Annotated in this window: 43 protein-coding genes, 1 tRNA gene and 1 pseudogene (2 of these 45 cut by a window edge); 27 read left to right on the plus strand and 18 right to left on the minus strand. The window is 61.3% G+C overall.

Translation table 11 applies throughout. The features are described 5' to 3' along the window. On the minus strand, positions 1 to 911 hold the 5' portion of the coding sequence (locus A0257_17265) for an acyl-CoA dehydrogenase (GenBank protein ID AMR28676.1). Its footprint begins 379 nt before the window's first position; only the first 911 of its 1290 coding nucleotides appear in the window; it begins with the start codon at positions 909 to 911; its stop codon lies off the left edge, out of view. Between the two features lie 775 nt (positions 912 to 1686). Between A0257_17265 and A0257_17270 the strand changes: the two genes are divergently transcribed. The 8 genes from A0257_17270 to A0257_17305 all read left to right on the plus strand — a co-directional run bounded on the left by A0257_17270 (position 1687) and on the right by A0257_17305 (position 11284). Next, positions 1687 to 3018 (plus strand): hypothetical protein, encoded by a 1332-nt coding sequence (locus A0257_17270; protein ID AMR28677.1) that lies wholly within the window; start codon positions 1687 to 1689, stop codon positions 3016 to 3018. A 2-nt stretch (positions 3019 to 3020) separates the two neighbouring features. Next, complete coding sequence (locus A0257_17275; GenBank protein AMR28678.1) at positions 3021 to 4013, plus strand: hypothetical protein; 993 nt, start codon at positions 3021 to 3023, stop codon at positions 4011 to 4013. Between the two features lie 114 nt (positions 4014 to 4127). Next, positions 4128 to 4841 carry a hypothetical protein gene (locus tag A0257_17280; GenBank protein ID AMR28679.1) on the plus strand — a complete coding sequence of 238 codons (714 nt, stop codon included), beginning with the start codon at positions 4128 to 4130 and terminating at the stop codon, positions 4839 to 4841. Between the two features lie 149 nt (positions 4842 to 4990). Beyond that, positions 4991 to 6565, plus strand: a complete 1575-nt coding sequence (locus tag A0257_17285; protein AMR28680.1) for a bifunctional phosphoribosylaminoimidazolecarboxamide formyltransferase/inosine monophosphate cyclohydrolase — start codon at positions 4991 to 4993, stop codon at positions 6563 to 6565. Positions 6566 to 6751: 186 nt separating this feature from the next. Beyond that, positions 6752 to 8347 carry a hypothetical protein gene (locus A0257_17290; GenBank protein ID AMR28681.1) on the plus strand — a complete coding sequence of 532 codons (1596 nt, stop codon included), beginning with the start codon at positions 6752 to 6754 and terminating at the stop codon, positions 8345 to 8347. A 285-nt stretch (positions 8348 to 8632) separates the two neighbouring features. Next, positions 8633 to 9658 carry a rod shape-determining protein gene (locus A0257_17295; GenBank protein ID AMR28682.1) on the plus strand — a complete coding sequence of 342 codons (1026 nt, stop codon included), beginning with the start codon at positions 8633 to 8635 and terminating at the stop codon, positions 9656 to 9658. Positions 9659 to 9752: 94 nt separating this feature from the next. Further along, positions 9753 to 10760, plus strand: a complete 1008-nt coding sequence (locus tag A0257_17300) for a hypothetical protein (GenBank protein ID AMR28683.1) — start codon at positions 9753 to 9755, stop codon at positions 10758 to 10760. Then, complete coding sequence (locus A0257_17305) at positions 10757 to 11284, plus strand: hypothetical protein (GenBank protein AMR28684.1); 528 nt, start codon at positions 10757 to 10759, stop codon at positions 11282 to 11284. The genes A0257_17300 and A0257_17305 overlap by 4 nt, the downstream gene beginning before the upstream one ends. A gap of 44 nt (positions 11285 to 11328) precedes the next feature. On the opposite strand, the gene A0257_17310 is transcribed toward A0257_17305, so the two are convergent. Continuing rightward, positions 11329 to 11853, minus strand: coding sequence for a hypothetical protein (locus A0257_17310; GenBank protein AMR28685.1), 525 nt, complete (start codon positions 11851 to 11853; stop codon positions 11329 to 11331). Between the two features lie 471 nt (positions 11854 to 12324). On the opposite strand from A0257_17310, the gene A0257_17315 reads away from it, so the two are divergent. From A0257_17315 to A0257_17330, 4 genes are all read left to right on the plus strand, one after another. Then, a complete protein-coding gene (locus A0257_17315) occupies positions 12325 to 14751 on the plus strand; it encodes a hypothetical protein (GenBank protein ID AMR28686.1) in 2427 nt (808 codons plus the stop codon). Between the two features lie 8 nt (positions 14752 to 14759). After that, positions 14760 to 18710 carry a hypothetical protein gene (locus A0257_17320; GenBank protein AMR28687.1) on the plus strand — a complete coding sequence of 1317 codons (3951 nt, stop codon included), beginning with the start codon at positions 14760 to 14762 and terminating at the stop codon, positions 18708 to 18710. 214 nt (positions 18711 to 18924) lie between these two features. Further along, entirely contained in the window at positions 18925 to 19572 is a 648-nt protein-coding gene (locus A0257_17325; protein ID AMR28688.1) for a hypothetical protein, read from the plus strand. A 245-nt stretch (positions 19573 to 19817) separates the two neighbouring features. Next, positions 19818 to 21419 (plus strand): aldehyde dehydrogenase, encoded by a 1602-nt coding sequence (locus A0257_17330; GenBank protein AMR28689.1) that lies wholly within the window; start codon positions 19818 to 19820, stop codon positions 21417 to 21419. A gap of 244 nt (positions 21420 to 21663) precedes the next feature. Here the strand turns inward: A0257_17330 and A0257_17335 are convergent. Continuing rightward, positions 21664 to 21737: transfer RNA gene (locus tag A0257_17335), tRNA-Arg, on the minus strand. Between the two features lie 121 nt (positions 21738 to 21858). Further along, positions 21859 to 22581: a hypothetical protein gene (locus tag A0257_17340; GenBank protein ID AMR28690.1), complete on the minus strand. Its 723-nt coding sequence runs from the start codon at positions 22579 to 22581 to the stop codon at positions 21859 to 21861. A 155-nt stretch (positions 22582 to 22736) separates the two neighbouring features. On the opposite strand from A0257_17340, the gene A0257_17345 reads away from it, so the two are divergent. The 4 genes from A0257_17345 to A0257_17360 all read left to right on the plus strand — a co-directional run bounded on the left by A0257_17345 (position 22737) and on the right by A0257_17360 (position 28525). Continuing rightward, positions 22737 to 23876, plus strand: a complete 1140-nt coding sequence (locus A0257_17345; protein AMR28691.1) for a cystathionine gamma-synthase — start codon at positions 22737 to 22739, stop codon at positions 23874 to 23876. Positions 23877 to 23882: 6 nt separating this feature from the next. Next, the gene (locus A0257_17350) at positions 23883 to 24503 is read left to right on the plus strand and encodes a lysophospholipase (GenBank protein ID AMR28692.1); all 621 of its coding nucleotides are present in this window, start codon (positions 23883 to 23885) and stop codon (positions 24501 to 24503) included. A 43-nt stretch (positions 24504 to 24546) separates the two neighbouring features. Next, positions 24547 to 25539, plus strand: a complete 993-nt coding sequence (locus A0257_17355) for a hypothetical protein (protein AMR28693.1) — start codon at positions 24547 to 24549, stop codon at positions 25537 to 25539. Positions 25540 to 25726: 187 nt separating this feature from the next. Then, on the plus strand, positions 25727 to 28525 hold the full coding sequence (locus A0257_17360; GenBank protein ID AMR28694.1) for a hypothetical protein: 2799 nt from the start codon (positions 25727 to 25729) through the stop codon (positions 28523 to 28525). A gap of 70 nt (positions 28526 to 28595) precedes the next feature. Here A0257_17360 and A0257_17365 read toward each other — a convergent pair whose 3' ends face one another. From A0257_17365 to A0257_17380, 4 genes are all read right to left on the minus strand, one after another. Continuing rightward, complete coding sequence (locus A0257_17365) at positions 28596 to 30005, minus strand: hypothetical protein (GenBank protein AMR28695.1); 1410 nt, start codon at positions 30003 to 30005, stop codon at positions 28596 to 28598. Between the two features lie 103 nt (positions 30006 to 30108). Beyond that, positions 30109 to 30540, minus strand: a complete 432-nt coding sequence (locus A0257_17370; protein ID AMR28696.1) for a hypothetical protein — start codon at positions 30538 to 30540, stop codon at positions 30109 to 30111. A 170-nt stretch (positions 30541 to 30710) separates the two neighbouring features. Then, positions 30711 to 31010 carry a hypothetical protein gene (locus tag A0257_17375; GenBank protein AMR28697.1) on the minus strand — a complete coding sequence of 100 codons (300 nt, stop codon included), beginning with the start codon at positions 31008 to 31010 and terminating at the stop codon, positions 30711 to 30713. Between the two features lie 198 nt (positions 31011 to 31208). Then, a complete protein-coding gene (locus A0257_17380) occupies positions 31209 to 32216 on the minus strand; it encodes a hypothetical protein (GenBank protein ID AMR28698.1) in 1008 nt (335 codons plus the stop codon). A 266-nt stretch (positions 32217 to 32482) separates the two neighbouring features. Between A0257_17380 and A0257_17385 the strand changes: the two genes are divergently transcribed. The 6 genes from A0257_17385 to A0257_17410 all read left to right on the plus strand — a co-directional run bounded on the left by A0257_17385 (position 32483) and on the right by A0257_17410 (position 37602). Next, positions 32483 to 33343: an acetyl-CoA carboxylase subunit beta gene (locus A0257_17385; GenBank protein AMR28699.1), complete on the plus strand. Its 861-nt coding sequence runs from the start codon at positions 32483 to 32485 to the stop codon at positions 33341 to 33343. A gap of 187 nt (positions 33344 to 33530) precedes the next feature. After that, positions 33531 to 34223 (plus strand): hypothetical protein, encoded by a 693-nt coding sequence (locus A0257_17390; GenBank protein ID AMR29824.1) that lies wholly within the window; start codon positions 33531 to 33533, stop codon positions 34221 to 34223. A 119-nt stretch (positions 34224 to 34342) separates the two neighbouring features. Further along, positions 34343 to 34648 (plus strand): hypothetical protein, encoded by a 306-nt coding sequence (locus A0257_17395; protein AMR28700.1) that lies wholly within the window; start codon positions 34343 to 34345, stop codon positions 34646 to 34648. A gap of 205 nt (positions 34649 to 34853) precedes the next feature. After that, positions 34854 to 35570, plus strand: a complete 717-nt coding sequence (locus tag A0257_17400) for a hypothetical protein (GenBank protein ID AMR28701.1) — start codon at positions 34854 to 34856, stop codon at positions 35568 to 35570. A 179-nt stretch (positions 35571 to 35749) separates the two neighbouring features. Continuing rightward, positions 35750 to 36517 carry an endonuclease III gene (locus A0257_17405; GenBank protein ID AMR28702.1) on the plus strand — a complete coding sequence of 256 codons (768 nt, stop codon included), beginning with the start codon at positions 35750 to 35752 and terminating at the stop codon, positions 36515 to 36517. Positions 36518 to 36618: 101 nt separating this feature from the next. Then, complete coding sequence (locus A0257_17410) at positions 36619 to 37602, plus strand: radical SAM protein (protein AMR28703.1); 984 nt, start codon at positions 36619 to 36621, stop codon at positions 37600 to 37602. On the opposite strand, the gene A0257_17415 is transcribed toward A0257_17410, so the two are convergent. Then, positions 37599 to 37964: a hypothetical protein gene (locus tag A0257_17415; protein ID AMR28704.1), complete on the minus strand. Its 366-nt coding sequence runs from the start codon at positions 37962 to 37964 to the stop codon at positions 37599 to 37601. The genes A0257_17410 and A0257_17415 overlap by 4 nt on opposite strands. Positions 37965 to 38170: 206 nt before the next feature. On the opposite strand from A0257_17415, the gene A0257_17420 reads away from it, so the two are divergent. After that, positions 38171 to 38689 carry a gamma carbonic anhydrase family protein gene (locus tag A0257_17420; protein AMR28705.1) on the plus strand — a complete coding sequence of 173 codons (519 nt, stop codon included), beginning with the start codon at positions 38171 to 38173 and terminating at the stop codon, positions 38687 to 38689. A 1093-nt stretch (positions 38690 to 39782) separates the two neighbouring features. Here the strand turns inward: A0257_17420 and A0257_17425 are convergent. The 4 genes from A0257_17425 to A0257_17440 form a co-directional block, all read right to left on the minus strand. After that, on the minus strand, positions 39783 to 41108 hold the full coding sequence (locus A0257_17425) for a hemolysin (GenBank protein ID AMR28706.1): 1326 nt from the start codon (positions 41106 to 41108) through the stop codon (positions 39783 to 39785). Positions 41109 to 41681: 573 nt separating this feature from the next. Next, positions 41682 to 42002, minus strand: coding sequence for a hypothetical protein (locus A0257_17430; protein AMR28707.1), 321 nt, complete (start codon positions 42000 to 42002; stop codon positions 41682 to 41684). Positions 42003 to 42556: 554 nt separating this feature from the next. Continuing rightward, positions 42557 to 42886 (minus strand): thiol reductase thioredoxin, encoded by a 330-nt coding sequence (locus tag A0257_17435; GenBank protein ID AMR28708.1) that lies wholly within the window; start codon positions 42884 to 42886, stop codon positions 42557 to 42559. A gap of 118 nt (positions 42887 to 43004) precedes the next feature. Then, positions 43005 to 46691, minus strand: a complete 3687-nt coding sequence (locus A0257_17440) for a DNA polymerase III subunit alpha (GenBank protein ID AMR28709.1) — start codon at positions 46689 to 46691, stop codon at positions 43005 to 43007. Between the two features lie 366 nt (positions 46692 to 47057). Between A0257_17440 and A0257_17445 the strand changes: the two genes are divergently transcribed. Then, the gene (locus A0257_17445; GenBank protein AMR28710.1) at positions 47058 to 48125 is read left to right on the plus strand and encodes a fatty acid desaturase; all 1068 of its coding nucleotides are present in this window, start codon (positions 47058 to 47060) and stop codon (positions 48123 to 48125) included. A 36-nt stretch (positions 48126 to 48161) separates the two neighbouring features. Here the strand turns inward: A0257_17445 and A0257_17450 are convergent, their stop codons facing one another. Next, positions 48162 to 48860 carry a hypothetical protein gene (locus A0257_17450; GenBank protein ID AMR28711.1) on the minus strand — a complete coding sequence of 233 codons (699 nt, stop codon included), beginning with the start codon at positions 48858 to 48860 and terminating at the stop codon, positions 48162 to 48164. A gap of 139 nt (positions 48861 to 48999) precedes the next feature. Here A0257_17450 and A0257_17455 point away from each other — a divergent pair, with 139 nt between their 5' ends. Further along, positions 49000 to 50286 carry an X-Pro aminopeptidase gene (locus A0257_17455; protein ID AMR28712.1) on the plus strand — a complete coding sequence of 429 codons (1287 nt, stop codon included), beginning with the start codon at positions 49000 to 49002 and terminating at the stop codon, positions 50284 to 50286. A gap of 101 nt (positions 50287 to 50387) precedes the next feature. On the opposite strand, the pseudogene A0257_17460 reads toward A0257_17455, so the two are convergent. Next, positions 50388 to 51041, minus strand: a pseudogene (locus A0257_17460) (methyltransferase type 11). Between the two features lie 340 nt (positions 51042 to 51381). Here A0257_17460 and A0257_17465 point away from each other — a divergent pair. Both A0257_17465 and A0257_17470 read left to right on the plus strand, forming a co-directional pair. Next, a complete protein-coding gene (locus A0257_17465; protein AMR28713.1) occupies positions 51382 to 51564 on the plus strand; it encodes a hypothetical protein in 183 nt (60 codons plus the stop codon). 41 nt (positions 51565 to 51605) lie between these two features. Then, positions 51606 to 51995, plus strand: a complete 390-nt coding sequence (locus A0257_17470) for a hypothetical protein (protein ID AMR28714.1) — start codon at positions 51606 to 51608, stop codon at positions 51993 to 51995. An 87-nt stretch (positions 51996 to 52082) separates the two neighbouring features. On the opposite strand, the gene A0257_17475 is transcribed toward A0257_17470, so the two are convergent. The 3 genes from A0257_17475 to A0257_17485 form a co-directional block, all read right to left on the minus strand. Further along, complete coding sequence (locus A0257_17475; protein AMR28715.1) at positions 52083 to 54629, minus strand: primosomal protein N'; 2547 nt, start codon at positions 54627 to 54629, stop codon at positions 52083 to 52085. Positions 54630 to 54742: 113 nt separating this feature from the next. Beyond that, positions 54743 to 56788 carry a thioredoxin gene (locus tag A0257_17480; protein AMR28716.1) on the minus strand — a complete coding sequence of 682 codons (2046 nt, stop codon included), beginning with the start codon at positions 56786 to 56788 and terminating at the stop codon, positions 54743 to 54745. A gap of 59 nt (positions 56789 to 56847) precedes the next feature. Next, on the minus strand, positions 56848 to 57671 hold the final stretch of the coding sequence (locus A0257_17485; protein ID AMR28717.1) for a hypothetical protein. The gene runs 1315 nt beyond the window's last position; 824 of the gene's 2139 nt are visible here — the last part of the coding sequence; its start codon lies beyond the right edge, outside the window — the gene reads right to left on this strand; it ends in the stop codon at positions 56848 to 56850.

The raw sequence follows: 57671 nt of genomic DNA on the forward strand, positions 1-57671 counted from the left end.
TCGGTGCGGCCCAGGCGGCGCAAAAAGCGGCGGGTTTCGTCGAGCACGGCCGCGGCTCCGCCCAGCTGCACGGCCGCGAAGCGCGCCGCGCCGCCCCCAAACCACGGGGCGCGGTAATAGTCGTTGGGCTGGCCCACCAGGTCATCCGCCCCGATTTCGAGGCCCGTAAAATCGGCCCGGAAGCTGGCCGTGGCCCGCATGCCCAGGGGCCGCCAGAAGCTGCGGTCCAGCACCGGCGGGTGCTCGTCGGCGCGCAGCAGCACCAGCTGCCAGCCGGCGGGCAGGGGGGGGGTAGGGGCCAGCGCGGGTGCCGGGCCGGGCCCCTGGTCGCGGCGCACGGCGGGCGCGGCCAGCATGCCGGTCAGCACCGGCCGGGTGATGTGCCCCGCGCCCGAGGCAAACGTTTTGGCCCCGCGCAGGCGATAGCGGCCCGGCGCGGCCGGCAGCGGCTCCAAATGCACGCCCTCGGCCGGGTTTTCGGTGTTCCAGACGCCGAAGACGTGGCCAGCACGGGCGTCGGCGGCGGCGCGGGCCAGCTGCGCTGGCGTGCCAAAACAACGAATTAGCAGCAACGCATTCACGTGGCCTTCCCAAAGGCGGCCCACCGCCAGGTTGCCGCGCCCGATGTGGTAGAGCGCTTGCAGCAGCGCCAGCGCGGCGGTTGGCTCACCCAGGCCCGCGCCGCCCAAATGGGGGGGTAGGGCGGCCGTGAGCAGGCCCGCCTCGCGCAGCCAATTCATTTCCTGGGCCGGAAAGCCGCCGATGGTATCGGTGGCCGCTGCCTGGGCCAGCAGGCGCGGGGCCAGCTGCGCGGCAGCGGCTACGACGCTGGCAGGAGTGAGGACGGTGGGCTCGGGCGCTTCGGGCGACTTAAAAGAGGCAAGCAGGTCGGCGGGAGTGAATTCGGTCATCAAGCGGGAGTACTATGAGCAGGCGGTTAAGACTGCATAACTCCAAATCGGGCGCGGGAGTTACCAACCAATTTAGCCTGGGTTTTTTAAGCTGGGCGGTCCCGCGCCCCGGCCGGCCGGGCTGCCATTGCCGGACTCTGTCTTTTGGAAGCTCCCGCTGCTGTCAGCCCCCCGTTCGTTTTCACTAGCGAAACGACCGCGTACACACCCCGAACGACCGCGCACGCACCCCGGACGACCGCGCCGACACCCCGAACGACCGCGCACACACCCCGGACGACCGCGCACGCACCCCGAACGACCGCGCACGCACCCCGAACGACCGCGCACGCACCCCGGACGACCGCGTACACACCCCGAACGACCGCGCACGCACCCCGGACGACTGCGCCGACACCCCGGACGACCGCGCACGCACCTCGAACGATTGAAGCGAGCGATAGGAAATGCAAGGCTTACAAACTGCTGTTACGCCCTATCTTATTCGAGATGGCAACGGGGAGTAGCGCGAACTTGGTAGTTCGCGTCCCCGCGCCGTTAAAGCCAGTAGAACGGCGCGGGGACGCGAACTACCAAGTTCGCGCTACTCCCCGTTGCGTAACATTAGTTACAAATAAGACTTGCGAAACCTGGCGCGAAATGCTGGCTGCGTAAGCCCTGGTAAAATTACTTTTTAGTTTGCCGCTGCGGTGGCTGGCCGACTGCCAACCCCGGCCATCGGCGCGCGTAAGCGCTACTAGCCTATTCGGTTTCAGGGCCGGGCTGCTTATTCAGTATGGCGAAGCAAATCGTAGCAATTCAGTGCCCCAAATGCGGCAGCACGCAGAAAACCGAGATTCGGCCCGATACTTTTCGCTGCGACAACTGCGGCACGGAGTATTACCTCGATAACGACGACATTAATATCAACATCCGGCAGGTGCCGGACCCGATGCCCCGGCCGGCTCCGGTGCCGACCGACCGGATGCGCCTAATCCGGCTGCTGGTTGCGTTGGGAACGGGGAGCATCGTGCTGCTGTTCCTTGTCGTGCATTTTATGGATGGCAACCGGCCTGCTAGCACTGTTCCCCTCGTGCCCAGCTACCAGGAGCCCGCCGAGCAGCCCAGCTGGGACAACGCGAACACCGCGCTGCTGCCCGGTGCCGATGGGCAGCCGATGTTGGTAGTAGCCGGGGAGCGGCAGGTTTCCAGAAAGGAGCTTCCCAAGCTCACCGTGGGCTTTTACGATGCCCGCACCGGGGCGGCGCGGCAGCTCATCGCCCTACCCGACAAAACCCCGACTACCACCGTCGAGGTGAAACTCAAGCAGCTTTCGGACGGGACGCTGTACGGGTTTTGCGAAAACGCCGTGTACCAGCTAAGCGCGGCCCCGCCCGGCGTGCGCAATATCACGGCCACTTTGCAGGCCGGGCAGCCCGCCCTGGCCAGCGGTGTGGCCACCATCGAGCCCGGCCCCGACGACGACGATGCTCTGCGCGTGTTCACCAACGACGGTCACAACCTCAACCTTTACCCCCTCATCCAGCGCACCTATACTAACAAGGAGCAGTGGAGTGCCGCCCACACCTTCGGCACCCTGCGGCCGGGTAGCCCCGCGCGCACGGGCTTTGCCTTCAGCCATGCTTCGGTGGATTATCCCGAGGAGCCCATTCGACTGATTACCTACCAGTACCGCGACAATGGCGGCGGCCCCAAAGATGCGCCGCGGTTTCAGTGGCAGGACGATTACGGCGGCTTCGGGAGCTTCACCGAGGCCGACCCGCACACGAAGGGCTTCCTGACTGCCAGCGATAGGACTCAGGACCGGGTGCTGTCGCTCCGCGACTTCACGCCTGGCCGCCACTACTTCAACCCGGCGGTGCTTTATACGGGGGCGGATTACGTGCTGCTTACCTTTCAGCCCACGGCGGCCCCCAACAGCCCGCGCCTCGTGCAGGCGCTGGATGCCCGCACGGCCGCCATCCGCTTCAGCACCCCGCTGCCCGCCGACGCCAGCGCCCCCGATATGGCCCTGCGCTATCCTGGTGACTTTATTATCGGCTCCGGCCGCACTACCTACACCCTGAGCCCGACCGGCCAGCTCGGCCCGGCCGTTACTGTCAAGTAATTATGGCATTCAACTTCTTTCGGGGCCAGTTGGCCGAAGTTATTCAGTGGGCCGAACCGCAGGCGGGGCTGCTGCTGTGGAAATTTTCGTCGGCTCACGACGAAATCAAGAACGCCAGCAAGTTGCTCGTCGGCCCCGGCCAGGGCGTGCTGCTGGTGTATGAAGGCGAGCTGGCCGACGTGCTCGACGCCGAAGGGCTCTACAACCTGGAGACTGATAACCACCCCTTTCTCACCACGCTGAGCAAGCTGCGCACCCGCTTCGAGAGCGAGCACAAGCTGAAGATTTATTTCTATCGCCGGGCCGAAAACGTGAACCAGCCCTGGGGCACGGCCGCGCCCGTGAAGTACCTCGACCCGGTGTACCAGCTGCCGGTGGAGCTGGGCGCGCACGGCAACTTTTCGTTTCGCCTGGCCGATGCGCGCCGGTTTTTTACGGAAGTTGCCGGCCTGGGTGATACCTACGGGGTAGCGCAGGCCAAGCTGCTGCTGCAAGGCCGCATCGGGCAGGATTTGGCGACGCAGCTAGCGGCGGCTGGCTTCTCCTACCAGCAGCTCGACGCCCAGCTAACCGTCCTCTCCGAGCGCCTGCGCGAACTGCTAACTCCTGAGTTTGCCGTGCTGGGCATTGAGCTAACGGACTTTCGCCTCACCGGCACCGTGTTCGACGCGGCCACGCAGCGGCGCATCGGGCGGGTAGCCGACGTATCGGCCGACACCCAGGCCGCCACCGCCGCCGGCCTCAGCTACGCCGACCTGGAAAAACTGAAGGTCCTGCGCGAAGCCGCCCGCAACACCGGCGGCCTGGCCGGCGCGGGCTTGCAGCTAGGGGCCGGGGCCGAGCTGGGCCGCCTGCTGGCTACCCCGGTCGGCCCGGCCCCTACTCCCCCCGACCCCGCCGAGCAGCTGCAAAAGCTCAAGCAGCTGCTCGACGCGGGCGTGATTACTGCTGCGGAATTTGAGGCCAAGAAAAAAGCCTGGCTGGATAAGTGGTAATTGGGCAAGACTTACCCAGGTAGTTTGGCAGTCCTTCCCGGCGAATCTCAGTAAAAAATGCCGTTGGCTGCTGAGCGCGTGAGTCTTCCTAAACAGCTTTAAATCAAACGCCCTATGTCCGACCAACGGCCCGCAAGCCCGGCTTCCGCCCCGGTCCTGAGCAGCCCGGTTACGAACGAGCCGCTCGGCCGCCTGGTGGTATGCTCACTGCTGGTTGGTTTCACGCTGCTGGCCTTGCCCCTGGGGATAGCGCTGTGGAGCTATTGGAAACTGGCAAGTGGGCTGCTGCTGGTGCTGGCCGTGGGTGCCCTACCCCTGGCCTGGCGCACGGCCACGCGCGATACTGCCTGGCGGCTGCTCACGCTGAGTCCGCAGGCCCTGCGCCTGGCACCCCTGAGCGGCGCACCGGCCACGGCCGCCGAAACCATTCCGCTGACCAGCCTCGTGGCGTATCAGCTCTGGCTGGACCGGGACCGGGTTTTTACGCGCTACTACCTGCGCCTGGAACTGGCCGGCGGCCGGGTGCTGCGCCTAGCCGACCCGCCGGGTGCGCTGCCCAACGACCCGCCGGGCAGCGTGCCCCTGAACGAGCTGGCAGCCCAGCTGGCCCGCTGGGTAGGGCCGGATACGATAGTCCGGCTACCTTTTTGGCAAACCCCGCTGGCGCGCTGGCTGCGGCTCCTCAGCTGGCTGGCAGTGGGCACCGTGCCGTTCCTGTTCTGGGGCGGCTACGTGCCGACGGGCGTCATCGTGCTGGCTTTTGCGGTGGGGTATCTGTTCAGCTACTACCTGGTGCGGCGGCTTGCTGGCCGGGATGCCCGCCCGTAGCCTAGTCGGCAGCAGGGGAAGCGGGTCAAGAGGCGGCCCACCCAAGCACGCTACCTTTGCCCGACCAGGCCCCGCCCGCGGTTGGCGGGGTAGGGGCGAGGCAATCGCTGTCCCTCGCTCGGTTTCTTACCCCTCATTTTCCTTGGTTTATGTCCGACGCCTCCGACGCCCGCCCCATTCGCGCCGCCTTGCTTTCCGTGTATCACAAAGACCGGCTGGCCCCGCTTGTAGCTACCCTGCGCCGCCTCGGCGTGACGCTCTACTCCACGGGCGGCACCCAGAAATTTCTCGAAGAGCAAGGCGCAGAGGTAATTGCCGTGGAGGACCTCACCGGCTTCCCCGAAGTATTTGGGGGCCGCGTGAAAACGCTTCATCCCAAGGTATTCGGTGGCATTCTGCACCGCCGCCACGAGGCCGGCGACCTCGCCCAGGCCGCCGAGCACGGCATTCCACCCATTGATTTGGTGGTGGTCGATTTGTATCCGTTTGAGGAAACCGTGGCCAGCGGCGCGCCCGAAGCGGAAGTGATTGAGAAAATTGACATCGGCGGCATCGCGCTGCTGCGCGCCGCCGCCAAAAACTACCGCGACGTGCTGGTAGTCAGCTCGCGCGACCAGTACGAAGCCGTGACGCAGTTGCTGGAAGAAACCAACGGCAGCCCCAGCTACGAGGAGCGCCGCCGCTACGCTGCCGCCGCTTTCTTCACGACCAGCCACTACGATACGGAGATTCAGAAATACGTGCGCCAAGGCACCGAATCGGGTTCCTGGACGACGACTTCGGTTACGGTCAATGTGGAAAGCAGTACTGGTAAGTCTGCCCGCACCCCTTTGCGCTACGGCGAAAATCCGCACCAAACCGGCTCGTTTATTGGCGACCTGGGCGCGCTGTTCGACCAATTGCACGGCAAGCAATTGAGCTACAATAATCTGGTCGATGTGGATGCCGCCGTGCAGCTCATGCGCGAGTTTGCGGGCGGGCCGCCGGCCGTGGCCATCCTCAAGCACACCAATGCCTGCGGCGTGGCCCAGGCCGCCGACCTGCACGCGGCCTACGTCAATGCGCTGGCCTGCGACCCGGTTTCGGCTTTTGGGGGCGTCATTGTCGCGAACCAGGAAGTGGACTTGGCCACGGCGCAGGAGCTAAATAAGTTGTTCTTTGAAGTCCTCATCGCGCCCAGCTTCGCGGCTGATGCGCTCCCCATTTTGCAGAGCAAAAAGAACCGTATTCTTTTGAAGCAGAAGCCAGTGCATTTTCCGGCTAAGCTCTTCAAAACCTTGCTCAACGGTGTGATTGAGCAAGATGCCGACTTGCAAAGCGAGACGGCGCGGGACTTCCGCACCGTCACCAAATCGGCCCCTACCCCCCTCGAAGTGGCGGCCCTGGAGTTTGCCGGCAAAATCTGCAAGCACACCAAAAGCAACACCATCGTGCTGGCCCGGCCCGGCCAGCTGCTGGCCTCGGGCGTGGGCCAGACCTCGCGGGTCGATGCCCTGCGCCAGGCCATCGAGAAGGCCGCGAGCTTCGGCTTCGATTTGCACGGCGCGGTGATGGCATCGGATGCGTTTTTCCCGTTTCCCGACTGCGTGGAAATCGCGGCGGCGGCGGGCGTGCGCGCCGTGGTGCAGCCCGGCGGCTCCATTAAGGACCAGGACAGCATCGACGCCTGCGACCGCCTGGGCCTGGCGATGGTGCTGACGGGCGTGCGGCATTTCAAGCACTAGCGCTGTATAAGCAAAATATGAGTTAAATGAACGTCATGCTGAGCCTGTCGAAGCATCTCTACCGCGTAAGTAATCCTAACGTCAGGAGTTACTTACGCGGTAGAGATGCTTCGACAGGCTCAGCATGACGTTCGTCTTTTATTCCGGACGCGCGTAACGCCCTTCTGCAACCCTACCCCCCGTTCTATGTACGAAATCGAGCTACTCGTTATTCTCCTGGCCGTGACCACGGCGCTGGCCGAGGTGGCCAACCGGCTGCGCATTCCGTACCCCGTGCTGCTGGTGCTGGCGGGCCTGGCGCTGAGCCTGTTGCCGGGCCTGCCGCCGGTGACGCTGGCCCCGGAGCTGGTGTTTTTCGTGTTTCTGCCGCCGCTGCTCTACTCGTCGGCCTGGCAGCTGTCGTGGTCGGCTTTCCGCAGTGAGATTCGGCCGATTGGGCTGCTGGCGATAGGCTGCGTGCTGTTTTCGCTGGTGCTGGTGGCGGCCGTGGCGCACTACGTGCTGCCCGGCTTTGGCTGGGGGCCGGCGTTTGTGCTGGCCGCCATTATTGCGCCCACCGATGCCGTGTCGGCTTCGGTGGCCACCAAGGGCCTGCCCATTTCGCGGCGCATCATTGCCATTCTGGAGGGCGAAAGCCTGGTGAACGACGCTACGGGCCTCATTGCTTACCGCTATGCGGTGGCGGCGATAGTTACGGGGCAGTTTGCGCTGGGCGTGGCCGCTGGGCAGCTGGTGCTGGTGGCGGGCATTGGCGTGGGGGTAGGGCTGGCGGTGGGGGCCGCGTTTTACCTGGTGCACCGACTCTCGCGCACCAGCGTCACCGTCGATACCAGCCTGGGCCTGCTCACGCCCTACGCCGCCTACCTGCTGGCCGAAACCGCGCACGGCTCGGGCGTGCTGGCCGTGGTGACGGCCGCCTTATTTATGAGCCAGTATTCGGCGCGCATCTTCACCCACGAAGGCCGCCTGCAGTCGGCCGCCGTGTGGGATACGCTGTCCTTTTTGCTCAATGGCCTGGTATTCATTTTAATAGGTTTGCAGCTGCCGACCATTGTGGCGGGCGTGGCCCCCGAGCTGCGCTGGGCGCTGCTGGGCTACGGCGCGCTCATCAGCCTGGCGGTAATCGGCGCGCGGATGCTGTGGGTGTACCCCTCGGCCACGCTGTTGCGCCGGCTGGCGGCTATTGGCCACTCCAAGCAGCAGCAGCTATCGGCGGGCGAGGTCACGCTCATTGGCTGGGGCGGCATGCGCGGGGTGCTGTCGCTGGCCGCCGCGCTGGCCCTACCCCTGGCGATGCCCACGGGCGCGGGCTTTCCGCAGCGCAATCCCATTTTGCTGCTCACGTTCGTCGTCATTCTGATTTCGATACTGGTGCAGGGCCTCACGCTGCGGCCGCTCATCGGCTGGCTGGGAGTTGAGGTCGATGACGGGGCCGACCACGAGGTGCTGGAGCTGCGCCTGCGCCTGGCCAGCCAAACCATCGACTACCTGGCCAGCCCCGCTGCCGCCGGCCAGGCCCCGCCCGAAATCCTGACCCGCATGCAGCACCGCTACCAGCAGCGCCTGGAGCGCCTGCGCCGCCGCGAAAACTCGCCCGGCGAGGCCCTGCCCGAGATAGCCCTTACCCCCTTCCAAAAGCTGCAAGAGGTAGTCATTCACTACGAGCGCGGCTTGCTCGCCGAGCTGCGCCGCGAACAAAACACCAGCGAGGAAGCCCTGCGCAAGCTCGAAAACGAGCTCGATTTGGAGGAAGGCCGCCTGGCCCTGGACAAGGCGCAATGATGGTAGTGACTAATGAAGAACTTTGTTAGTCTAGGACTTACGCAAATCGTCTGTCCTTGCGAGCATGTTGCGCATTAAGCAAGGTCGCGGCAATCGCCCCAGAACGACCGGCGCGGGTGTCGTTCTGGGGCGATTGCTTCGCTTTGCTCGCAATGACAGACGATTTGCGTAAGTCCTATAGTCACTCGTCATTAGTCATTACCTGCTGCGGCTCCTTTTCTCCACTGCGTTCTATCGTACCTTTGTTTCTTGCTAACGCTACTTATTCCGCGCGGGGCTATCTAAATGGGGTTCTTCAATTTTTTGACCAGCGACATTGCCATTGACCTGGGCACTGCCAATACGTTAATCATTCATAATGACAAGATTGTGGTGGACGAGCCGAGCATTATCGCCAAGGACCGCACCACCAACAAAGTCATCGCGGTGGGCACCAAGGCCCAGCAGATGCACGAAAAAACGCACGATAATATCAAGACCATCCGGCCGCTAAAGGACGGCGTAATCGCCGATTTCCACGCGGCGGAGGAGATGATAAAGGGCCTCATCCGGCTCATCGACACGCGCAAGCGGCTGTTTCAGCCCTCGCACCGCATGGTTATCTGCATTCCGAGCGGCATTACGGAGGTCGAGAAGCGCGCCGTGCGCGACTCGGCCGAGCACGCTGGGGCCAAGGAAGTCTGGATGATTCAGGAGCCAATGGCGGCGGCCATCGGCATTGGAATCGACGTGGAGCAACCCATCGGCTCGATGATAATCGACATCGGGGGCGGCACCACCGAGATTGCCGTCATTGCCCTGTCGGGCATCGTGTGCGACCAATCGATTAAGACGGCCGGCGACGTTTTCAACCAGGATATTCTGGATTATATGCGCCGGCAGCACAATTTGCTGATTGGCGAGCGCTCGGCCGAGCGCATTAAAATTGAGGTGGGCGCGGCCCTGACCGAGCTCGATGTGACGCCGCCCGACTACGAGGTGCGCGGCCGCGATTTGATGACGGGTATTCCGAAAGTGATAAAAGTCACGTCGTCGGAAATCGCTATCGCGCTCGATAAATCGGTGGCCAAAATTGAGGAAGCCGTGCTCAAGGCGCTGGAAATCAGTCCGCCCGAGCTGTCGGCCGACATCTACGAAAACGGCATTCACCTCACCGGCGGCGGTGCGCTGTTGCGCGGCCTCGACAAGCGTCTGGCCGCCAAAACCAAGCTGCCCATCCACATTGCCGAAGACCCGCTGCGCGCCGTGGTACGCGGCACCGGCAAGGCCATCAAGGACATTCAAGCCTACCGGGGCGTACTACTGACGTAGAGTTAAGAGTTGAGAGTTAAGCGTTAAGAGTTGACCTTGTGCATTCACCGTCGCCCCTAATTCTTAACTCTCAACTCTTAACTCTTACCTATTTATGCGTAATCTCATCGCGTTTCTGCTGCGCTACCAAGGGGTGATGCTCTTCGTGCTGCTGGAGGTGGTGAGCCTGTTCTTGTTTGTTACGAATAGCTCGTATCAGCGGGCGGCGTTTTTCAACTCGGCCAATGCCTACGCGGGCGTGGTGCTGGCGCGGCGCACCCAGGTGGCCGATTATTTCAAGCTTGATGAGCTGAACCGGCAACTGCTGGCCGACAACGCCCGGCTGCGCCAGCAGCTCTACCCCCCCGATTTTACCCGGCGCGAGGCCGACTCGCTGCCCGTGGGCCGCGATACGCTGGGGCACGTCATTTACCGCCACCTGCGGCCCGACCCGGCCACGCTGGCGGCAAACCCAAAACCAGGAACCAGAAACCAGCAACCAGCAACTCCCGACACCCTGTTGCTGGCGGGCGCGCGGCTGGCCACCCGCGATGCCGCCTACCCCCTGGTGCCGGCCCGAGTGCTCAACAACTCGCTGCGGGCCGTGGATAACTACCTGACCCTGAACGTGGGCGCGGCCGACGGGGTGCAGCCCGGCCTGGGCGTGATGAGCGCCGACGGCGTGGTGGGCCAGGTGAAAGCGGTGAGCGCGCACTACGCCACGGTGTTTTCGCTGCTGCACTCGAAGATGGCGGTGGCCGCCAAAATAAAGCGCGACGGTACCTTTGGCAGCGTGAAATGGCCCGGCGACGACTACAGCCACGCGCTGCTCGACTACATTCCGCGCCAGAACCGCCTGGCGGTGGGCGACTCGGTGGTGACGTCGGGCTACAACGCCGTGTTCCCGGAGGGCGTGCTGGTGGGCACCGTGGAGTCGTTCGTGAAGGAGCCGGATAAGAATTTCTGGACGGTGAAGCTGCGGCTGGCCGTCGATTTTAGCCGCCTCACTTACGTGTACGTAGTGCACAACCGCCCCCGCACCGGGCGCGACTCGCTCGAAACCGCGCTCACGGCCCCCGAGCCTACCCCGGCCAAACCGAGAGCCACCCGCCCCACCCGATGAGTACCTTGGGGGAAATCCTGCGCCAGCTGCTGCGCTTCGGGCTGTATGCGGGCGTGCAGGTGCTCCTGGTGGGGCAATTGTCGCTGTTTGGGCTGGGCTGGTGCTTTTTATATTTGGGCTTCGTGCTGTTTTTGCCGCTACGCACGCCCATCGCGGTGCAGCTGCTGCTGGGCTTCGCGATGGGGCTGGCGATGGATATCAGCTACGACACGGGCGGGCTGCACGCGGCGGCGGCCGTGCTGCTGGCCTACCTGCGCCCCTGGGTGCTGCGCCTGCTCACGCCCCGCGACGGCTACGACGCCCAGGACACCGTGAACGTGCATCAGATGGGCTGGCAGTGGTTTCTGGTGTACCTGCTGCTGCTTGTGAGCCTGCACCACGCGCTGTATTTCTTCCTGGAATTGGGCTCGTTTCAGCACCCGTTGCGCACGCTGAGTAGGATAGGGGTGAGTATTTTGTTCACGAGCGTGGCGCTGCTGATTGTGCAGTTGCTGTTTTTTCCGGTGCGCCGCAACCGCAGCTAGCGCCGGCCCCGTGCGGAAGCTTGGCCCGCGCGTGCGGGGCCAGGCTAGCAGCAGTTCGATTCTAGGGTGCGGGAGGTGGGACTGGCATAGCCGGCTGCATTCAGCGCGGCTTCGGCCAAAATTGGTAGTGCTGGCTGCGCGGCGACGCAGCACTGACTGACTTCGGAGCGGGCCGCGTCGTACTCGGCTTGGTAGCGCGGGTCGTTGAACTCGGCATCGGCGTGGAAATAGTACACTTCCCATTCTACGCCGTCGGGGTCATTCACCCAAAACTTGTCTTGCTTAGCATAGCAGCAGCTGGTGCCGATTTCTTCGCGGCTGATAAGGCCGGCGGCTTCGGCGGTGGCCCGGCGCTCGGCCAGCTCGGCCACGGTTTCAACCTGAAAGCCCAGGTGGCCAAAATGGGACTGCACCCGGTCGGGATTTTCAACGAACGAGATAATAAGCGAGGGGTGCGCCAACGTGTATTTGGCGTAGCCAGGGCGCACTTTGCTCGGCTCCTGACCAAAGAAAGTCGTGTAGAAGCTGACCGTGGCGGCCAAGTCGGCCACGTAGAGCGAAACGTGCATTCGGGGAAAGGTGGGGGTTGTCATGCTGGTGGTGAAAAAAGTGATGTCGCCCGAAATACAAGTCTGTTTGCCAGCCAGCTAGTTGGCTAATGGCCATTCGTGCCGGGTGGGCGAAGGCTTTGGCAATCCGTGCCAGCGGCTGCTACTCAGCAATAAAGGCGGCGGGTTGGGCTTGGAGCAAGGGGGTAGGAAATTTTATGTGGTAAATGTACGGCGTGGTATATTGTGCAAATACAGCGCACCAGGCCGTGCGGCGAAACCCTACCCCCTGGCCTTTCGCTGAAGAAGACGCGAATTGAAAAAATCCGGGAGCCAGCGGCTTTTTTAGAGGGGGTATAAGGGGTGAGAATTCGTGCTGCCCACCAGGAAGCGCAGTGTGCATTTCGCCGGCTTCCGGCATCTTTGGGCTGTTAACCCCAGCCGTTCGGCCCGTTTTTCATGCGTTACTTCCTCCTCGTCTGCTGCTTGCTGATGACCACTTTCCTCGCCGATTCGGCCGCACCGGGGCCGCCTGCTCCCTTCGCGGCGCGGTGGAAGAAAATTGACGCGTTGCTGGCCAAGGAGCAAACCGCCACCGCCGCGCCGCTGGTGGAGCAGCTTTATCAGCAGGCCCGGCGCGAGAACAACGCCCCGAACTACGTGCGGGCGCTGCTCTACAAAATCCGTTTGCTGGAGAATAAGGAGAATGACGCCGACGAAAAGGCCATTGCCCTGCTCGAAAAAGACCTGAAAGCGGCTGGCTTTCCGGCCCGGCCCATTCTGCACTCGCTGCTGGGCGGGCTATATGCTGATTATTACAGCCAGCATCGCTACCAGCTCTACGACCGCACCAACGGGGCCGCGCCCAGCCCCGGCCCTACCCCCTTGGCCGGGGCCGACGCGGGCACCGGCCTCGCCACCTGGGATGCCGGCCGGCTGGCCGCCGCCATCGTGCGCCACTACGAATTGTCGGTAGCAGATGAGCCCCAGCGCCAGCTCACGACCACCCTGGCCCAGCTCGGCGACCTGGCCACCGGCGGCGATGCCGAAGGCCGCGCCCGGCGGCCCACGCTCTACGACCTGCTGGCCCAGCGCGCCATCGCGGCCCTGCAAAACCAGGAATTATACCTCACCAAGCCCGAGCAGCAGTGGCAGCCCACCGACCCCAAACTGCTGGGCAGCGCCCCGGAATTTGCCGCCCTCAAGCTTATCGCCCCGGCCGATGACTCGCTCAACGGCCCGCTGCTGGAGCTGCGGCTGTTGCAGCGCCTCACGGCCGCCCGCCTGGCCGCCGGCAACCTTACGGCCCTGGCCGACGTGGACTTGCAGCGCCTCGACTACCTGCGCGGCCTCGTGCAGAATACCGACCTCGCCGCGCTGGTGGAGCCGGCCCTGACCCGAATGGCCGCCACTTACCAGGCCCTACCCCTCAGCACCGAGTTCATCGCCCGGCGGGCGCAGGCCCGGCGCGAGGCCGGCGACAACGTGGCGGCCGTGGCCCTCACCCGCGCGGCCGAAGCCCGGTTTCCGAAGTCGCGCGGCGCGGCGCGGGCGCGGCTGCTGCGGGCCGAAATCGAGCGGCCCGAGCTGGCCTTTACCGCCGCCGACGTGGTGGTGCCCGGCCAGCCCTGGCGCCTCGACCTGACGACCCGCAACGTAACCGGATTGCACGCCTGGGCCTACCGCATCACGCTGCGCGAGTGGGAAAAAACTACAGTTAGCGAATATGATGAGCACTATGAAGAGCCAGCCCAACGGTATGCTCGTGTTTTCAAAAAGGCACCAAGTGCAAGTTGGACGATTGCCGTACCGAGCCAGCTGGTTAATTACAAAGAGCAAAAGTTTAGTGTGGCTGGCGCTGCATTGCCACTTGGTCACTACATAGTCATAATCAGTAATCAGTCTCAAAAACCAACTGCGCCGCGGGCTGGTCTGGTAACATCCTTTGCAGTGATAGGAGCAAGTGAGCTAAGTACTGTGAATCAACGTGCCCTTAATACAGGGACGTTACGACTGCTTGTTTTACACCGCCAAAGTGGTGAGCCTTTATTGGGTGTAAAAGCTCAAGCTAGGCTCAGTGTGCATGATAGCAGAGGGAAGAGAAATACGAAGCGACTAGGTAAAGTAGTGCTTACTGATGAGCAAGGACAAGTATTATTGCCACTATTAGCTGGGTCTGAGAAAGAGGACTTTGATGCGATTAATCTGTGGCGAGGTGCTGATACATTATTTGTTGAAGGTGTAGGTAATTATAATTACCCAACAAATAATCAGCCTGAGCAACCCCGGCGGCGCACGTTTCTGTTCACTGACCGCGCCATTTACCGACCGGGGCAGACGGTGTATTTCAAGGGGATTCTGACCCAGAGTCTGGGCGAAAAGGCCAGCTTGCTCACCGGCCAGTCGGTGAGCGTGCGCCTGCGCGATGTGAACGGCCAGACCGTGCAGACGCTGCCCTTCACGACCTCCGATTTTGGCTCGTTTAACGGTTCGCTGGTGCTGCCCACTGGCCTGCTCAACGGCGAAATGCAGCTGCAAACCGACAACGGCAGCCTCAGCTTCGCGGTGGAGGATTATAAGCGGCCCACCTTTTTGGTGACGCTCGACTCGGTGCCCGGCCGGCCGCAATTGGGCCAGCCGCTGACCCTCACCGGCCGCGCCCGCGCCTACGCCGGCCAGGCCACCGATGGCGCGGGCGTGCGCTACCACATCACGCGCCGCGAGCTGTGGCCGCTGTTCGACTACGAGGGGGGGGTAGGGGCCGCTTCCGGCCCGGCCCGCGCGGCGGCAACCAGGAAATCGCCCACGGCACCACCACCACCGATGCCGAAGGGCGCTTTGCCGTCACCTTCACGCCGCCGCTGGCTCCGGCCGGGGCGGGGGGGGGTGGCTGGCAGCCCGGCTTCCTATTCGAAATAACCGCCGACGTGACCGACGCGGCCGGCGAAACCCGCACCGGCACCCGCAGCCTGCCCATCGGCCGCAACCCGCTCAGCCTGCAGCTTATTGGCCCCGACCAGGCCGACAAGCAGGCCCTACCCCCCTTCGTGCTGCTGAGCACCAACGCCACCGGCGAGCCGCTGCCCGCCGCCGGCACGCTGCGCCTGCTGGCGCGCCGCTACCGCCCCAACCCGCCCGGCGTGCCCGGCCCTACCCCCGAAACCGACGACAACGAGGCCCCCGGCGAACTGGTCAAAACGCTCGCCTTCGACACGAAAAACAGCCCCGACCTGGACCTGCGCGTCGCGCTGGCCGCGCTGCCCACCGGCCGCTACCGCCTCGAAGCCCTGGCCGCTGGGGCCGACTCGGCGCGGGCGCGGCTCGATTTCACGCTCTACGACTCGCAGGCCGCGACGGTGCCCTACGCCACGCCCGATTGGTTCGTGGTGCCGGCCGACACCGTGGCCCCCGGCCAGCTGGCCCCCGTGCTGCTGGGCAGCAGCGAGGCCGAGGCCCGCATATTGCTCGAAGTGGAGCGCGGCGGCCAGCTGCTGCGCCGCGAGTGGCTGACGCTGCGCGCCGGCGAGCAGCGCCGCCTGCTCGTGGCCAGCGGCCCGGCCGGGGCGCGCGGCCCGCTCTACGTGCACACCACGCAGGTGCGCGCCAACCGCCTCTACCGCCACGACGCCACCATCCGGGTGGCCGAGCGGCCCCAGGCATTGCGCCTTTCCCTGGCCACTTTCCGCGACCGGCTCCAGCCCGGCCAGCGCGAAACCTGGCGCCTCACCATCCAGCAGGCCAACGGCCAGCCCGCCGATGCCGAGCTGCTGGCCACCCTCTACGACCAGAGTCTGGACGCGTTCCGGCCGCATAGTTTTGAGAAATTGGCTTTTAATAGCGGCTACTACCCGGCGCGGTTTGGCTGGCAGGGGGAGTTTGGGGCGGTTAGCTCTGACTCTTACGGGACGACAGATGAGGGGCCGGAACCAGCTGCCGTTGAGTATCCTGAATTGAATGACTGGCAGCAGCACCTGGACGAGGTGCCGGACCAGCTGGAGTTAAAGGAGAAGAATGGAAATATGCGCCGACGTATGGTGGCTACCGTTACGGTGAAGGGTAATACGGATGCGCCGGATATGTCCAATCTTTCTGGTACGCCGGGCTCTGCGCCGCACGCGCCGATGCGCGCAATGTCTGTGGCAATTCCATCACCCGCGATGATGAAAGCAGGCATGGCAAGAATAGGCGAGGACACAGCAGCCTTAAACGAGATGGTCACCATCGGCTACGGTACCCCTAAACAAAAGCCTGCCCCCGACCTCAGCGCTGTTCCTACCCGCTCCGATTTCCGCGAAACGGCTTTCTGGCAGCCGGCCCTGCGCACCGATAAAAACGGCGACATCGTGCTCGAATTTCAGATGCCCGAGGCCGTGACGCGCTGGCAGCTGCTGGCCCTGGCCCACGACCGCCAGCTGCACAGCGGCCAGCTCGCCCGCCAGCTCGTCACGCAAAAGGAAATCCAGCTTACGCCCAACGCCCCGCGCTTCCTGCGGCCGGGCGATGCGTTCACCTTCCCCGCCAAATTTTCCAATCTCACCGACCACGCCACGAGCGGCACCGCGCAGCTCTTTTTGCTCGACGCGGCCACCGGCCAGGATATCACGGGCCAGCTCGTGAAGGGCGCGGCGCGGCAGCCCGTGCGCGCCGTCGCCCACCAAAGCCAGGCGCTGGGCTGGGAAATCAACCTGCCGGCCGACTTCGCGCCTGCCGCCGTCACCTACCGCGTGGTAGCGCAAACGGTCAATGAGTCGATTTCGGACCAAAAAGGGTCTAAATTGAAGCACAGAGGGTCTAATAAGTCCCTCGGAGGTACTAATTCGGACCTCGGAGGTACTAATTCGGGCCTCGGAGGGTCTAATTCGAGCCTCGGAGGGTCCAATAGGTCCTTCGAAGGCTCCAATAAGTCCTTCGGAGGTACTAATTCGAGCCTCGGAGGGTCTAATAAGTACCTCCGAGGTACTAAATCGGGGGTCGGACCCCCGATATCTTACTCCGACGGCGAAGATAATACGCTGCCCGTCATTCCCAATAAAATCCTGATTACTGAGAGCCTACCCCTACCCCTGGCCGGGGCCGGCACGCACGAGTTTGAGTTGACGAAGCTGACCAGCACCAGCTCGCCCACCCGGCGCAACTACTCGCTCACGCTGGAAATGACCGCCAACCCCGCCTGGTACGCCGTGCAGAGCCTGCCCTACCTGATGGAATATCCCTACGAGTGCGCCGAGCAAACCTTCAGCCGCCTCTACGCCAACCTGCTGGCCGCCCAGATTCTACGGTCGAACCCGCGCTTCAAAACCGTGCTGGCCGAGTGGACGCGCCAAGCCCAGAGCGGCACTGCCGCCCAGCAAAACGCCCTCGCCAGCAAGCTGGCCCAGAACCAGGAGCTGAAGAATATCCTGCTGCAAGAAACGCCCTGGGTGCGCGACGCCCAGGGCGAAACCGAGCGCCTGGCCCGCCTCAGCACGCTGTTTGACGAGGCCCGGCTGGCGACTGAAACCGCCGCCGCGCTGGCCAAATTGCAGCGGATGCAGCTGCCCAACGGGGCCTTCCCGTGGTTCGAAAAGATGCCTGCCGACCGCTACATCACGCAGCTTATCGTGGCCGGCTTCGGCAAGCTCAAAAAGCTTGGGGCCTTCGACGCGGGCCAGGACGACGCGGCTCGCGACCTGCTGCAACAGGCCCTGCGCTACCTCGATGCCGCCCAGGCCCGCGACTATGCCGACCTGCGCCGCCAGAAGGACGTGAAGCTGGCCGCCGACCACCTCGATGACCTCCAGGTGCAGGCGCTGTACGCCCGCAGCTTCTGGCCGCAGCAGCCGGCCGCCGCCGCCGCCCGGCCGGCCGCCGCCTACTACCGCGGCCAGGCCGCGCGCTACTGGCCCGGCCGCACGCGCTATTTGCAAGCGCAGATTGCCCTCAGCTTATTCAGGGAAGACGCGCGAGCGCCCGCCGCCCAAACGGTGATGCGGGCGCTGGCCGAAAACGCCCTGCACTCGCCCGATTTGGGCATGTATTGGCAAGACGTGCGCCCCGGCTACTACTGGCGCGAGGCCCCCACCGAAACCCAGGCCACGCTCATCGAGGCGTTCGGCGAAATCAAAAACGACCAAAAATCGGTGGACGAACTAAAGCTCTGGCTCCTCACCCAGAAGCAAACCCACAGCTGGGAAAGTACCCGCGCCACCGCCGACGCCTGCTACGCGCTGCTGTTGCGCGGCACCAATTGGCTACGCCCTACCCCCCCGCTGCAAGTGGAAGTCGGTGGGCAAAAGATTGAGTCCGAAGCCACCCAGGCCGGCACCGGCTACTACAAGCAGACGTGGCCCGCCGCCGAAATCCAGCCCGCCCAGGGCCGCGTGCGCGTGACCAAAACCAGCGCCGGCCCGGCCTGGGGCGCGCTCTACTGGCAGTATTTTGAAGACCTCGACCAGGTGACGCCCGCCGCCACGCCCCTAAGCCTGGAGCGCCAGCTCTACCGCGAAACCCGCACCGCCGCCGGCCCGCAGCTCGAAAAAATCAGCGCCGCTACCCCCCTCAACGTGGGCGACGCGCTGGTAGTGCGCCTGGTGCTGCGCACCGACCGCGCCCTCGAATACGTGCATCTCAAGGACCAGCGCGCCGCCGGCCTGGAGCCGATAAACCAGGTCAGCGGCTACCAGTATCAGGCTGGGCTGGGCTACTACGAGAGCCCGCGCGACGCGGCTACCCACTTCTTTTTGAGCGAAGTGCCGCGCGGCACCCACGTGTTTGAGTATCGGCTGCGGGCGAGCCAGGCCGGTAATTTTTCGGGCGGCCTGAGCCAGGTGCAGTGTTTATATGCGCCCGAGTTTGGGGCCAATTCGGCGGGGCAGCGGCTGGTTATCGCGCCGCGCTGAGGGGGGTAGGGCGGGTGGTTGAGCTGGCTTTAGGCGGAAAAAAGCGGCAACGTTTGGGGGCGGCTGGCCTGCTCTTCAGGAGGGGGTAGGCGCCGCGACAAGCCCGGTTGGGCGTCCGGTGGAGCTTGTGCGGACGGCCCCCATAACCTATTTTTGTTTTTCTAAACTATAAGGTAAATTATTGATGAGGAAGCTAGTTGTTCTATTCGCGCTCTTGCTGAGCACCACGGCCGCCTGGGCTCAGGCCGAAAAAGTACCGGCCGTTACCAAGCTGCCCGGCGAAGAAAAACTCAGCACCCGCGAGCGCGCCGAACGCGATTTCCTGATGCCGGTGCGCCGAAAAAAGGCCGCCGAGCTGTCGAAGCCCACTGCCTCATCCGAGCAACTATCCACCGCCGCGCCCGAAACCGACGGCCTCTCGCACTACAGCGAAGCCGCCGCCGACCCGCGCCCCGAGGAAGTAGCCGTTGCCACGGCCGAGGCCAGCGCCGCTAGCCGCCGCGCCGCCCGCCACGCCCGCCTGCGGGCCATCGAGCGGGCCGAGGAGCGTGCCGCTGACGCCCGCGCCGAGCGCCGCGCCGAAGCCCGCCGCGCCGCCCGCCACACCAGCAAGTTGAGCCACAGCAAGAAATCGACTAAAGCCAGCCGCGCCGCCGAAGCCCGCGAAGCCCGGCACAGCAGCAAGAGCAAGCACCACACCAGCGAGAAAGCCAGCAGCCACCACAGCAAAAAAACCACCTCACACCGCAGCAAAAGCCACCAGGCGACCACCCACAAAGCCAAGCACCACACGGCCGAGAAAAAGGTGAAAACCAAAACCAAGAGCAAAGCGGCCACCACCAAGCACAAGCACCGCCGCTAGGTGGAGCAAAACGAAGGAGGCCCGGCCGCAATGCCGGGCCTCAGCTAAAACTCAAAAGCGCTGGTCGGTAGGCCGGCGCTTTTTTGTGGGGGTAGGTGCCCGGCAGCTACAAGGCAAGCCATCTACTTTCAACAAGCAGGCGCAGGGTAGTGCGGCCGCGTTAGCGGGTGTGCCAGCCTGCGGGGCCGGGCCGGGATAGTTGGGGCTGCTACCTTTGGGCCCTCATCCCACCCCAAGCCCACCCCATGAAGCAGGCCCTCGAAGAAGCCACTACCCCCGACGTAACCGTGCCGCACCCCCACGCCGACCCCCACGGCATCCGGGATGTGCTGCGGCAGCTCGGTATTAAAGATGAAAACCCCGCCACCTGCACCGGGCGCACCTGGGGGGGGGTAGGCAGCGCAAAGAAGTCTATCGTGTCGCCGGCCGACGGGCAGCCAATCGCCACCGTAGCCGTGGCCACGGTGGCTGATTACGAGGCCGTGGTGACGACTGCGCAACAGGCTTTTCTGAAGTGGCGGCTGGTGCCGGCCCCGCAGCGCGGCGACATCGTGCGCCAGATTGGCCAGGCGCTGCGCCACCACAAAGAAGCGCTGGGCAAGCTGGTGAGCTACGAGATGGGCAAAATATTGCAGGAAGGTCTGGGCGAGGTGCAGGAAATGATTGATATCTGCGACTTTGCGGTGGGCCTGAGCCGGCAACTGCACGGCTTCACGATGCACTCGGAGCGGCCCGCGCACCGCATGTATGACCAGTACCACCCGCTGGGCATCGTGGGCATTATCTCGGCCTTCAACTTCCCGGTGGCGGTGTGGGCCTGGAACGCCATGCTGGCCGCCGTGTGCGGCGACGTCTGCATCTGGAAGCCCTCGGAGAAAACGCCGCTGGCGGCGGTGGCCGTGCATCACCTCATTCAGCAAGTGTTAGCCGATAACGACGTGCCCGAAGGCGTGTTCAACCTCGTGCTGGGCGGGGCCGATGTGGGCCAAGCCATGAGCGCCGACGAGCGCCTACCCCTCGTGTCGGCCACGGGCAGCACCCGCATGGGCCGGGCCGTGGGCGCGGCCGTGGGCCAGCGCCTGGGCCGCGCCCTGCTGGAGCTGGGTGGCAACAACGCCATCATCCTCACGCCGCAGGCCGACCTCGACATGGCCATGCGGGCTATCGTGTTTGGGGCGGTGGGCACGGCCGGGCAGCGCTGCACCACCACGCGCCGGCTCATCATCCACGACAGCATTTATGAGGAGGTGACGCAGCGCCTGCTGGCCGCCTATGCCAAGCTGCCGGTGGGCCACCCGCTGCAAGCCGGCACGCTGGTCGGCCCGCTCATCGACGCCGATGCCGTAACGCTCTTCACCAACGCCCTGGAGGCCGTGCAGCGCGAAGGCGCAACCCTGCTCACCGGCGGCCAGGTGCTGAGCAGCGCCGAGCTGCACGGCGGCCACTACGTGCTGCCCGCCCTGGTGGCGGCCGAAAACCACTACCCTACCGTGCAGGCCGAAACCTTCGCGCCCATCCTTTATTTGTTGAAGTACGGTGGGGGGGTAGGGGAGGCCATTGCTCAGCAAAACGGCGTGAAGCAGGGCCTGTCGTCGGCCATTTTCACCCTCAACCTGCGCGAGGCGGAAGCCTTTTTGGCCGCGCCCGGCTCCGACTGTGGCATTGCCAACGTGAACATCGGCACGAGCGGCGCCGAAATCGGCGGGGCTTTCGGCGGCGAAAAGGAAACCGGGGGGGGTAGGGAATCCGGCTCCGACGCCTGGAAAGTCTATATGCGCCGCCAGACCAATACTGTGAACTACGGCACGGAACTGCCGCTGGCGCAGGGCATTAAGTTCGATATATAAGCTGACGTCTCGGCTTACTACTTGTTAATAAGCATAAGGCAAGGGCCCCGTCTGGATTTCCCGGCGGGGCTTTTTGCTTGCTGGCGGACTTGGGCAGGAGGTAAATAATGCAGCGCCAGGTGAGGCCCCTCTTCATAGCAGAGGTATGTGGCCTGGTTGACCAGCAGCTAGGCCTGAGCCAAGTGCCAGGGCGGAATATCAGCAATAAAAAAAGCCTCTAGCAATGCGCTAGAGGCTTTTTCTGTGGTCGTATAAGGAGTCGAACCTTAAACCTTCTGATTCGTAGTCAGATGCTCTATCCAATTGAGCTATACAACCAGTTCTCCGTGTTGGGAGTGCAAAGGTAGAAAAATATTCTGAAAACCCACAAGATGCCGCCGCTTTTTTTTGCTGTTGCGGGAGAGTTATGGTTGCAAGTTGGTAGTAATCAGGCCAAAATTTAGTTGGTCGCGCCGCGCCGCAACACTCGTTGCAAAGCCCGGTTGAACACCATATAGAGCCCAAACAGCGACGCGACGACCAGGCCCACCAGCACCAGCTTGCTGAGCATGCCCTCGTCGGGGTCGCGCAACAGGGCCAGCACATCCTGCGCCTTGGTGCCGAGCCAGTAAAAAAACAGGCTGCGCGGCAGCATTCCCAGCACCGACGCGGCCAGGAAGCGGCGGCGCGCTACCCCCACTATCGCCAGCACGAAGGTCATGAGGGCAAACGGCAGCACCGGCGAGAGGCGCGTGAGAATGATGAGCGGCCAGCTCTGGGTTTGCAGCTCGGCCAGCACGGCATCGGCCTTGGGGAAGTGGTGCAGCACCGCGCGCAGCTTGCCGTGGTCGAGGCGGCGGGCCAGCTCGTAGCCCAGCGCGGCGGCCAGCGCGTAGGCCGCTACCATGCCCGGCAGCCCCACCCAGCCAAAATAATAGCCAGAAATAATGGCCACGAACGTGGTGGGCGTGAGGGCCAGCGCCATCGTGAGGCCCGCCACCGCGAAGTACAGCAGGCTCAGGCTCAGGCTCAGACTTTGGAGCAGGGTAGGGCGCTCGTAGAGCAGGCCCAGCACAGCCGCCGAGCCCAGCAGCGGCACCGCCAGCAGCAGGCCCATCGTGAGGAAGGTGGAGAAATTCTTTTGAAAAAGCTCGCGTAGAAAGTTCATAGGCTGAGTAAACATACGGCACCGGGCAGGCACGGATGACTCGGTGGCTCGGGCTCCACCAATCGCCCACGGTCCAGGCCGTATTTTTACGTCGCTTTCCTACCCCTCCCCACTAGCCAGTCCGCCCGGTGGGCGCATCCGCGAAATCCGTTAAATCCGTTAAATCTGCGATGAAATTTGCCACCAAAGCCATCCACGCCGGCGTGCACCCCGACCCTACCACCGGGGCCATCATGACGCCCATCTACCAGACCTCGACCTACGCCCAGCGCTCGCCGGGCGACAACAAGGGCTACGAGTATTCGCGCACCCACAACCCCACCCGCACGCAACTGCAAGACGCCCTGGCGGCGCTCGACAACGGCCGGCACGGCCTGGCCTTTGCCTCGGGCATGGCGGCCATCGACTGCGTGCTGCGCCTGCTGAAACCCGGCGACGAGGTGATTTCGACCGACGACCTCTACGGCGGCTCCTACCGCATCATGACCAAGGTGTATGAGCCGCTGGGCATCAAGTGCCACTTCGTGCCAATGGGCGACCTGGCGGCGGTGCGCGCCAAAATCTCGCCCAACACCAAGCTCATCTGGGTCGAAACGCCGACTAACCCGCTGCTCAATATTATTGATATTGCGGGTGTGGCGGCCATCGCGAAGGAGGCCGGCGCGCTGCTGGCCGTCGATAACACGTTCTCTACCCCCTACTTGCAGGAGCCGCTGGCGCTGGGTGCCGACATCGTGGTGTACTCGCTCACCAAGTACATGGCCGGCCATTCCGACGTGGTGATGGGCGCGCTGGTTTTCAATGATGATGCGCTGCTGGAACGGCTCAGCTTTTACCAGAATGCCTGCGGCGGCACGCCTGGCCCGCAAGACTGCTTCCTGGTGCTGCGCGGCCTCAAAACGCTACACCTGCGGATGCAGCGCCACTGCGAAAACGGCCGCGCCATAGCCGAGTATCTGCGCCAGCACCCCAAAGTGGAAAAAGTGTACTGGCCGGGCTTCGAAAACCACCCCAACCACGCCGTGGCCGCCCGCCAGATGCGCGACTTCGGGGGCATGATTTCGTTCGTGCTAAAAGGTGATAAGAAGGAAGAGGCCATCGCGGTGCTCGAAAAATTCCAGCTCTTCACCCTGGCCGAAAGCCTGGGCGGCGTTGAAAGCCTGAGCGGCCATCCCGCCACCATGACCCACGCCAGCATCCCGCCCGAGCAGCGTCGCAAGGCCGGCCTCAGCGACTCGCTCATCCGCCTCAGCGTGGGCGTGGAGGATGCCGAGGATTTGATGGAGGATTTGGCCCAGGCGATAGGGTAGGGGGTAATGACGAGTTACTTGTCCTTAACTCCCTACCTCGCCCTCGGCGACTCCTATACCATCGGCGAGGGTGCCGAACCCGCCGACCGCTGGCCGGTGCAGTTGGCCGCACTCGACCGCGCGCAGGGGGGTAGGCTGGCCGACCCCGATATTATTGCCCGCACCGGCTGGACCACCGCCGAGCTGCAAGAGGCCATCGCGGCCAGCGGCAACCACCGCCCCGACTATGGCCTGGTGTCGCTGCTCATTGGCGTCAATAACCAGTACCGCGGCCAGAGTCTGGAAGCCTACCGCGCCGAATTCCGCGAGTTGTTGGCCACGGCCACTGCCTTTGCGGGCGGGGCCAGCGGCCGGGTGGTAGTGCTCAGCATTCCCGACTGGGGCCAGACGCCCTTCGCCCGCGACCGCGACCGGGCGCAGATTGGCCGCGAGATTGACGACTACAACGCCGTGGCCCAGGCCGAGTGCCAGCGCGCGGGCGTGGCCTTCGTGCCCATCACCGACCTGACCCGCGCCGCCGTTGGCGAAGCTGGCCAGTTCACCAGCGACGGCCTGCACTACACTGGCCCCCAGCTGGCGCGCTGGGCCGCGCGGGCGCTGCCCGTGGTGCGGGGCCTGCTGCAATAAAAAGCGGCCGGCCGCGTCTGCGGGGCCACAAACCCTTTTCATCATGCAGCTACAGCCCCGCCACCTCGGCCATAAATACCTCAACGTGCTGCCCACCAGCGTGAGCCCGCCCTCGGGCTACGGCCACCTGCTGCGGCGCTTTTTATTCGAAAAAAACGAGCGCGAGCCGCGCCAGCCGCTCGGGCCATTTCGGGCCGATGCGGCGGCGCTGGCCGCGCCCGTGCCCGCCGATGCGCTGCGCGTAACCTGGCTGGGCCACAGCACGACGCTTATCGAAATTGATGGCCGCCGCTTCCTCACCGACCCGGTGTGGGCCGAGCGCGCCTCGCCCTCGCAGCTGGTGGGCCCCAAGCGGTTTTTCGCGCCGCCGCTGCCGCTGGCCCAGCTGCCGCCGCTCGATGGCATCATCCTCTCGCACGACCACTACGACCACCTCGACGAGGCCGCCATTCGGGCGCTGGCCCCGCGCGGCGAGCACTTCTATTGCCCCTTGGGAGTGGGGGCGCACCTGCGCCGCTGGGGCGTGGCGGCCGACCGCATCACGGAGGCCACCTGGTGGGATGTTATCGCCCTACCCCCTGGCTTTGAGCTGATTGCCACGCCGGCCCGCCACTTCTCGGGGCGCGGGCTGCTGAACCGCGACAGCACGCTTTGGGCCTCGTGGGTGCTGAAGGGGCCGCGGCACCGCGTGTTTTTTGGCGGCGACTCGGGGCCGTTTGATGAGGCATTCCGGCAGATTGGGGCAGCCTACGGGCCGTTCGATTTGGTGATGCTGGAAATTGGGGCTTCCGACCCCGAGTGGGCCGACATTCACCTCGGCCCTGACGAGGCGCTGGCCGCCCACCGGCTGCTGGGCGGCGGGCCGCTGCTGCCGCTGCACTGGGGCACGTTCAACCTGGCGCTTCATGCCTGGCGGCAGCCGGTGCAGCGCCTCATCGCGGCGGCCGATGTAGCTGTGCCGCTGCTGCTGCCTACCCCCGGCCAGCGCGTTGACGTGGCGGCCGGGCCAGTCAGCTCATTTTGGTGGCTGGCTTAGCGGGTTGATTGCCGAAGAGGGGGGTAGGCCCGGTTTTATGGCTGCCGAAGAGTGAAGAGGCAGTTATAACTGCGGGCAGAATATTTTGGATAAAATGTTGCCCCGGTGAAAATCGTGTGTAATTTGCCCACCTTAAACCTTAGACAAATTAATTCTTTCCCATCTTTTTTGTATGAGAAAAAGCTTATTGACTCCCCTGCTTGCCGTGGTCGCGCTGGCCGCTCACGCCCAAAAAATAACCGTAACGGGCCGCGTACTGAGTGCCGCCGGTGAGGCGCAGCCGGGCGCTACCGTGCTGGAGCGCGGCACTGCCAACGGCACGGCGGCCAACGCCAGCGGCGAGTTTTCGCTGTCGGTGGCTCCCACGGCTACCCTCACTATTTCGGCCATTGGCTTTGCCACCCAGCAGGTAGCCGTGAATGGCCGCACCAACCTGGACGTGCGCCTGGCGGCTTCGGCCACCGACATCGGCGACGTGGTGGTGACCGGCTCGCGGGCCGCCGTGGGCCGCTCCAACGTGCTGACCACCGCGCCGGTGGACGTGATTACGGCCCGCGAAATCCGGGCCTTTGCCCAAACCGACGTGAGCCAGGTGCTGACCTACGCCGCGCCGTCGTTTCAGTCGTCGCGCCAGTCGATTTCGGATGGTACCGACTTTCTGGACCCGGCCAGCCTGCGCGGCCTCGGCCCCGACCAGGTGCTGGTGCTCGTGAACGGTAAGCGCCGCTACAGCCAATCGCTGGTCAACATCAACGGCACCATCGGGCGCGGCTCTGTGGGCACCGACCTCAACACGATTCCCACGGCCAGCATCAAGCGCATTGAGGTGTTGCGCGACGGCGCGGCGGCCCTTTACGGCTCCGATGCCATCGCGGGCGTTATCAACATTCAGCTCAAAGACGACACCACTCGCACCAGCGCCAGCAGCCTCTACGGCCAAACTACGCAGGGCGACGGCAAAACCGAGCAAGTCGATTTCAGCACCGGCATCAACCTCAACAAGCGCGGCTTTCTGGATTTGAGCGGGCAGTTTCTGAACCGCGGCTACACCAACCGCTCGTTTGCTGATACTGCGCCGCTCATGTACCTGGGCGGCAATGGCGGTAATTACCCCGCTTCGGCCACCACCGAGCAGAGCCGCCGCGACCTCAAGGCGCAGGACGATGCGCTGGTGGCTCAAAACGGCTTCGACCGGCGCGATATCCGGGTGGGCCAGTCCTCCTCGCGCAACTTCGGGGGGATGTTCAACGGGGCTTATCGCGTGGGCATGGGTGTTGAACTGTATTTTTTCGGCGGGGCTTCGTACCGCACGGGCCGCGGGCCGGGCTTCAACCGCTTGCCCAACCAGCCCACCCAAAGCGACCTGAGCTTGTTTCCGAACGGCTTTCTGCCGTTTATCAACACCGTTATCACTGACCAGTCGGGCACCCTGGGCGCGCGTAAAAACGTGGGCGGCTTTGCCGTGGACCTGAGCAACACCTTTGGCCGCAACAACCTGGAATTCAACATTGATGGCACTGTCAATGCGGCGCTACCGCAGCTGCCCGGCCTGGTGAACCCCACCAGTTTTTACGCCGGCCGCCTGGCCTTTATGCAGAATACGACCAACCTGGGCGTGTCGCGCCACTACACGGAGGTAGGGCCGCTGGCTACGCTCAACGTGGCGGCCGGCGGCGAGTTTCGGGTGGATAACTACCTGATTAGCAAGGGAGAATATGCTTCGTACTTCGGGGCGATAGGCGGCCGCACGGCCAGCAACGGCTCGCCGGCCGCCGCCGGCTCGCAGGTGTTTCCGGGCTACCAGCCCAGCAACGAGCTGAACAAGACGCGCACCAACGCGGCAGGCTACCTCGACCTCGAAAGCGACATTACCGAAAAGCTGCTCGTGCATTTGGCGGGCCGCGCTGAAAACTACAGCGACTTTGGCGGCAACGTGAGTGGCCAGGCCGGCGCTCGTTACAGCCTCATTGAGGGGCTGGCATTGCGCGGCTCCATTGGTAGCGGCTTCCGGGCTCCTTCGCTTCAGCAGCGGTATTTCAACAATACGAGCACGCAGTTTGTGAGCGGGCTGCCGCAGCAAGTGCTCACCGTGAACAACGATAGCCCCATTGTGCGCAACGGCTTTGGCGGCTCCGGCCAGCAGGGCTTTGGCGTGGAGCCGCTCCGGCAGGAAAAATCGAAGAACTATGGCCTGGGCCTCACGGCCACCGTGGCGCGCCAGCTCACCCTGACCGTGGATGCTTACCAGATTGACATCCGCGACCGTATCGTGCTCTCCTCGTCGTTCACGCGGGCCAATCCGTTGGTAGCCACTATTCTGGGAACTTTGCCCGTGAGCCAGGTGCAGTTTTTTGCCAATGCGGTGAATACCCGCACCCGCGGCCTCGACGTGGTGGCCAATGAGCGCATTCCGCTGGGCCCCGACAGCCGCCTGCTGCTCACGGCCGCCGCCAACTTCAACAGCACCGAGGTAACGAGCTTCAACTCCTCGTCTTCGACCATCAACAACGACCAGACGCCCGGCGTCAACAACCTGCAGAACCGCCTCTTCGACCGCTCGCAGCGCACGCGCCTGGAACACGGCAACCCGCGCAGCAAAATCAACTTGGCGGCCGCCTACACCATAGGCAAGTTTGGGATAGAGGCCCGCTCGGTGCGCTTTGGCGAGATTCAAACCGCCGATGCCGACCCGACCCGTGCCAACCTCGACCAGACGTTCTCGGCCAAGTGGATTACCGACCTCACCGTGAGCGTGCAGCTGGCTAAGCAGTTGGGCTTAGTATTCGGGGTCAATAACTTGTTCAATGTGTACCCCGACAAAATCTACGTGGACCCGCGCAACAACCCTAATAACTTCTCCACCGACCCCGCCACGAGCTTCAACTCCTCGCTCGACAACTCCAACCGCGGCCGCTTCCTGTACAGCGCCAACCAGTTTGGCTTCAATGGCGCGTACTATTTCGGCCGGTTGAATATCACGCTGTAAGCCTAGCTTTCGGTCATAAAAAAGTCCGCGCTGCCCCAGGCAGCGCGGACTTTTTTGCGTGCGCAATATACTAATAGCCAGCGCGAAGCAGCCGGGCCAGCGGCCGGCCATCGGCACCGCGCGCCACGTAGAGGCCGGCCGGCAGGGTAGGGGTAGGCTGCCACTGCACGCGGCCATCGGCCCCGGCCTGGAGCCGCGCCACCACGCGCCCCAGCTCATCCACAATGGTAACGGCCTGGCCCCCGGCCGCCGCCTGAAACTGCACCTGCTCGCGAAACGGCATCGGAAAGGCTGCCCCGTTGGCGGGGGGTAGGGCCGGGTGGTCGGCCAGCGCTGTGCCCGGCGCTGAAACTAAGAACGAGAACGTCTGCTCCTCGCTGGCATTGAGCGGGCAGCCATTGTCAAAAACGGCCACGGTGGCGGTGTAGCGGCCCGGCGGCAGCGTAGCCGGCACCTGCCAGGTCAGGCGCGCCTGCGTCGCCCCGAGGGTAATGAGGCTGAGGCCCGGCACCACGGCGGTGGCATCGGTGCTGAAGCGCAGCGACTGGCCCGCGTCGGGGTCGGCGGCGCTGAGCGTGAGGCTGACCGCCTGCACCGGCACCACCTGGCTGGGAGATTGCGGGGCGCCATTCCCCAGCGTGAAGCCGGTGAACATCGGCGGACTATTGACGGAGGTATAGGCCACATACGTGACGTCGCGCATGACATAGCCGATTGGCTGCCAGGTGCCATTGAGGCGGCGATACTCGTTCACGCGGGCTGCCATTATATAAAGCCCTTGCTGCACGTTGCCGGCCGGAGCCGTGAGGGCTCCGGTGGCCGCGTTAAGCTGAAACTGCCCCGGTATGAAGTTCCCTACATCCACACCGCATAAATTGAGCGGCTGCACCGACGACTGCGACGTGGTGAAACTATACACTAGCGAGTCGCCGTCGATATTAAACGTGCTGAAGCTGTAACGCTGCGCCGAATTGCCGCAGATATAGGGTAGCAGGTTGGTCTCAAACCGGGGCGAGTTGTTTTGCGCCACCAGCGCATTATCCAGAAACGCGCTGAGGTAAAGCGTCTGGTTGACAGAGTTAGTGATGTTTCGGATAACAGACGACCGGTTTTCGGTATGCACGCTCAGGGTCCACTGACCGCGGGGCAGGTCCACGTCCGTCTCGAAAAAGTTGATATCGTAGACGCGCGAGGATGAGAGTAGCGGGCAGTTGGGGGCCGCATAGGGCACCACCTGCCCGCGGCGAATCGTCACGGTGAAGTAGTCGGCGGCCGTCGCGTTGCAGCCGCCCCGGTTGCATGTGAGGTCTATCATGTCTTGCTGCACGGCGCTCACTGCATCCCGAAACAAGCGCACCGTGACGTGGTAGCGCGGCACGCCGGCCGTGGTGCTGGCCACCGGCGCGTAGGCAATGTCACCGCCAATAATGTGCGTGGCGTGCGCGGCCCGCAGCCCGCCTACCCCCATCAGCAGCGCCAATAACCAGCGGAAGCGAAGTTGTGTGAACATAGCCAAGTAGTAAAATGGTGAGAATCAGCCGACCGAATTACCCAAATATCGGCTACTAAGTAGCCGGCGCTAATTAGATTATGTTAAATTTGGAGAAATTTATCTTCCATAAATTTCCTACTTGTGCTAAGCAACGATTAACTGCATAGAACAGGGTATCTTTCGTATGATAATCAGCTGGGTCAAGCTGTTCTTTTTTTAATTTGCGCCAAAGCGTTTCCGCCAGATTCAAGTGCGGTGAATACGTAGGTAAGTAAAATAGGTACAAGCCTCGTTCTTCCCAAAAGGGTAGTTGCTGTTGGATAAGCTGGGCTTTGTGCATACTTGCATTATCCAATACAATGAACGTTGGCTTTTTAAGTCTAAAGGATAGCTCTTCTAATTGCGTAAATATGAACTGTGCGTTAATATTCTTTTCGGTCATTACCCACTGCGTTTCATTGCGTCGGTTGATGAGTCCCCAGCTATTTATTTTATAGCCCTTCTCAACACCTGTTGAAACCACTTCTCCCGGAAATTGCCAGCCGTAAGGAACATAACCCGTACTACAAACATGACTTTCATCTCCGTACACTAAGTCCACAAAACCTTGCTCGTAAAGATTCTCTAGTTCAGCCAGTTGCTCTTTTTTTAGCGCGTATATCTCCGGGCAGGGTTCCCCTTTGCACCGTTTCCTTATGCGTTTATATCGTCCGCCAAGACTTTTAAAAAAGCTTTGCATGTGCGTAGACTAACCGACTTGTTCGTTTCCTGTTCCCATTCCGCTTTGGCCGTTTGGGTACGTTGTCTGTTTGCTTTAATAGCTTCTAAAATAGATTCTTTATCTGTCTCAACAGCTAAGAGGGCTTTGCGCCCGCGTCCAGGCTTTGTTTTCAGCCCGTCAATACCTGCCTCTTTATAACGTTTTGTCCATGCATTCACACTCACATAAGTCATCGCCGTAAACTTACCTACTTCCTCCGAAGTAAGGCCCATCGCTTTTAGCAAAATTACTTCGCATCTGGTTCGAAAACAGGGTGTTTTTCCCGTTCTTGCGCCTTGTTCCAATACTGATTTAGCGGATTCACTCAATAAGGGGGTGTTGACTCTTGACATGGTGCAAAACTAATCAACGTAACATAAACTATTTACTGCCGAGTACTTATTCACCAAGTTGCAAGAGGTAGGGCTGGCTTATTTGCCAGTTGGCGCGCCGGCCGCACTGTTGCCGTCCAATATTTGAAACAGCTCGTCTAGTTTGGGCGTGAGAATGATTTCGGTGCGGCGGTTCAGCGCCTTGTCCTGGGGCGTGTCGTTGGCGGCCACGGGCACGTATTGCGAGCGGCCCGAGGCCGTGATGCGGCTGGGCTCGACGCCGGCTGCCGTGAGCAGGCGCGCGATGTCGGTGGCGCGCAGGGCGCTCAGGTCCCAGTTGTCCTTGGCCCCGTTCACCACGCCGCGCACGGGCACGTCGTCGGTGTGGCCTTCCACCACCACGTTCACATCGCGTTGCTCTTGTAGCACGGTGGCCAGCTGTTTCAGCGCCTCCTGGCCTTTGGGGTCCACCTTAGTCGCGCCCGATTTGAAGAGCAATTGCTCAGACAGCGACACGTACACCTTGCCATTCTTGATGTTCACGGCCAGGTCCTTCGAGTTGAAGCTGAGCAGCGCGCTGCTCACGCGGGCCTTGAGGTCGTTCACGGCCTTGTCCTTGTCGGCCAGCTTTTGGGTGAGGTCGGCCAGCTTGGCTTCGCGGGCGGCGAGGTCGGCCTTGGTTTTTTGCAGGCTCACGTCGAGCTGGCCCAGCTCGCCCTCGCGGGTGGCCAGGTCTTTGGCCAGCTTGCCATAGTCGGCGTTGCGGTCGGCCAGAGCGCGGTCACTGTTTTTGAGCAACTTATCGTAGGTATCGGTGAGCTGGGCGTAGAGGGTGCGGGTGCGGCGCAGGGCGTTGCCGGTCTGGGTCGAGTCGGCCACGAGGCGCTTCTGGTCGAGGCGCAGCTCGGCGAGGACGTCGGTGGCTTTTTGCAGGTCGGCCTTGGTTTGGCGCAGCTGGCCCTGGGTGGCGGTCAGGCTCTGGGCGTCGCGCTGCTGCTGGGCTTCGAGGTCCTGGTAGCGCTTGGCCGTGACGCAGCTGGTGAGCGAAGCCGCGCCGCCCGCCAGCAAGGCCAGGCTGAAGAGGGGGTAGGAAAGAAAATTTTTCAAGCAGAAAAAAGCCGTAACCGGCCGGCTGAGTGAGGAATGGCCCAAGTTACGGCCGCGCTGCCCTTGCCCGGCGTAGCCCCAATAGCAGGGGGTAGGGCCGGCCGGGCCGGCGAGGCCAGCGCCGCCTTACCCCCCGGTCGGGGGCCGATGGTAACTATCGCGTAATTTTGCCCGTCCGCGGCGCGCCTCCACAAAAGCCCGGCTTACTGGCTGGCTAGCAGTCCTCGCCGCGCCTATTATTTGTCATCTCTCTAGTACCCACCAGTATGGCTTGGTTCAAGCGCCAGGAAAAGGGCATTATCACCCCCACCGAGCAAAAAAAAGAAACGCCCGACGGCCTGTGGTATAAGTGCCCCGAGTGCAAAACCGTGGCCACGATGGCCGAGCACAAGCGCCTGCACTACGTGTGCGCCAACTGCGGCCACCACGACCGCATCGAGGCGAGCGCCTATTTTGAGCTGCTCTTCGACGGCGGCGAGTTTACGGAGCTGGATGCCAACCTGACCTCCGGCGACCCGCTGCACTTTGTCGATACCAAGGCCTACCCCCAGCGGGTGCAGGCAACCGAGAAAAACACTGGCCTCAAGGATGCCGTGCGCACGGCCCACGGCCTCAGCGCCGGCCAGCCGCTGGTGATTGCTGCAATGGATTTTCGCTTTATTGGCGGCTCAATGGGCTCGGTGGTAGGCGAAAAAATTGCCCGCGCCATCGACTACGCCCGCCAAAACCGGGTGCCGTTTCTCATGATTTCGCGCTCGGGCGGTGCCCGCATGATGGAGGCCGGCTACTCGCTCATGCAAATGGCCAAAACCTCGGCCCGACTGGCGCTGCTCGCCGAAGCCAAGGTGCCCTATATCAGCCTGCTTACTGACCCCACCACGGGCGGCGTCACGGCCTCGTTTGCCATGCTCGGCGACTTCAACATTGCCGAGCCGGGTGCGCTCATCGGCTTCGCCGGCCCGCGCGTCATTAAGGAGACAATCGGCAAGGATTTGCCCAAGGGCTTCCAGAGCGCGGAGTTTGTGTTAGAGCATGGTTTTCTGGACTTTATCGTGGACCGCCGCGAGCTCAAGCAGCGCCTGGCCGACCTGCTGGGCATGGTAGGAAAAGAGGGGGGTAGGGGATAAGCCCGGCCGCCATTGACCCCGAATGGCCACTGCCGCCAGCGCATTGCCCCGAAAATAAACGAACCCACACCGATAACCAGTGCGGGTTTTTGCGTATAAGCCCGAGGTATCATCACCAAACTTTCATTCACAACTCAAAATTATGACTACTACTAAGTCCTTTTTAGCCGTGCTGCTGGCATTTGTTATGCTGCTCAGCTCGTGCGCTTCCTCGCGGCCGGCCAACGGAAACCTGTCTGACAATAATGGCACCGGCGTGCGCAAAGACGGCATGAACAAAACCACCAAAGGCGGACTGCTGGGGGCCGGCGGCGGTGCCGCCGTCGGCGCGCTGGTGGGCGGCCTCTTCGGTGGGGGTAAGGGCACGGCCATTGGGGCCATCCTGGGGGCAGCCGCTGGCGGCACCACGGGCGCGCTCATCGGCCGCAAAATGGACAAGCAAGCCGCTGAATTGCAGCGCAATATGGCGGGTGCCAAAGTGGAGCGCGTGGGCGAAGGCATCAAAATCACCTTCGACTCGGGCATTTTGTTCGATACGAACTCGGCCGCGCTGCGGGCGGCTTCTACTGCTGATATTGACAAGCTCGCCACTACCCTCAAAGAGTATCCCGACACCAACATTTTGGTCGAAGGCCACACCGATAACACTGGTACCGACGCCATCAACCAGCCGCTGAGCGAGAACCGCGCGCAGTCGGTATCCAGTGCCCTCACGACGGACGGGGTAGCTGGCTCGCGCATTACCACCAAAGGCTACGGCTCGTCGCAGCCCGTGGCCGACAACTCGACCGAGGCCGGCAAGCAGGCCAACCGCCGCGTCGAAATCGCCATCTTCGCCAACGACAAGATGAAGAAGGCCGCCGAGAACGGCACGCTCTAATTCCCAGAAGCAGCGTCCAAGCTATGAAGCCCGAAGCGATTATGCTTCGGGCTTTTTTTGTGCATGGCGAATAACCCGGCCAGAATATTTTGCGTTAAAACCGACGCTCTCCAGCAGCCGTGTTTTCCCATTTTATTAAGCACTTTTATATGAAATTCTTTCCAAAACTTTTCGCCATACTACTGGCTTTATTCATGCTGGCAGGCACCGTGGCTCAGGCCCAGGACAAGCCTAAGGGCTGGAGCCGCAAGGCCAAAGGTGCTGCCATCGGCGGTGGGAGCGGGGCCGTAGTGGGCGGCCTGCTGGGTGGCGGTAAGGGTGCCGTAATAGGCGCTGCCGCCGGCGTAGTAAGTGGCGGCCTCATTGGCCGTAATCAGGACAAGAAGAAGGACCCGGCCTGCTACAACCGCTACCACAAAAAGTAGCCGGCGTCAGAGTAGGCTGTTGGCTGCCAACAGAAAATTAGGAAGAGCCCGGCCGCGCGCCGGGCTTTTTTATAGCTCTTCGCGAGCCAAGGGGGGTAGGAGTGGCAACTGCCGGAGTTTGGCAAGGTGGTTGTAAATGCCGAACTTGCCGCCACGTTGCTATAATGCCTGACGCGGCCGTTTATTTTTTTTATTTTTTCAATTCATGAAAACCCTCAAACTCTCGTTCTCCTATCTACTGGCCGTGCTGCTCCTGTTCGGCCATTTCGCGCAGGCGCAGTCAACTACCGTTACTACCGACAAGCCCGCCGGCATGAGCAAAACCCTGAAGGGTGGCATCCTGGGCGGCCTGGGCGGCGCGGCGGGCGGTGCCATTCTGGGTCGCGTTATCGGCGGCAAGTCGGGCACGGCGAAAGGGGCGATTCTTGGCGCGGCCGTGGGTGGCGCGGGCGGGGCGCTCATCGGCCGCCGCATGGATAAGCAGGCCGCCGAACTGCGCCGCGACCTCGACGGTGCCACCGTGGAGCGCGTGGGCGAAGGCATCAAAATCACGTTTGCCTCGGGCATCCTGTTTGGCAGCAACTCTTCGAGCCTGACTTCCGCCGCTGCCGGCAACATCGACGAGTTGGCTACTACCCTCCAGAAATACGCCGATACTAACATCACGATTGATGGCCACACCGACTCGTCGGGTAGCAATGCCATCAACCAGCCCCTGAGCCAGCGCCGCGCCCAGGCCGTGGCCAACGAGCTGACCGCTAAAGGCGTGGACAACAGCCGCATCAAGGCTACTGGCTACGGCTCGTCGCAGCCCGTGGGCGATAATGCCACTGCCGCCGGCAAAGCTGCCAACCGCCGCGTGGAAGTAGCCATCTTCGCCAACGAGAAGATGCAGAAAGCCGCCAAGCGTGGCCAACTGTAATAGCTGAACCACGGATTCGATGAATTTTTTGAATTACTCGAATTTTGTAGGCGACCGCCCTTAGCCAGGTCGTGTTTAGCGCATAAATCAATTAGCAAAAAAGCCGCCTAAAAGGCGGCTTTTTTCGTTAGGAAGAATCGCCTACAAAATCCGAGTAATTCAAAAAATTCATCGAATCCGTGGTTCAGACAACTTCTCCGCCCCTGGCCAAAGCCCTGGCCGACCATACTATCCTGGATGAGTTTTATGGCCGGGTGCCACCGGCCCCGCGCCGCACGCCCATGCGTGAGCTGATTTCTACCCTGCTCTCGCACCGCACTACCCACGCCGACGAAGAGCTGGCCTACGACCGCATGCTCGAAGCTTTTGGCGACTGGGAAGGTATGTTGCACGCGCCGCTCGACGGCCTTATTCACGCCATTCGCACCACGCGCTGGCCAGCCACGCAGGCCCCGCGCATCCAGGATATTCTGGGGCGCATCAAAGTGGAAACGGGGGGTAGCTTTTCGCTCGATTTCCTGGCCGACTGGCCCACTGAGCGCGGCATGCAGTGGCTCACCGATATGCCCGGCATCGGCCTCAAAACTGCCTCGCTGGTGCTGCTCTTCAACTTTCGCAAGCCCGTGCTGCCCGTCGATGCCCACGTGCACCGCGTGATGCAGCGCCTGGGCGTGCTCGGCCCCAAAGTGTCGGTGGAGAAGGCGCATAGCGTGCTGCTCGACTTGCTCAAGCCCGAGCTCGACCCCGAAGGCCTGTTCAATTTTCACAAGCACAACTACTGGCACGGGCAGCAAATCTGCTTTTTTCAGAAGCCGAACTGCGCACGCTGCCCGCTCAAGAGCTTCTGCGATTATTACGATGAGCACTTTGGCGCGCCTACCCCCGCCGCCTTGGCCGAAACGCCCGCGCACTGGGATGCCGCCGTCTGGGGCAAGCTGCCGCATTAAATAGGTAGGGTGCGGGGCTTGCCCCCGCCCGTCGTTGAACAACTCGTACTGGGTTCGTTCAACGACGGGCGGGGGCAAGCCCCGCACCCTACCTTTATAGTATGCGCCTTGTCAAGCACCCGGTTCTCTGCAACTACTACGTCACGTACCGCTGCAATGCGAAGTGCTCCTTCTGTGACATCTGGGAAAAACCCTCGCCCTACATCACGCTAACCGACGTAGAAGCCAACCTGCGCGACCTCAAGCGGCTGGGTGTCAACGTCATTGACTTCACTGGTGGCGAACCGCTGCTGCACCGGCAGCTACCCGAGTTTCTGGCGCTGGCCCGGCAGCTGGGCTTCATCACCACCGTTACTACCAACGGCCTGCTCTACCCCAAAAATGCCGAACGGCTGCGCGGGCTGGTCGATATGCTGCATTTTTCGCTCGATAGCATCGACCGTGCCACCCACGACCGCAGCCGGGGGGTAGCGTGCTACGACTTCGTGCTCGAAAGCATTCGCGTGGCCAAAGCGCTGGGTGAGCGGCCCGATATCCTGTTTACCGTGTTTCGCCACAACCTGGCCGACCTGGAGGCTGTGTACCGCGAAATAACCCAGCCCAACGGCTTGGTGCTCATCCTAAACCCCGCTTTCGAATACGGCGAGGTCGAAACCGGCGAGCAGCTGACCGAGGCCGAGCTAGACTTCCTCTCGGCCTTCGGCAAGCGCCGGGGCGTGTACCTCAACGAGGGCTTTATCGCGTTGCGCCGCGACGGCGGCAACCACGTGGCCGCGCCCGTGTGCCGGGCCGCCAGCACCACGCTCGTCATCTCGCCTAGCAACGAGCTGGTGCTGCCCTGCTACCACCTCGGCGAGCAAAAATTCCCCATCAACGGCCGGCTCTTCGACCTCTACCAGGCCCCTGAGACCCAGCGCCTCGCCGCCCTCGAAGGCCGCCTACCCCCCTGCGAAGGCTGCACCATCAATTGCTATATGCAGCCCAGCTTCGCGGTCGAAACCAGCAAATACTTCTGGCAGGCGCTGCCCAGCACGCTGAAATATAACTGGGAAAAAGGCACCTGGAAGCGCCTGCTGAGCGTTTAGTCCTCCACCTCTCGTTGCGAACCACGAATGCGCAGTTTACTCAGTATCCGCTGGATAGCCTCCGGCTGTTGCGTGCCGATAAGTAGAGGCTCGCCGCTGACAAGGATTAGCTGCATGCCTTGGTGGCCCCAGGCAGTATAGGCACCACTTTCCCCTTCAAACGTGCGCATGCCCCAGCCGCCATATTCGCGTAGGGGCGCATAGGTACGTAGGTAAGCCTGCCGCACCTGGGCCCAGGGTGTAAAGCGCCACTCGCTTTGCATCGGAGCAAAGCGTACTCGCACACCATCGGTCGCCAGTTGGGTGTGTAGCTTCGTAAACCATAGCATCAGACCCGAAAGTGTGGTAACCAGGACCAGCATACCGACAATTTCTAGCCAGCTATGCCGGGTATCGACCCCGAGGGCTACCCCCAAGATGATGGCCGGCGCCAGCAGTGCCAGGCCCCACCAATGCCGCAGCAGCGGCTGGCACTCCGTGAAAAGTAGTGGTGCCGGGGGGCAAGGCTGGGCATGAGCTAAAGATAGCAGTGGGCCATACATTTGGGGATTCACCTACCCCCACTTTTATGCCTGCCCTCATCCTCCCCGTGCACGGTATCACGCCTATTATTGGCCCCGATTGTTTTATCGCCGACAATGCCACTATCGTGGGCGATGTGGTGCTGGGTAGGGCCTGCACCGTGTGGTTTACGGCCGTGATTCGAGGCGACGTGAACCGCATCCGCATCGGCGACGCGACCAACGTGCAGGATGGTGCCGTGCTGCACTGCACCTTCGAAAAAGCCGCGCTCACCATCGGCTCGCGCGTGAGCATTGGCCACCGCGCGCTGGTGCACGGCTGCACCGTGCACGACGACGTGCTCATCGGCATGGGTGCCATCGTGATGGACCACGCTGTGGTAGGCGCGGGCTGCCTCATCGCGGCCGGGGCCGTGGTTCTTGAAAACACCATCTGCGAGCCCGGCTACCTCTACGCCGGTGTGCCCGCCAAAAAGATTAAGCCCGTGAGCGCCGCCCAGGCCGAGGGTCTGCGCCGCACGGCAGCCAACTACCAGCGCTACGCCAGCTGGTTTGAGACGGAATAAATAGGACAATTAGATTATAAAATGTTTTTTAGCAAAATAAATGCTTTATAAGGGAAGCTGGGGTAGGAAATAACGAATGTTTGGCAATAGTTTTGCGGCCGAGTTCACTTTCTTCACTTTTCTTTTACTTTTCAAGTACGCTAGTTAAAGCTATGCCCTTTAGGGCAAGACTTTAGTTGCTACTCACTTTTGCCGGTCTTGTTCAGGCAAGGCTGTTTAATTTTTGATTGTCAGTTAGTTACTGCTATTTGCTCAATGACCGACGCCAGCGTTTAGCCAGCAGAATTTCATTCTAAAGCGACCCACTTTCAGTGGCTTCTTTCAGTCGGCTTTAGCCGAAACCGCCGAATTCCATTCGCTTTCAAACCTATGGACTTACAGTCCATAGTCGTTTAGTTCTTCTCCTTATGAGAAAAACTTACCGTTTGCTGTTAGCCCTAGTGGTTGCGGCTACTTCGTTGTCTTCGTGCAGCCGTTCGAGCTACTCTTTCAACACAAATTCGCCAGCCTATCTAGGTTCAGAGTCGGTGCATGTAGCAACCTCAGCTGCTCCCCAAGCTGTTGAAAAGGAAGTTGCTGCCATTTCAACCGAAGCCCAACTGCCTGCTACTGTGGCAACTCCGGTAGCTCATGTTGCCCGGGCTCACCGGGCAGCAATGGCTCCGCTAGCTCATGCTAGTGCTGCTGCATCTATTGTTACCAACCAACCAGTTGCAACAGGTAAGTTTGACCGCAAAGCTTTCAAGCACGAGTTGAAGCGCCAATTGGCCGCGGCTCCTAAAGACATATCAGCCGAAGGAAAAAGCCAGCTAGTAGCTGTGATATTGTGCTTTTTCTTGGGTGGGCTAGGTATCCACGACTTCTACATGGGCTATGTAGGTAAAGGCATTCTGCAAATTATTCTGTCACTCCTCATTGTTGGTTTCATTCTCGTAATCATCGACTTTATTCGCCTGCTAACGGGCAGCCTGAAGCCGAAGGATGGTGACTGGGGTACCAAGCTCTAAGAAGCCTTCGATAAAGAAAATAAAAATGCCCTTCTGTAATCAGAAGGGCATTTTTTGTATGCCTGTAAGCAGGGGCAGGATAGCGCCTACCCCCCTAGTATCAGGTCTGCGTTGGCGGTGGCGGGCGTGAGCACCCGCAGCTGCACCAGCTCCACCACGCGGCGGGCGCGGCTCAGCACCCGAAACTCGTAGGGCTCCAGCACGGCCACGTCACCTACCTCCGGGATGTTGCCGTAGAGCACGTTGAGCAGGCCGCCCACGGTTTCGTAGTCATCGCCCTCGGGGAGGGGGTAGGGCAGGTACTCGTTGGCATCAGAAATGGCCGTGGAGGTATTCACGCGGTACTCGGTTTCGGATATCTTCTCCACCACCGGCACCTCGTTGTCATACTCATCCTGGATTTCGCCCACCAGCTCCTCCATAATATCCTCGATGGTGACAATGCCCGACACGCCGCCAAACTCGTCGCTCACAATGGCCATCACCAAATGCTTGCGCTGAAACTGGCGCAGCAGCCGGTTGATTTTCTTGGTTTCAGGCACGAAGTAGGCCGGGCGCATAATGCGGGCCAGCTCGACCGGTTGCTGCTGCCGAATGAGGGGTAGTAAGTCCTTGACGTAGAGCACGCCCACGATATTATCGATGTTGCCCTCATACACCGGCAGGCGCGAGTAGCCTTCGCTGAACACCGTTTCGAGCAGTTGCTCTTCCGACATATTCACTTCCAGCGCGGCGAGCTTGGTGCGGGGCACCATAATCTGCTTCACCATGCGGTCGTTGAACTGAAAAACGTTCTCTATCAGCTCGTGCTCCGAGTCCTGAATTTCGCCGCTTTCCTTGCTTTGGTCAATCAGCAGGCGCAGCTCGTCGGAGGTGTGCGCCTCGTTGCCGTGCACGTTGCTGATGCCAAACGCCCCAAGCAGCAGGTTGCTGGCCTTCGATAAAAACCAGGTTAGCGGGATGGTAGCCAGGTAAAAGGCGCGCAACGGCAGCACCAGCGCCAGGCTCACGGCCTCGGGCCGCTGAATGGCCAATGCCTTCGGGAACAACTCGCCGAAGAGCACGTGCAGAAACGTCAGGATAATCAACCCCACTGCCACCGAAATGCTGTGGGCCGTGACGGGGTTGATGGCCAGACCGAGGTGGGGTAGGAAATCCAGAATCAGCTCCGTAAAGAGCTCTTCGCCTACGGCACCCAGCAGCAGTGACGCAATGGTGACCCCAAGCTGCGTGGCCGAAAGGTAATCGTAGAGTCGCCGCACCACGCTCAACGCCTGCTCGGCTAGTCGGCTGCCTTCTTTGGCCTTTATTTCGAGCTGCGAGAACCGAACCCGGATGAGGGAAAACTCTGCCGCGACGAAAAAGGCGTTTATTAAAACCAGGAAGAGAGTAAGGAGTATTTTTAAGCCCATGTGTTTGGCTCGCCAGCAACACAGCCGGTCAGGGAAGCCTTCATGCTACAAAAGTACGCACACCGGCAGAGTGGGTTGGCGATAGCTACCTATTTACTATAGATTGCGGCCGGTCGCGGCCCCTATCGCCGGGGTCTTAAACGACTAAGAGGCGCCTTTTCCGAAGAAAAATCGCCTCTTAGCTTTTGCTGTAGCGGAAGGACTTGAACCTCCACGAAGTGGTTAGCCAATGGCTTCGAAAAGCAACTGATTTGTCCCAGTGTCTTCACCCCCGAGATAGGAGGGCGTGTCTGCCAGTTTCACCACACTACAAGTTAGTTAACTAAACGCCGCTTGCGTCCACTGAGGTCAAAGATAGCGGTAACAGAACTTGCAGTCCTAACAATTATTATTAAATTTATAAAAATCCGGTATAAGTAATATTTTCATCCTCGCCTTGCTGAAAAATGCCTCTTGTTTTCATGCCGCACGTGCATAGACAACCGCGTAGCAGCAGATAAGTGCCGAGCAGGGTAACAAAAAAACCTCCCGACCAGGGCCGGGAGGTTTCTGGAAATGCGCTCTACATGTGAGCTACATTTTGGCTTTAACGGTTTTGGTCGTAGTCTTATTGGTTTTGTAGCGCATATCGGGCGTGCCGTCGGCTTTCATCGGGCCGGCAGTATGCATGGTAGTCGTTCTGTTGGCCTTGTAGCGCATGTCGGGCGTGCCGTCGGCCTTCATTTTGGTTGAGGTCGTCGTCGTCGTGCGGGCAGCCGGCGCGGACGACATTTTAGTCGTCGTCATCTTGCTTGAGCTGCTACTCATAGTGCTGGTTGCCGGGGCCGTTTGGGCCTGGGCCGCGAAACTGCCTGCTACCAGCAGGGCGGTAAGGAAACTGAGAAAGCGCTTCATGGAGTAAAATAGAAAATGGGTGGAGAAAAACGCTGCCGTACCAGGCAGAAAATGTGCCGAAATATAAGGTGTTTACTGATAAAAAAGCACCTGCTTAACGAGGTAATATGGCTGCGCTAACTAATTCACTACAAATAGCATACCGTATAATATTATGCATTCAAAATTTCATGAAAAACTCATTTAAAAGCTGTGTAAAATCAGTAGCATTATTATCTGAAAAAATGAGGAATATCATGGGAGCAAAAGCAAGTCAGCCCTTTCTTTGTCGCACAACTTTTCTCCGGCACCATGAAGAAACACCTACTCCTAAGCCTGTTTGTGATGAGCCTGTGCGGCACCGCCGAGCTCCAGGCCGCTCCCTCCCGCTTGCCCGCTACCGTTACCAGGGCCAATCCCGACCGCTTGCAGCGGACTATGCGCCGGCTGCATCGCCAAGCGCAGGCGCGCGCGCGCAAAAACCGCCACCGGTAAAAAATCGGCTACGGATTAGCCAACCAAAAGCCCCGCACCAACTAAGGTGCGGGGCTTTTGGTAATTAAGGTAGTTGGTAGCTAAGCGGTTACTTGGGCTTCCAGCTTTTGGGCCAGCACGTGCTTAGGCACGGCACCTACTTGCTTATCCACAATCTGGCCGTTCTTGAAAACCAGCAGAGTAGGGATGCTGCGGATGCCAAACTTCATGGAAGTCTGGGGATTAGCGTCCACATCTACTTTGCCAACGATGACTTTGCCTTCATATTCGCCGGCCAGCTCTTCCACTACGGGGCCTACCATGCGGCAGGGGCCGCACCACTCCGCCCAAAAATCCACGAGTACCGGCTTGTCCGAGTTGATAATCTCCTCGAAGTTGGCGTCGGTTATTTCAATTGCTTTGTGCGCCATGACGCTAGGGGTTAAAATGAAAAAATCGTCCGGCGTATACGGCCGATGAGGCCGCAAGGTAGCGGAGTTAGGCTAAAACAAGCGGGGTAGGGGAAAGTTCAGCCGGTGTTTGGGCGGGCTACAGCAGCGAACACACGTCCAACTCAAACTCCTTCATCTTGTCGATAAACGTCTTGGGCTCAATCTGAAAGCGGCGCGAAAACATATCCACCGCCAGCCGCTCGTGGGGCTCCACGAACTGAATTTCCAGGCGCTTCGAGCCCTTGGCGTGCTCAATGGCTTCCTGCAAGCGGTCAATCATGGGGCCGGTCACGGTGCGCAGGTCCAGCTTCACGCGCACGCCCTTGCTAAGCTTATCGGCCACGTTGGCGAGCTGCTCCATCGTCTTGATTTTTAATTCCCACTGGTCCTGGGTGCCGTAGCGCAGCTCCATTTTGCCCCGAATGAACATGGGCGGCACCTGCTCGTTGTGGTAGTTTTTGGGGTTAATGAGCGGCCCAAACTTGGAGTAGTCGTCGCGGAACAGTGCCAGGTTGATGCTGGAGTCGTAGTCCTCCACGTTGAACGACACCATCGGCTGCCCGCTCTTGGTGGTGCGGAACAGGACGCCCGAAATCAGGCCCGCGATGTTCACGTCCTTGCCTTTTTGGTCTTCCAACTTGTCGAGCGGGCAGGTGCAGTAGGCGTCAATTTCCATGCGGTAGATGTCGAGCGGGTGGCCCGAGAGGTAGAAGCCGACCACTTCTTTTTCGCGGCGCAGCTTTTCGGTGGTGCTCCACTCGTCCAGGTCCGGCACCTTAGGCAGGGGCGCGGCCACGGCCCCAAACGCGCTGGCCCCGAACAAGCTATGCTGCGCCGATTCTTTGGCCGCCTGGTGCTGCTGGCCCAGCTTCATGGCCTTTTCGATGAGGTTCTGGTCGCCGGCCGGCGCGTCCATAAACTGCCGGCGGTTGTACTTCTCGAAGCTATCGAACGCGCCCGCCTGGGCCAAGCTCTCCCAGGTTTTCTTGTTCACCGAGCGCAGGTTGATGCGCTTGGCAAAGTCGAATACGTCCGAAAAAGGGCCGCTTTTTTGGCGCTCTTCCACCAATTCCAGCACGGCCGCCTCGCCCGCGCCCTTTATGGCGGCCAGCCCAAAGCGAATCTGGTTGGCGCGCGGCACGTTAAATTTCTGTTCCGATTCGTTCACGTCGGGGCCGAGTACGGCTACCCCCTGCTTGCGGGCTTCTTCGATGAAGAAAGTCACCTTCTTAATGTCGCCCATGTTATTGGTGAGCACGGCGGCCATGTATTCGGCGGGGTAATTGGCTTTTAGATATCCTGTCTGATAGGCAACTACGCTGTAGGCGGCGGAGTGGGAGCGGTTGAATCCGTACTCAGCAAATTTCTCCATCACGTCGAACACCTCACTCGCTTTCTTCGACGGGATTTTGTGCAGCTTGCCCGCGCCTTCGATGAATTTCTCGCGCTCCAGGGCCATTTTCTTCATGTCCTTCTTGCCCATCGCCCGGCGCAAAAGGTCGGCCCCGCCCAGCGAATAACCCGCCAGAATCTGCGCCGTTTGCATGATTTGCTCCTGGTACACCATAATTCCCTGGCTATAATCCAGAATAGGCTTTAGCAGCTCGTGCGGGTACTCCACCGGCTCGCGGCCGTGCTTGCGGTTAATGAAGTCTGGGATGAACTGCATCGGGCCGGGCCGGTAGAGCGCGTTCATGGCAATCAAATCCTCAATGTTGGTGGGTTTCAAATCCTTGAGGTACATCCGCATCCCTTCGCTTTCAAACTGAAAGGTGCCGATGGTGTCGCCGCGCTGGTAGAGCTGGTAGGTCTTCTCATCATCCAGCGGAATGTCGTCAATGTCAATCTTCACGCCGTGGTTGCGCTCAATTAAATTCACCGCGTCCACGATGATGGTCAGGGTTTTAAGCCCCAAAAAGTCCATCTTCAGCATCCCGGCCGATTCAATTACCTTGCCGTCGAACTGCGTGATGAGCAGGTCCGAGTCCTTGGAAGTCGAGACGGGGATGTACTTCGTGATGTCATCCGGCGCGATGATGATGCCCGCCGCGTGAATGCCAGTGTTGCGCACCGAGCCTTCGAGGCGCTCGGCCAGGGCCAGAATCTGGCCCTTGAGGTCGCTTTGGTCGGCGCGGATGGCCGCCAGCTCGGGCACATCGCGGAAGGCCCCGGCCAAGGTGGTGCCGGGCTTTTCGGGCACGAGTTTGGCAATCTCGTTGGCGGCGGGTAGGGGCAATTCCAAGGCCCGCGCCACGTCCTTGATGCTGCTTTTGGCAGCCATCGTGCCGAAGGTGATAATCTGCGCCACCTGGTTTTTGCCGTACTTCTGCACCACGTAGTCAATGACTTTCTGACGGTTTACGTCGTCAAAGTCAATGTCAATATCGGGCATCGACACGCGCTCCGGGTTCAGAAAGCGCTCGAACAGCAGCGAGTACTTAATGGGGTCAATGTTGGTGATACCCACGCAGTAGGCCACCGCCGAGCCGGCCGCCGAGCCGCGGCCCGGCCCCACCGCCACGCCCATGCTCCGGCCCTTGTTGATAAAGTCCTGCGTAATCAGAAAGTAGCCCGCGAAACCCATCGTCTGGATAATGCGCAGCTCGTAGTTCAGGCGCTCCTCCACCTCGGTCGTGCGCTCGGAGTAGCGCGGCTTGGGGCCTTCAAACGCGCCTTTAAACGTCAAATCGCGCAGGAATTCGTCGGCATTGGCAAATTGGGGGGGTAGGGGGAAGTTGGGCAGCAGAATATCGCGCGCCAGCTTGGGCGGCGTAATCTTATCCACAATCTCGTTCGTGTTGTCCACACTCGCCGGCACATCGGCGAAGAGCGCGTTCATCTGCGCCTGGGTCTTGAAAAAGAACTGGTCGTTAGCGAAGCCGAAGCGGCGCTTGCGCTGCTTCGGCGGCTTTTGCAGCTCCTCGTCAATGCGGCCGAGCATCCGGCGGGCGTTTTCGTCGTAGCCGTGGGCGGCTTTCAGGTCATCGAGCGGGCCGTAGTGCACGCGCTGGTCGGCGGTGAGCACGGTGTAGTAATTCGTCTCAAAGTCGCCGACTGGGATGCTGCGCTCCTCGGCCGTGTTCACGCACAGCAGCAGGTCGTGGGCCGCGTAGTCGGTCTGGTCCACGTAGTGCGAGTCGTTGGTGCAGATAACCTTGACGTTGTACTTCTTAGCCAGCTTCAGTAGCACCTGGTTCACGTCTTCCTGGCTCTTGCCGGTACCGTCGAAGTTCATCAGCCCGTGCCGCTGAATTTCGATATAATAATCCTCGCCAAACACGTTGAGCCACCACTTCAGTAGCTCCTCGGCCCGCTCCTCACTCTCAAAAAGAATAGCCTGCGGCACTTCGGCCCCAATGCAGCACGAAGTGGCAATCAGGCCCTCGTGGTACTGCATAAGCAGCTCTTTATCAATGCGCGGGAACTTGGAGTACACGCCTTCAATGAAGCTCATGGAGCAGAGCTTACTCAGGTTGTGGTAGCCGGCCTGGTCTTTGGCCAGCAGCAACTGGTGGTAGCGGTTGTCCTTCTCGCCCTTTTCCCGCAAAAAACTCTTCTTGTGGCGGTCGGCCACCAGGTAAAACTCGCAGCCCACAATCGGCTTCACGTTGTACTTATTGGCTTCAGCCACGAAGTTGAAGGCCCCGAACATGTTGCCGTGGTCGGTGAGGGCCACGGCGGGCATCCCGTCGGCCTGGGCCTTTTTCATGAGCGCCGAAATGCTGGCCTGGCCATCGAGCAGCGAATATTGGGTGTGGGAGTGAAGATGCGAGAAGGTGGGCATAGCAGGCAGTAAAGGCAGTTGTCAGGTAAAGATACGATAGCCTGGGTGGGGTTTGCCGGCTTGCTTTTTCCGGCATTTTCGGGTATGCGCACTCGAAAAGCTACGTAGTTTAGGCAAAGGCGCTCCGTGTTTTCCGGTATAAAAAATGAACCTCTTCCTACCCGATACGCTTACCTGAACACTAACTTTGGGCATCTTCCACTGGAAGGTGAGTACCAAGGACTGTTGCAGGTCCGCCGCCTGGGCTGCGTTTAGCTCCTACTGAGCTAGCACCTTGTTTTGCCCGTGCGTTTGCGGTTTGCCAGTGGCAGCCGTGGTAGGGGCAACTATTTGTGATAGTTGTCGATTCTCCTACCCCACCCACCCATGAAAGTTCTGACTCCTACTACCGACCCGGTTTATACCCCGCCGGCCGCCCCTTCCAGCCTGGACAAGTGGCTGATTCGCTACTTGCAAGACCCGCGTGACCTGCCGTTTGCGCACCTCATACTGAAAATAACGGCCACCATGCTGCCGCTGGCGGTGCTGCTGTTTGTGCCGGCGTTGCGCGGGGCGTGGTGGTGGGCCACGTTCGGGCTGTTATTCTTTTTTAGCAATGCCCGCTACAAAGGGCCGTTTGGTCTGATGCTGCACTGCACCAGCCACCGGGTGCTGTTTAAGAAGAAGCACGGCTGGCTAAACAACTATATTCCGTGGGTGCTGGGGCCGCTGTTTGGCCAAACGCCGGAGTCGTACTTCGTGCACCACATGGGTATGCACCACCCCGAAAACAACCTGCCCGATGACCAAAGCTCCACCATGTTTTACCAGCGCGACTCGCTGGGCGGGTTTCTGCGCTACCTCGGCGACTTTATGTTTCTGGGCGTGGCCAAGCTGGCGGGCTACTTCAAGGTTCGCAACAAGCCTACCCTGCGCTACCGCCTGCTGCGCGGCGAAATTCTATATGTGGGCCTGACGGTGGCGCTGGCCTTCGTGAACCTGCCGGCCACGCTGGCCGTGTTCGTGGTGCCGTTCGTGCTCTCGCGGGTCATTATGATGCTCGGCAACTGGGCGCAGCACGCGTTTATTGATGCCGAAACGCCCGAAAACTGCTACCGCAACAGCGTGACGTGCATCAACACCACCTACAATCATAAGTGCTGGAACGATGGCTACCACATCAGCCACCACCTCAAGCCGGCCCTGCACTGGACCGACCACCCGCACCATTTCCGCCAAAACCTGGCACAATATGCCGAAAACGAGGCCATTGTGTTCGATGGCATCCATTTTCTGCACATTTTCTTCTACCTCATGGCCAAGCGCTACGACTTGCTGGCCCGTCACTTCGTGCTGCTCGACGGCACGCAGCGCACCGAAACCCAGGTGACGGACCTCCTGCGCAGCCGTACCCAGCGCATCAGCCGCGCGGTGCTCGTGCCGCAGTTGGCGTAGCGCGGGCTCTGCGAGTCCGCGCGTTGTGTCGCAGTACTACTTGCCCATGAGCGGACTCACAGGGTCCGTGCTATTTCCCTTGCTTCCCGGCCGGCGCAGGCGCCAGTTGTGCCAGGGCTTGGGGTGGCTGTCGAGGTAGGGTAGGAGCCAGTGTAGTGTCGCCAGGGTAAGGCCGGTGCCCAGCACCGAGCCGGCGTACACATCCTCCACGAAGTGCTGGGCCAGATATACCCGTGAATAGGCCGTGAGGGCCGCCAGCGCCACGAACGCGTAGCCCCAACGCTTATCTTTCACGAGCAGCGTGAGCAGCAGAAACACCGAAAACGCCGACGTGGAGTGCCCCGACGGAAAGCTCTTGAGCGTGCCCATCACTACCCCCTCCACCACGTGCAAGGGCGGGAAACCAGGATTTTCGCTGAAATAGCGGAACGGCCGGGGGTGGCCCGTGAAAATGAGCTGCTTGCCAATTTGAGCGGCCAGCGAGGTCACGGCAAAGCACACCAGGCTCACGAAAGCCCAGCGAAAGCGCACGAACAGCAGCCCCAGCGTGACGAGCACGTAGAACAGGCCGTCGCCTACGTTGGTAAAGGGCCGAAAAAACTGGTCGAAAAACGGCGCGTTGTGGCCATTCACGAAGAAAAAAGCCAAGTGCCGGGGCGTGGACAGCAGCACAGTGCCGAGCACCACCAGCAGCACGGCGTAGGGAATGAGGAAGGTGCGGGTTTGCCGGAGCATATAGTAGCGCGACTTGGAAAGGGCGGAGCCAACTTTGTAGTTCGCGTCTCCACGCCAGTCGCATCAGCTAAACGGCGCGGGGACGCGAACTACAAAGTTCGCGCTACTTTGCGCTTCCAATCCGTTTCCTACCCCCCTCATGCGCTACGGTCCCATCGCCCCCGAGCTTTTTATTGAAAATCGCCGCCGCTTTCGCGAGCTGCTGCCGCCGCAGTCGCTGGCCATTTTCAATGCCAACGACATCCTGCCCACCAACGCCGACGGCACGCTGGCGCTCAAGCAGAATACCGACCTGTTCTACCTCAGCGGCGTGGACCAGGAAGAAAGTATCCTGGTCATTTGCCCCGACGCGGCGCTGGAAAAGCACCGCGAGATATTATTTCTGAAGGAAACTTCCGAACACATTCTGGTCTGGGAAGGCTACAAGCTGACCAAGGAACAAGCTAAAGCCGTGTCGGGCGTGCCCACCATTATGTGGCTGGAGCAGTTTCCGGCCGTGCTGGCGGCACTCATGAACGAGGCCGAGTACGTGTACCTCAACTCCAACGAGCACATCCGGGCCGTGGTGGAGGTCGAAACCCGCGACGCGCGCTTTATCAAGGACTTGCAGCGGCGCTACCCCCTGCACCAGTATCGCCGCGCCGCCCGGCTCACGTACCAGCTGCGCACCATCAAGAGCGCCGAGGAAATCCGGCTGATGCGCCGCGCCTGCGAAATTACCGGCAATGCCTTCCGGCGGGTGCTGGGCTTTGTGAAGCCCGGCGTGTGGGAATACGAAATCGAAGCGGAAATTCTGCACGAGTTCGTGAAAAGCGGCTCGCGCGGGCCGGCCTACACCAGCATCATCGGCAGCGGCGAAAGCGCCACCATTCTGCACTATATCAGCAACGACCGCCAGTGCCAGGACGGCGACGTGCTGCTAATGGACTTCGGGGCCGAATACGCCAACTACGCCGCCGACCTCTCGCGCAGCATACCGGTCAACGGCACTTTCTCGCCGCGCCAGCGCCAGGTGTACGAAGCCGTGCTGCGGGTGTTCAAATTTGCCAAAACCCAGCTGGTCGTCGGCAATGAAATCGAAGCCTACCACAAAGCTGTGGGGGTAGCGATGGAGCAGGAGCTGATTAAGCTCGACCTGCTAAAAGCTGATGACGTAAAAAACCAGGACCCCGACGCGCCTCTCTACAAGCAGTATTTCCCGCACGGCACCAGCCACTACCTGGGCCTCGACGTGCACGACGTGGGCTACAAATACCGCAAGTTTGAAGCCGGCATGGTCTATACCAACGAGCCGGGCATCTACATCAGGGAGGAAAAGCTGGGTATTCGCCTGGAGAATGATATTCTCCTCACGCCCACCGGCAACGAAGACCTCATGGCCAATATCCCGCTGGAACTGGCTGACATTGAACGGCTAATGAAGTAGCGCGAACTTTCCAGTTCGCGCGCGAGCGCAGCGAGCAGGCGGAAGCGCGCCGTGCGGACGACAATGCTCGCTGCGCTCGCGCGCGAACTGGAAAGTTCGCGCTACTTCGGCCGGCGGAACAGCAGCAAATGCTGCTGGGGTAGGGTTTCGCGCACCTCCACAAACTCCAGCCCGATGGCAGCCATTTCCTTTTTGGCCTGCGCCACCGTCATTTTGTGAATCTCCTTAATGGGTACGCTGGGGTCCTCGGCGCGGTATTCTACCAGGGCCAGGCGGCCGGTGCCGGGCCGCAGCGCCTTGCGAATGGCCAGGCCCATCTCGCGGGGCTTGTCGAATTCGTGGTAGGCATCCACGATGAGCACCACGTCAACGGCACCATCAGGCAGGTGCGGGTTGCTGGTGGTGCCGAGCACGGGCTCCACGTTGCGCAGGCCGTTCTTGGCCTGGCGCTGCTTGAGCTCCGTTATCATTTCGGGCTGAATATCAACGGCCAGCACCCGGCCCTGCGGCACCAGCGGCGCCAGCCGAAACGTGAAAAAGCCCGTGCCCGCGCCAATATCGGCCACCGTGTCGGTGGGCTTGAGGTGCAGCTCCTTGATAAGGGTAGTGGTGCCTTCTTCCTGGCTGCGCTCGTCGCGCTCCAGCCAGTCGGCACCCTCGTGGCCCATCACGTGGGCAATCTGCCTACCCTGGTAGTAGCGGCCAATGCCATTGGGGTCGCGGGCCGGGCGGCTTTGGTAGCCCAGCGAGTCGGGCCGGCGGCTGGCGTTCGTGATGGCATCGGCCCGGAAGCTAGTGCGGCCACCTACGTTCGACTCGATGGGCAGCTGCGTGCAGGCCGCTACCCCCGCCAGCGTTCCCAGACTGACCCACAGCACTACGGCGTTTTTCATAACTAGCAATATGGTCAAAAACAGGTTTGCACCCGCCGCACAACAATGAAAAGCCGCTGGTCGTTCAGCGGTTGGCTGGGGGTAGGGCTGGCCAGCGGCTTGCCAAAAGTAAAATAAATGGTCCTCGTCCCCGGCTAAATTCTTTCCTCCAACGTACTGCGGGCACAATTCTTTCACTTCCATTCCCCATTTTGCTCACCTTATGCAAAATCTGACTTCTGCTTTGAGCCGCCTCGCCGTGGTTCTCACTGGCGCGCTGGCCCTAGGCTCCTGTAATCGGGCTGAATACGCCTTCCTGCCCAAGTCCGCCTCGTACCTGGGCACGACTACTGCCGCCCCCAAAGCCCGCGTGGCCCCCGCGCCCATTGCTACCCCCCCTCGGTAGCTCAAGCCCCTGCGGCAGCGGCAGCGCCCGAAGCGTCCGCCGTGGCACCCGAAATCGTAGTGGCGGCTGTCCCCGTTGCCCAAGTAGCGGCGCCTACCCCCCCCGCGCCGGCCGAAGCCGCTGTTGCGCCCGAAGCGGTCACGGTTGCCGCGCCAGCCGCGCAAAAGCTGGGCTTCGTGCAGCGATTGGCCGTCAACAAAGTACTGCGTAAGCTGGAGAAGCAAACGCAAAAGATTACTGCTCACCAGGGTACTAATACGCCTTCGACTGCTCGCAGTGGGTTAGATAGCAAACTCCGCTACGCCATCATTTTTGGGGCAATAGGCCTGATTTTTTTCGTAATCGGGGGAGGCTTTGCGAATACAATTGGTACCATCTTGTTTATTATTGCTTTGCTCTTCTTGTTGTTCTGGCTGCTCGACAATCTATAGAACACTCTGATTTGCAGCATACTAAAAGGCCCTGGTTGCAAGCTGCAACCAGGGCCTTTTGCTGGCTAATGCAAGCGTTTGCTACGCTTACATCGGGTCCACGTCCACTACCAGCCGCGCCTGGCGGTATTCCTTCTGGTCGCGCACCACATCCAGCGCCGCGCAAATGGCTACCTTGGCCGCCTTCAGCACCGTATGCTCGCGGCTGAGCTTGATGACGATTTCCTGCAAAAAGAAATTGCGAATGCGGAAAATGTACGGCGCTTCCGGCCCCAGCACCGGCCCGCGCCCGAGGCGGTCGGCCAGCTCCTGCGTGAGCCGAATGGCCGCCTTTTGGGCCAGCTCCTGGTCCATGTGCTTCACGGTCAGGCGTATCAAGCGGGCGAAAGGCGGATATTCGTGCTCGCGGCGCTGAGTTATTTCGTACTCGTAAAATTCGAGGTAGTCGTTGCGAATGACTTTATCAAAAATGACCTGGGTAGGGTCGCCGGTCTGAATCAGCACCTTGCCCTTCTTCCCCTTGCGCCCCGCCCGGCCGCTCACCTGCACAAACATCTGGTAGGCGCGCTCGTGGGCCCGGTAGTCGGGGTAGTGAATAATGGCGTCGGCATTGACGATGCCCACCAGGCTGACGTTCTCAAAATCAAGTCCTTTGGTTACCATCTGGGTTCCCACGAGCACGTTGGTTTTCTGCTGCTCGAAGTCGCCGATAATCTGCTGATAGGCGTTTTTGGCGCGGGTCGTGTCCAGGTCCATGCGCTGCACGTTGGCCTGGGGTAGCATGATTTTGAGGTCGTCCTCCAGCTTTTCGGTGCCGAAGCCCTGGGTGCGCAGCGCCCGCGAGCCGCAGGCCGGGCACTGGGTAGGCATGCCCTCGTGGTAGCCGCAGTAGTGGCAGCGCAGCTCGTGGGCGTGCTTGTGGTAGCTGAGGCTCACGGCGCAGCTTTGGCACTTCGGGATGTAGCCGCAGTCGTTGCACTCCGTCACAGGCGCGTAGCCGCGCCGGTTCTGAAACAGGATAACCTGCTCATTCTGCGCAATTTTGCTCGCCATCGCGCTCAGCAGGTCGGACGAGAAGTGGTTGTGCATCTTCTTCTCGGCGCGCAGCTTGCGGGTGTCAATCAGCTCAATCTCGGGCATGCCGGCCTCGCCGAAGCGCTTGCTGAGCGTGACTAACCCGTAGCGGCCCTGCCGGGCCATGTAATAGGTTTCCACGGCCGGCGTGGCCGAGCCCAGCAGCACCTTGGCACCCTGGAAGTTACCCATCATCAGGGCCACCTCGCGGGCGTTGTAGCGCGGGGCGGGGTCGTACTGCTTATAAGAGCTTTCGTGCTCCTCGTCCACGATGATGAGCGACAGATTATCGAAGGGTAGGAAAACCGCCGAGCGCACGCCCACCACCACCTGAAAGCGGCCCGAGAGCACGCCATTCCATACCTCTACTCGCTCGTTATCCGAAAATTTGGAGTGATACACGCCCAGCCGCGAGCCGAACACGCGCATGAGCCGGGTTACAATCTGGGCCGTGAGGGCGATTTCGGGTAGCAGGTACAGCACCTGCCCGCCGCTGTCCAGGGCATTGCGAATGAGGTCGATGTAAATCTCCGTCTTGCCCGAGCCCGTCACGCCGTGCAGCAGCACGATGTTTTGCTGGTCAAAAAGGCCCATCACCTCGTCGCGGGCCACCACTTGCGCTTCGTTAAGCTGATAAGGCATCTGAGCCACCGGGTTTTCATCGAGCGGAAAGCGCGACACAATCTGGTCAAACTGCTCCAGGATGCCATTCTTAATCAGCGTGTTCACCGCTGAAGCCGATAGGTGCGGCGAGCTGGTGAGGTAGGCTTTTTCAATGCCTTGGTGGTTGAGGTGCTCGTTGTGATGCACCGGCACGCGCTGCAAGTATTTCAGCAGCACATCCACCTGCTTGGGCTTGGCGGCCAGGTCCTCAAACAAGCGCTCCACGGCGGCGGTGCTCACGTAGTAGTGCGCCAGCCGCACCTTCTTCAGCACTTTGGGCGAATACTTATCCGCCATTTGCTCAAACAGAAAGATGATATCCTTCTGCATCAGCGACTTAATAACTTTGTGAAATGACGCGATGCCCAGCAGGTCGCCCACCTCGGTAAACGTCAGCGCCTTGCCGTCCTCAGTGCGCAAGTTGTCCACGATGCGCTGCTCCTTGTCGTCGAGGGGGTAGGGACTGCCCTCGTTCAGGTAAGCCGGGTGCAGCTGAATGCGCGACTCGGAGCTGAGCTTGAGCGCGGCGGGCAGCGCGGCGTTTATCACCTCGCCCAGCGTGCAGAGGTAATACTCACTTATCCAGCGAAATAGCTTGAGCTGCGGCTGCGTCACCACGGGCGCGTCGTCGATAAACTCCAGAATATACTTCGCTTGGTATTCCTTGGGCGGCGTTTCGTGCACGGCCGCCACAATGCAGCTCAGCGTGCGCTTGGCCCCAAACTGCACGATGACCCGCCCACCAACTACCACGTTGTCATTCAGCTCAAAAGGCACCCGATACGTGTAGAGTTTGGGTAGCGGCAGGGGCAAAATAACGTCCACAAACAGCGTCACGCGGTCGGGCGTGGCCGCCGGGGCGGGGGTAGGCGAAGCGAATTCGAAGGTAAGCGACACAGGAAACAGCTAGCAGCAGGCGAATAGTAAAGATAACCCCGACCAGCGGCCAGTAGTGCGAATTTCCTGGTTAGGGCTCAGCTAGCTCAGTAGCGCGAACTTTCCAGTTCGTGCTACTGAGCTAGCTGCGCCAGCGCCTCGGCTACCGAATGCACCGGCAGTTGGCAGGCGCGGTCGCGGCACACGTAGAGCGTAGTTTGGTCAGTGCCTGTGCGTCCTTCGAGCAGGGGTAGGGCGCTGGCTGTGAGGCTGCCAGCTAGTATCTCATTGGGCAAAAAATGTCGGCTCAGCTGCGCTCGAAATGCTTCCGTTTCAGGCCCGGTAATGGCTACCTCAGCGCCCGGCCGCAACAGCGCCACGTAGAGGCTGGCCCAGTTGGCGAGGTGCTGTGGCTCTTTGGCTACCAGGGCTTGCACCTGACCCAGCATAGCAACTGCTAACGCCTGATAATCAGAATTTTCAAGGTGGCGACCCAGGCGCAACAAGTTGTGGGCCATCACCGAGTTGGAGCCGGGAATCACGTTATCAAACAGCTCTTTTTTGCGAGCGATGAGTGGTTCGGCGCTGGCATCGGTGTAAAAAAACTGCTGCTCGGCGGGGTCAAAGAAATTGTCGAGCACGTACGTCGTCAGCGCCTCCGCCTCGCGCAGCCAGTTTTCGGTGAAGGTGGCTTCGTAGAGGCTGATATAAGCTTCAATCACCAGCGCGTAGTCTTCCAGAAAGCCGCTGATGGTGGCGCGCCCGTTCTTCCAGGTGCGGTAGAGGCGCGGCCCGTTGCGCAGGTTAGCCTGTAAAAACTCGGCATTGCGCAGCGCCAAGTCTAGAAATTCTCGCTCACCAAAAGCCCGGTAGGCCGCCAGCAGACCACTGATCATGAGCGCGTTCCAACCCGTCAGCACCTTGTCGTCGAGGCCCGGCCGCACGCGGTGGGCGCGGGCGGCCAGCAGCTGCTTTTGCCAGCCGTGAATGAGCTTGGCCAGCACGTGCGGCTCCAGCATGTGCTCGGTGGCGAAGTTGGCATCCGACTGTCGGCGGTGCAGAATGTTGTTGCCGTGCTCCCAGTTTCCGAGTCCCGTGCATTGGTAGTAAGCCGCCGCCAGCGGCTCTTCTTCGCCCAAAATGGCCTGCAATTCCTCGCGGGTCCAGACGTAAAACTTGCCTTCTTCGCCTTCGCTGTCGGCATCGAGCGATGAGTAGAAGCCGCCTTCCGGATTAGTCAATTCGCGCCGCACCCAGTTCACGGTCTGAAAAACCACCTCGCGGTACAGCGGCTCCTGCGTCACCTGAAACGCCTCGCTGTAGAGGCTCAGCAGCTGGCCGTTATCATACAGCATTTTCTCAAAATGCGGCACCAGCCACTCCGCATCGACCGAGTAGCGCGCCCAGCCGCCGCCCACTTGGTCATAAATGCCGCCCCAGGCCATTTCACGCAGCGTGAGGTTTACTTGATTCAACATCTGCTGGCTGCCCGAGATGTGATGCGCCCGCAGCAAAAACCGCCAGATGCTGGGCATCGGAAACTTGGGCGCGCGGTTGGTGCCGCCAAGTTCGCGGTCGAAGCGCTGAGCCAGGTTATAGGCCATTAGCTTGAATTCCTCGTCATTAACGGCCGTGCCCACCAGCTCGCCGGCCGCGCCGTACTTCTCTAACTCGCTCGCTTGCAGCACTTGCACGAAGCGCTCGGCCGAGCCCTCCAACTCGGCGCGGTGCTCGCCAGCGTAGGCCTGGGCCACGTTTTCGAGCAGCTTCACCCAGTTGCCGGGCGGAAAATACGTGCCGCCGTAAAACGGCTTGGCCTCGGGCGTCAGCAAAACGTTCAGCGGCCAGCCGCCCTGAATGCCCATTGCCTGCACCGCATCCATGTAAATCTGGTCCACGTCGGGGCGCTCCTCCCGGTCCACCTTAATGCAGACGAAATATTCATTCATCACTCGCGCTACCTGCTCATTCTCAAACGATTCGCGCTCCATCACGTGGCACCAGTGGCACGCCGCGTAGCCAATGCTCACCAAAATGGGTTTTTGCTCGGCCTGGGCACGCGCCAGCGCCTCCGGCCCCCACGGATACCAGTCCACCGGATTATGGGCGTGCTGGAGCAGGTAAGGGCTGGTTTCGTGAGCCAGGCGGTTGGCAGCGGGGGTAGGGGAGGGGCTGGACATAATTTCGGAAGCGACGGGTAAAACAAAACCCAGCCGGCCGGGCTGGGTTTTGAAAAAAATCAGGTGGCCGGCGAGTCGCCGGCTGGTGGCGGCGTGCCGCCCGCCGTGCGGCGCGGCCGCGGAGTGGGCGTTTTTGCCGCTGGTTTCTTTGGCGCAGCTTTCTTCGTAGCAGCCGGTTTAGCAGCTGGTTTTGTAGCCTTAGCTGGTGCTGCCTTTTTAGCGCGGGGCGCGGGCTTTTTCGGCGCGGCCGGCTCGCTGGCAGCAGCCGGCGGGGTTTGCTCGGCCGCAGAAGCGGCGGCCGCCTCATTGGTGGCTGGCGGGGGGGTAGGCGCTTTGGCGCGGCCCCGGCGCGCCGGGGCTGGCGCTGTGGGTTTGACCGGCGGCACGTTCGTCATATCGACCGGATTGGGCCGTATGGCTTCGGCCACAGCCGGCCGTTCCAATAATATTTCCGGGATAATTGGCGCCGAAATGATGGGTGCCTGCGCCGGGTTAGCCTCAGCCGCCGGGTTGTTGCCAACATCGGTCGATGCGCCGGCGCGGTACAAGCCACGGCGCTCACCCCGCTTCACCAACCCCGATTTAGTAATCACTTTCGACCGCTTGGGTGTCGGGCCCGCCCCGCGCTTGTGGGGGGGGGTAGGCAGCGCGGCACTGGCTATCGGGCTCAGGTCGGTGGCGCTTGGTGTAGAAACTGCCGGCTCAGTAGGCAGCGGCATACTGGCCGTTTCCTGCGCCAGCTCCTGAAGCAATTCCTCTTCCGCCAAGCCACCCGTTTGCTCTGCGGCCGTTCGCGCGGCGTTTTTGCGGGCGGTGCGCTTCGCTCCGCCCCGCGAGCGCCGCTTCTTCTTTTTGGCTGGATAAGCGGTTGCCTCCTCACCCG

The organism is Hymenobacter psoromatis, assembly GCA_001596155.1.
Lineage (GTDB): Bacteria > Bacteroidota > Bacteroidia > Cytophagales > Hymenobacteraceae > Hymenobacter.

Coding starts and splice junctions, on each gene's coding strand:
- A0257_17385 (AMR28699.1), top strand. CDS start 32,483: ATGGCTTGGTTCAAGCGCCAGGAAAAGGGCATTATCACCCCCACCGAG.
- A0257_17350 (AMR28692.1), top strand. CDS start 23,883: ATGACGAGTTACTTGTCCTTAACTCCCTACCTCGCCCTCGGCGACTCC.
- A0257_17275 (AMR28678.1), top strand. CDS start 3,021: ATGGCATTCAACTTCTTTCGGGGCCAGTTGGCCGAAGTTATTCAGTGG.
- A0257_17340 (AMR28690.1), bottom strand. CDS start 22,581: ATGTTTACTCAGCCTATGAACTTTCTACGCGAGCTTTTTCAAAAGAAT.
- A0257_17420 (AMR28705.1), top strand. CDS start 38,171: ATGCCTGCCCTCATCCTCCCCGTGCACGGTATCACGCCTATTATTGGC.
- A0257_17305 (AMR28684.1), top strand. CDS start 10,757: ATGAGTACCTTGGGGGAAATCCTGCGCCAGCTGCTGCGCTTCGGGCTG.
- A0257_17355 (AMR28693.1), top strand. CDS start 24,547: ATGCAGCTACAGCCCCGCCACCTCGGCCATAAATACCTCAACGTGCTG.
- A0257_17445 (AMR28710.1), top strand. CDS start 47,058: ATGAAAGTTCTGACTCCTACTACCGACCCGGTTTATACCCCGCCGGCC.
- A0257_17300 (AMR28683.1), top strand. CDS start 9,753: ATGCGTAATCTCATCGCGTTTCTGCTGCGCTACCAAGGGGTGATGCTC.
- A0257_17435 (AMR28708.1), bottom strand. CDS start 42,886: ATGGCGCACAAAGCAATTGAAATAACCGACGCCAACTTCGAGGAGATT.
- A0257_17330 (AMR28689.1), top strand. CDS start 19,818: ATGAAGCAGGCCCTCGAAGAAGCCACTACCCCCGACGTAACCGTGCCG.
- A0257_17295 (AMR28682.1), top strand. CDS start 8,633: ATGGGGTTCTTCAATTTTTTGACCAGCGACATTGCCATTGACCTGGGC.
- A0257_17455 (AMR28712.1), top strand. CDS start 49,000: ATGCGCTACGGTCCCATCGCCCCCGAGCTTTTTATTGAAAATCGCCGC.
- A0257_17440 (AMR28709.1), bottom strand. CDS start 46,691: ATGCCCACCTTCTCGCATCTTCACTCCCACACCCAATATTCGCTGCTC.
- A0257_17425 (AMR28706.1), bottom strand. CDS start 41,108: ATGGGCTTAAAAATACTCCTTACTCTCTTCCTGGTTTTAATAAACGCC.
- A0257_17290 (AMR28681.1), top strand. CDS start 6,752: ATGTACGAAATCGAGCTACTCGTTATTCTCCTGGCCGTGACCACGGCG.
- A0257_17285 (AMR28680.1), top strand. CDS start 4,991: ATGTCCGACGCCTCCGACGCCCGCCCCATTCGCGCCGCCTTGCTTTCC.
- A0257_17450 (AMR28711.1), bottom strand. CDS start 48,860: ATGCTCCGGCAAACCCGCACCTTCCTCATTCCCTACGCCGTGCTGCTG.
- A0257_17465 (AMR28713.1), top strand. CDS start 51,382: ATGCAAAATCTGACTTCTGCTTTGAGCCGCCTCGCCGTGGTTCTCACT.
- A0257_17410 (AMR28703.1), top strand. CDS start 36,619: ATGCGCCTTGTCAAGCACCCGGTTCTCTGCAACTACTACGTCACGTAC.
- A0257_17315 (AMR28686.1), top strand. CDS start 12,325: ATGACCACTTTCCTCGCCGATTCGGCCGCACCGGGGCCGCCTGCTCCC.
- A0257_17415 (AMR28704.1), bottom strand. CDS start 37,964: ATGCTGGTCCTGGTTACCACACTTTCGGGTCTGATGCTATGGTTTACG.
- A0257_17345 (AMR28691.1), top strand. CDS start 22,737: ATGAAATTTGCCACCAAAGCCATCCACGCCGGCGTGCACCCCGACCCT.
- A0257_17270 (AMR28677.1), top strand. CDS start 1,687: ATGGCGAAGCAAATCGTAGCAATTCAGTGCCCCAAATGCGGCAGCACG.
- A0257_17430 (AMR28707.1), bottom strand. CDS start 42,002: ATGAAGCGCTTTCTCAGTTTCCTTACCGCCCTGCTGGTAGCAGGCAGT.
- A0257_17280 (AMR28679.1), top strand. CDS start 4,128: ATGTCCGACCAACGGCCCGCAAGCCCGGCTTCCGCCCCGGTCCTGAGC.
- A0257_17310 (AMR28685.1), bottom strand. CDS start 11,853: ATGCACGTTTCGCTCTACGTGGCCGACTTGGCCGCCACGGTCAGCTTC.
- A0257_17400 (AMR28701.1), top strand. CDS start 34,854: ATGAAAACCCTCAAACTCTCGTTCTCCTATCTACTGGCCGTGCTGCTC.
- A0257_17375 (AMR28697.1), bottom strand. CDS start 31,010: ATGGGCCTTACTTCGGAGGAAGTAGGTAAGTTTACGGCGATGACTTAT.
- A0257_17480 (AMR28716.1), bottom strand. CDS start 56,788: ATGTCCAGCCCCTCCCCTACCCCCGCTGCCAACCGCCTGGCTCACGAA.
- A0257_17390 (AMR29824.1), top strand. CDS start 33,531: ATGCTGCTCAGCTCGTGCGCTTCCTCGCGGCCGGCCAACGGAAACCTG.